At 55.3% G+C, this 45,528-nt stretch carries 38 protein-coding genes; 24 read left to right on the forward strand and 14 right to left on the reverse strand.

Annotated elements, in window-relative coordinates; all coding sequences use genetic code 11:
- Positions 1-178: 178 nt before the first annotated feature.
- Entirely contained in the window at positions 179-1,639 is a 1,461-nt protein-coding gene (locus B5F38_RS12865; protein ID WP_087409555.1) for an aminoacyl-histidine dipeptidase, read from the reverse strand.
- A gap of 317 nt (positions 1,640-1,956) precedes the next feature.
- On the opposite strand from B5F38_RS12865, the gene B5F38_RS12875 reads away from it, so the two are divergent.
- Together B5F38_RS12875 and B5F38_RS12880 are read left to right on the forward strand one after the other, a co-directional pair.
- A complete protein-coding gene (locus B5F38_RS12875) occupies positions 1,957-2,148 on the forward strand; it encodes a hypothetical protein (RefSeq protein ID WP_087409586.1) in 192 nt (63 codons plus the stop codon).
- Positions 2,149-2,176: 28 nt separating this feature from the next.
- Entirely contained in the window at positions 2,177-2,776 is a 600-nt protein-coding gene (locus B5F38_RS12880; protein ID WP_087409557.1) for an OmpH family outer membrane protein, read from the forward strand.
- Between the two features lie 105 nt (positions 2,777-2,881).
- Here B5F38_RS12880 and radC read toward each other — a convergent pair whose 3' ends face one another.
- The 3 genes from radC to efp all read right to left on the reverse strand — a co-directional run bounded on the left by radC (position 2,882) and on the right by efp (position 5,378).
- Positions 2,882-3,583: a DNA repair protein RadC gene (gene radC, locus B5F38_RS12885; protein ID WP_087409558.1), complete on the reverse strand. Its 702-nt coding sequence runs from the start codon at positions 3,581-3,583 to the stop codon at positions 2,882-2,884.
- Positions 3,584-3,585: 2 nt separating this feature from the next.
- The gene (locus B5F38_RS12890) at positions 3,586-4,581 is read right to left on the reverse strand and encodes a glycosyltransferase (protein ID WP_087409559.1); all 996 of its coding nucleotides are present in this window, start codon (positions 4,579-4,581) and stop codon (positions 3,586-3,588) included.
- 233 nt (positions 4,582-4,814) lie between these two features.
- Complete coding sequence (efp, locus tag B5F38_RS12895) at positions 4,815-5,378, reverse strand: elongation factor P (protein ID WP_008862476.1); 564 nt, start codon at positions 5,376-5,378, stop codon at positions 4,815-4,817.
- Between the two features lie 187 nt (positions 5,379-5,565).
- On the opposite strand from efp, the gene rpmH reads away from it, so the two are divergent.
- Positions 5,566-5,721, forward strand: a complete 156-nt coding sequence (gene rpmH, locus B5F38_RS12900; protein ID WP_008862477.1) for a 50S ribosomal protein L34 — start codon at positions 5,566-5,568, stop codon at positions 5,719-5,721.
- A gap of 85 nt (positions 5,722-5,806) precedes the next feature.
- On the opposite strand, the gene B5F38_RS12905 is transcribed toward rpmH, so the two are convergent.
- From B5F38_RS12905 to B5F38_RS12920, 4 genes are all read right to left on the reverse strand, one after another.
- Positions 5,807-7,108 (reverse strand): phosphatase PAP2 family protein, encoded by a 1,302-nt coding sequence (locus B5F38_RS12905; protein ID WP_241147867.1) that lies wholly within the window; start codon positions 7,106-7,108, stop codon positions 5,807-5,809.
- Between the two features lie 96 nt (positions 7,109-7,204).
- Entirely contained in the window at positions 7,205-10,462 is a 3,258-nt protein-coding gene (locus B5F38_RS12910) for a UvrD-helicase domain-containing protein (protein ID WP_087409560.1), read from the reverse strand.
- A gap of 13 nt (positions 10,463-10,475) precedes the next feature.
- The gene (locus B5F38_RS12915; RefSeq protein ID WP_087409561.1) at positions 10,476-10,820 is read right to left on the reverse strand and encodes a translation initiation factor; all 345 of its coding nucleotides are present in this window, start codon (positions 10,818-10,820) and stop codon (positions 10,476-10,478) included.
- A gap of 117 nt (positions 10,821-10,937) precedes the next feature.
- Positions 10,938-12,614: a T9SS type A sorting domain-containing protein gene (locus B5F38_RS12920; protein ID WP_143240983.1), complete on the reverse strand. Its 1,677-nt coding sequence runs from the start codon at positions 12,612-12,614 to the stop codon at positions 10,938-10,940.
- 289 nt (positions 12,615-12,903) lie between these two features.
- Between B5F38_RS12920 and porU (B5F38_RS12925) the strand changes: the two genes are divergently transcribed.
- From porU (B5F38_RS12925) to B5F38_RS12990, 14 genes are all read left to right on the forward strand, one after another.
- Positions 12,904-16,332, forward strand: a complete 3,429-nt coding sequence (gene porU, locus B5F38_RS12925; protein ID WP_087409563.1) for a type IX secretion system sortase PorU — start codon at positions 12,904-12,906, stop codon at positions 16,330-16,332.
- Between the two features lie 40 nt (positions 16,333-16,372).
- The gene (locus tag B5F38_RS12930; RefSeq protein ID WP_087409564.1) at positions 16,373-16,990 is read left to right on the forward strand and encodes an NYN domain-containing protein; all 618 of its coding nucleotides are present in this window, start codon (positions 16,373-16,375) and stop codon (positions 16,988-16,990) included.
- A gap of 234 nt (positions 16,991-17,224) precedes the next feature.
- Positions 17,225-17,872, forward strand: coding sequence for a redox-sensing transcriptional repressor Rex (locus B5F38_RS12935; RefSeq protein ID WP_087409565.1), 648 nt, complete (start codon positions 17,225-17,227; stop codon positions 17,870-17,872).
- Between the two features lie 6 nt (positions 17,873-17,878).
- Positions 17,879-18,496, forward strand: coding sequence for a fumarylacetoacetate hydrolase family protein (locus B5F38_RS12940; RefSeq protein ID WP_087409566.1), 618 nt, complete (start codon positions 17,879-17,881; stop codon positions 18,494-18,496).
- Between the two features lie 16 nt (positions 18,497-18,512).
- Positions 18,513-21,905, forward strand: a complete 3,393-nt coding sequence (porU, locus tag B5F38_RS12945) for a type IX secretion system sortase PorU (RefSeq protein ID WP_087409567.1) — start codon at positions 18,513-18,515, stop codon at positions 21,903-21,905.
- Between the two features lie 52 nt (positions 21,906-21,957).
- The gene (porV, locus tag B5F38_RS12950) at positions 21,958-23,166 is read left to right on the forward strand and encodes a type IX secretion system outer membrane channel protein PorV (protein WP_087409568.1); all 1,209 of its coding nucleotides are present in this window, start codon (positions 21,958-21,960) and stop codon (positions 23,164-23,166) included.
- On the forward strand, positions 23,163-23,639 hold the full coding sequence (ispF, locus tag B5F38_RS12955) for a 2-C-methyl-D-erythritol 2,4-cyclodiphosphate synthase (RefSeq protein WP_087409569.1): 477 nt from the start codon (positions 23,163-23,165) through the stop codon (positions 23,637-23,639). Before porV ends, ispF begins: the two co-directional genes overlap by 4 nt.
- A gap of 538 nt (positions 23,640-24,177) precedes the next feature.
- Entirely contained in the window at positions 24,178-25,287 is a 1,110-nt protein-coding gene (mnmA, locus tag B5F38_RS12960; RefSeq protein ID WP_087409570.1) for a tRNA 2-thiouridine(34) synthase MnmA, read from the forward strand.
- Positions 25,284-26,882, forward strand: coding sequence for a S8 family serine peptidase (locus tag B5F38_RS12965; protein ID WP_087409571.1), 1,599 nt, complete (start codon positions 25,284-25,286; stop codon positions 26,880-26,882). Before mnmA ends, B5F38_RS12965 begins: the two co-directional genes overlap by 4 nt.
- On the forward strand, positions 26,879-28,144 hold the full coding sequence (xseA, locus tag B5F38_RS12970) for an exodeoxyribonuclease VII large subunit (protein ID WP_087409572.1): 1,266 nt from the start codon (positions 26,879-26,881) through the stop codon (positions 28,142-28,144). The genes B5F38_RS12965 and xseA overlap by 4 nt, the downstream gene beginning before the upstream one ends.
- Positions 28,145-28,152: 8 nt before the next feature.
- Positions 28,153-28,356 (forward strand): exodeoxyribonuclease VII small subunit, encoded by a 204-nt coding sequence (gene xseB / locus B5F38_RS12975; RefSeq protein WP_087409573.1) that lies wholly within the window; start codon positions 28,153-28,155, stop codon positions 28,354-28,356.
- 107 nt (positions 28,357-28,463) lie between these two features.
- A complete protein-coding gene (gene gltX / locus B5F38_RS12980; protein WP_087409588.1) occupies positions 28,464-29,981 on the forward strand; it encodes a glutamate--tRNA ligase in 1,518 nt (505 codons plus the stop codon).
- Positions 29,981-31,060, forward strand: a complete 1,080-nt coding sequence (locus B5F38_RS12985; RefSeq protein ID WP_087409574.1) for a hypothetical protein — start codon at positions 29,981-29,983, stop codon at positions 31,058-31,060. Before gltX ends, B5F38_RS12985 begins: the two co-directional genes overlap by 1 nt.
- A 27-nt stretch (positions 31,061-31,087) precedes the next feature.
- A complete protein-coding gene (locus tag B5F38_RS12990) occupies positions 31,088-32,323 on the forward strand; it encodes a glycosyltransferase N-terminal domain-containing protein (RefSeq protein ID WP_087409589.1) in 1,236 nt (411 codons plus the stop codon).
- Between the two features lie 66 nt (positions 32,324-32,389).
- Here the strand turns inward: B5F38_RS12990 and B5F38_RS12995 are convergent, their stop codons facing one another.
- The gene (locus B5F38_RS12995; RefSeq protein ID WP_087409575.1) at positions 32,390-32,881 is read right to left on the reverse strand and encodes a low molecular weight protein-tyrosine-phosphatase; all 492 of its coding nucleotides are present in this window, start codon (positions 32,879-32,881) and stop codon (positions 32,390-32,392) included.
- A gap of 251 nt (positions 32,882-33,132) precedes the next feature.
- Between B5F38_RS12995 and B5F38_RS13000 the strand changes: the two genes are divergently transcribed.
- Positions 33,133-35,271 (forward strand): Ig-like domain-containing protein, encoded by a 2,139-nt coding sequence (locus B5F38_RS13000; RefSeq protein ID WP_158096882.1) that lies wholly within the window; start codon positions 33,133-33,135, stop codon positions 35,269-35,271.
- Between the two features lie 162 nt (positions 35,272-35,433).
- Positions 35,434-36,072: a recombinase family protein gene (locus B5F38_RS13005; RefSeq protein WP_087409577.1), complete on the forward strand. Its 639-nt coding sequence runs from the start codon at positions 35,434-35,436 to the stop codon at positions 36,070-36,072.
- Positions 36,073-36,153: 81 nt separating this feature from the next.
- Here the strand turns inward: B5F38_RS13005 and B5F38_RS13010 are convergent, their stop codons facing one another.
- The gene (locus B5F38_RS13010) at positions 36,154-36,924 is read right to left on the reverse strand and encodes a glycerophosphodiester phosphodiesterase family protein (protein ID WP_087409578.1); all 771 of its coding nucleotides are present in this window, start codon (positions 36,922-36,924) and stop codon (positions 36,154-36,156) included.
- Positions 36,925-36,959: 35 nt separating this feature from the next.
- Positions 36,960-37,916, reverse strand: coding sequence for a haloacid dehalogenase-like hydrolase (locus B5F38_RS13015; RefSeq protein WP_087409590.1), 957 nt, complete (start codon positions 37,914-37,916; stop codon positions 36,960-36,962).
- A gap of 448 nt (positions 37,917-38,364) precedes the next feature.
- On the opposite strand from B5F38_RS13015, the gene B5F38_RS13020 reads away from it, so the two are divergent.
- The 4 genes from B5F38_RS13020 (at position 38,365) to B5F38_RS13035 (ending at position 42,986) form a co-directional block, all read left to right on the forward strand.
- Positions 38,365-38,994, forward strand: coding sequence for a hypothetical protein (locus B5F38_RS13020; RefSeq protein ID WP_087409579.1), 630 nt, complete (start codon positions 38,365-38,367; stop codon positions 38,992-38,994).
- A gap of 27 nt (positions 38,995-39,021) precedes the next feature.
- Positions 39,022-39,588, forward strand: a complete 567-nt coding sequence (locus B5F38_RS13025; RefSeq protein ID WP_087409580.1) for an RNA polymerase sigma-70 factor — start codon at positions 39,022-39,024, stop codon at positions 39,586-39,588.
- Position 39,589: 1 nt separating this feature from the next.
- Positions 39,590-40,555: a FecR domain-containing protein gene (locus B5F38_RS13030; protein ID WP_087409581.1), complete on the forward strand. Its 966-nt coding sequence runs from the start codon at positions 39,590-39,592 to the stop codon at positions 40,553-40,555.
- Between the two features lie 121 nt (positions 40,556-40,676).
- Positions 40,677-42,986, forward strand: coding sequence for a TonB-dependent receptor (locus B5F38_RS13035; protein ID WP_241147868.1), 2,310 nt, complete (start codon positions 40,677-40,679; stop codon positions 42,984-42,986).
- A 114-nt stretch (positions 42,987-43,100) separates the two neighbouring features.
- Here B5F38_RS13035 and B5F38_RS13040 read toward each other — a convergent pair whose 3' ends face one another.
- The 3 genes from B5F38_RS13040 to B5F38_RS13050 all read right to left on the reverse strand — a co-directional run bounded on the left by B5F38_RS13040 (position 43,101) and on the right by B5F38_RS13050 (position 44,546).
- Positions 43,101-43,280 (reverse strand): DUF4250 domain-containing protein, encoded by a 180-nt coding sequence (locus tag B5F38_RS13040; RefSeq protein ID WP_025279088.1) that lies wholly within the window; start codon positions 43,278-43,280, stop codon positions 43,101-43,103.
- A 127-nt stretch (positions 43,281-43,407) separates the two neighbouring features.
- A complete protein-coding gene (locus tag B5F38_RS13045; protein ID WP_087409583.1) occupies positions 43,408-44,046 on the reverse strand; it encodes a hypothetical protein in 639 nt (212 codons plus the stop codon).
- Entirely contained in the window at positions 44,034-44,546 is a 513-nt protein-coding gene (locus B5F38_RS13050; RefSeq protein ID WP_087409584.1) for an NAD(P)H-dependent oxidoreductase, read from the reverse strand. Before B5F38_RS13050 ends, B5F38_RS13045 begins: the two co-directional genes overlap by 13 nt.
- Before the next feature lie 404 nt (positions 44,547-44,950).
- Here B5F38_RS13050 and B5F38_RS13055 point away from each other — a divergent pair, with 404 nt between their 5' ends.
- On the forward strand, positions 44,951-45,280 hold the full coding sequence (locus B5F38_RS13055; RefSeq protein WP_087409585.1) for a winged helix-turn-helix domain-containing protein: 330 nt from the start codon (positions 44,951-44,953) through the stop codon (positions 45,278-45,280).
- The last annotated feature ends 248 nt before the right edge of the window (positions 45,281-45,528 follow it).

A 45,528-nucleotide genomic window follows, 5' to 3' on the forward strand; every position in this document is an offset into this window, starting at 1 on the left:
TAAACCAGCCCTTCCCGGAGACTTCCTGCTCCGGTAAAAAGTAATGTGGTCATCTTTTTCTATAATAAAACAAAGAGACCGCCCAAAATCTCTTTTGGGTCGGCCTCTTTTTTTGTATCTATCCCCGCCAACGGCGAGACTATGCCGGGGAGGGAATCCCCTCCCCGAGCGGAATGTATCAATGCTCGGCAGCCACCTTCTCCAGGATGAGAACCAGGTGGTTCCAGAACTTCTCTACGGCCGGGATGTGCATCATCTCGTCGGGAGAGTGTACGCCCCGCAACGTGGGACCGAACGAAATCATGTCGAGTTGCGGATACTTCGTCAGGAACAGGCCGCACTCGAGACCGGCGTGGATAGCCTTGATGGCCGGGGTCTGCTGGTAAAGCTCCTCATAGGCAGCCACGGCAATATCCTTGATGTGCGAGTGCATGTTGGGTTTCCATCCGGGGTAACCGTCGCCATGCGTAGGCTCGGCACCGGCCATCCGGAAAAGACACTCTACCTGATAGGCGATGTCGTACTTCTCCGACTCGACCGAACTGCGCTGGCTCGTAGCCACCACAATCTTACCCGGCTCGGTCATCTTCACCGAGGCCAGGTTGGTCGAGGTCTCTACCAACCCCTCAATATCGTGGCTCATGGCTATCACCCCGTGAGGTGCCGCATAGAGGGCACTGACGAGCGAACGGGCCACTCCATCTTCAATCATGAACTCGGGTGCATCGGCCGTAGCAACATCTACCGTCACATTCGGGTCCACGCCACTCAACTCGGCAGCCACATCGGCAGCAAAGTGGTTGACCTCGGCCCGGATAGCCTCCTTATCCTCGGGATTCACGGCAATCACCGCCATGGCCTCGCGCGGTATGGCGTTGCGCAGGTTACCGCCGTCGATGGCACACAGGTGAATCTCGTGACGTTGCATGCACAGCCACAGGAAGCGGGCCAGCAGTTTGTTGGCATTGCCGCGGCCCAGGTGAATATCGCCACCCGAGTGGCCGCCCAGCAGGTTCTTCACCTCGACCCGCAAGTAGAACTTACCGGCCGGTAGAGGCTCCTGCTTGTAGGTAAAGGTCGACGTGGTGTCGATACCACCGGCGCAACCGATAAAGATTTCGGCCTCATCTTCCGAATCGAGGTTCAACAGATATTTGCCGTCGATCATACCGGCTTCGAGACCGAAAGCACCCGTCAATCCCGTCTCTTCATCGACGGTAAACAGCGCCTGTATGCGACCATGCTTCAACTCCTTGTCGGCCAGCACCGCCAGAGCGGCAGCAATACCGATACCATTGTCGGCACCCAACGTCGTGCCCCGAGCCTTCACCCACTCGCCATCGACATACGTCTCGATGGGGTCATTCTCGAAGTCGTGTTTCACATCGCCGTTCTTCTCGCACACCATATCCATGTGAGCCTGCAAGATAACGGTAGCAGCCCCTTCGCAACCCGGGGTAGCCTCTTTGGTAATCACTACGTTGCCCGTCTTGTCGACCTGGGCTGCCAGATTTTGTTCCCGGGCAAAAGCCAACAGGAACTCACGAATGCGCTCTTCCTTTTTCGAAGGACGGGGAACCTGAGTAATGGCATCGAAATAGTGCCAAATTGATGAGGGTTTCAGTTCTTTAATCTCCATTTTTTTCTATTTTAGTTACAATTTGTTCATTGCTAAACTTTCTGTACTCGAAGAAATTTATGTTAAATTTCCCGTTTTTACCGATTCTATCGTCAAAATATTTCCATTCTTCGACCAAATTCACATTTTCCTTTCCTATATTTGCACAGCAAAGACGGCCGTAAGGCATACACAACCAACACGTTTGTTTCTGCCCGCTCGGGGGTCTTTGTTTTACTATACAAATATAGTGAAAGGGAAGTGCAAAGACAAATGAAAAGACGAGTTTTCAAATGGACAGAGCCGAACCGATCTCTGTATTTTTAATGAAAGAAGGAATGTGGATTATTTTACTTTTTACCGCAGGGTTTCTTGCCCTGGCAGTGGTACTCCTGGGAGTAAAGGTTTTCTTCGTAAAAGGAGGACGTTTCCCCAGCCCGCACATCAGCGACAACAAGTACCTGCGTAAAAAAGGCATCACCTGCGCCGTCTCTACCGACGCCCGAGAGCGAGAAAAGAAAACAGTATAACGATATAAATTTTAGACTGATAACTAACATGAAAACTTTTACCCTTGCAATCCGGACTCTTACTGTGATTGCCATCTCTTTCTTGATGGTACAATGCGGCAATAAACAAAACGACTCGAACCAAACCTCCGGCAACTCCGCCACATCGGCCTCCTTCGAGGGGAAATTACCCATTGCTTACATCAATGTCGATTCTTTGCTCTCCAAATACAACTATGCAAAAAATCTCAACGAAAAGATGATCAACAAACAGGAGAACGCCCGCGCCTCAATCAACGAAAAGGCCCGGCAGTTGAAGAAAGAGCAGGACGACTTCCAACGCAAATACCAGAACAACGCTTTCCTCTCGCCCGAAAGAGCTCAACAGGAGTACCAACGCCTCGAAAAGAAAGCTGCCGACCTGCAAGAGTACGCTCAACGCCTCGACAACGAGAACATGCTCGAGCAACAAAAGATGCTCATGCAGATGAACGACTCGATCAACACCTTCATCAAAGAGTATAACCAAGACAAAAAATACGAGGCTATCTTCAACAACGCCAGCACACTCTACATCAATCCCGCCTACGACATCACCAACGAGGTTGTCGAGTTGCTGAACAAGCGCTACGCCGCCGCTAAAAAATAAGATTACAAAACATTTTCCATAAGACAAGGGGCTGTGTCGATACAAATTCAGGCACAGCCCCTCATATTTTAAACCTATGATACCATTGAAAGTGAGAAAAAGACACTACATCCGCCCCTCGTCGGCATAGCTGAAGTACCCCTCTTCACCCACGATGATGTGGTCGAGCACCGCCATGTCGAAAAGCGCGGCGGCTGCCTTTATCTTGGCCGTCACCTTGTCGTCGGCCGCACTGGGTGTGAGATTGTTCGAGGGGTGGTTGTGACACAGGATCAGGGCCGAGGCCAACTGCTGCAAGGCCGACCGCATGATCAGCTTCACGTCGACCACCGTCGCCGCAGTACCGCCCTGACTTACCCGCAAGGTATCAATCACCCGGTTGGCCCGGTTGAGCAGGAGCACCCAGAACTCCTCGTGCGGCAAGTCAATCATTTGCCCCCGCATGAGGCTGTACACATCGGCACTGTGGGTAATGGCTGGACGCTTGGGCAACTCCTCGTCGCGCCTGCGGCGCCCTATCTCGAGAGCCGCCATAATGGTAATGGCCTTGGCCTCGCCTATCCCCTTGAACGGTTTCACGAAATCGTCTATCCCATATTTGCCCAGCCGGTTCAGGCTGTTGCCCGCCGCATTGAGAATGCGTTGCGAGAGCTCCACTGCCGTCTCGTCCACATTGCCCGACCCGATGAGAATGGCTATCAACTCGGCATTGCTCAAGGAGCGGATACCGTGCAGCATCATCTTTTCGCGCGGACGGTCTTCGGCCGCCCACTCGGTTATCTTCAACTTGTCGCGCTTGCGGTCCATGGCTACTTTCCTTTACGCAGACGCACCTCTTCGGCTTCGTCCCGACCACGACCAAGAACCACCTTCAAGAAGTAGGCTTTCAAAAAACCCACACCATATCCGCACAATTGTATGAGACTGGCTACCACCGACAACGCGGCTATTTTGAGCCGCTTGTTCACGCACCACGACACGATAAAGACCGCCAACAGATAGGCAACCAACGGCAGAATGGCCGGCCACCAGAAGAGCGACCCTATAATCATGACCAACGCCCCTACGACAAAACAGGCCGGAAGCCAGTGAACGAGCTTCAGCGTATCGGGGTAAAGCAGGTAGAGCGAAATGCGCGACATCCCGAATATATACACCTGCCTGAAAAACAGCCGCAGGTTCACCCTGCGCTTGTGGTAGACAAAGGCATCGCGTATGAGGGTAATGGAGAATCCGGCCTGACGGATGCGGGTACTCATGTCGATGTCCTCGCTGAACATCTCGCGGAATCCGCCCACCCGCTCGTAGACCTCACGCGAAAAGCCCATGTTGAAGGTACGCGGGGTAAACTTCTCGAGCTGGATCTTCCCGCCCCGGATACCGCCCGTAGTGAGAAACGAGGTCATCGAATAGTTGATAGCCTTCTGCACGTCGCTGAACGAATCGTGAGCAGCATCGGGACCTCCGAAACAGTCGGTATAGTGTCGTTGCAAGGCCGCACTCAGCACCTCGAAGTAACGGGCCGGTATCACGCAATCGGAATCGAAAAAGATAAAATAGCGACCCGATGCCCGCTCCATACCGTAGTTGCGAGCAATGCTACGCCCCTCGTTCTCCTTATAATAGTAGTGTATGTCGACCGACGACTCGTAACGCGCCACGGCATCGGCACACCGCACGGTCGAACCATCTTCGACCAAGACGATTTCAAAATCCTTACAGGTTTGTTGCGACAGGCTCGCGAGCAGGTCGCTCACTTCGTCGGGCCGGTTGTATACCGGTACAATAATCGAGAAATAGGGCATAACGGTAATATTCTGTTTCGTACAAATATATAAAAAGGTAAGTGCAGAAACAAATGAGAAAACAAGTTTTCAAATTCGACTATGCCGAACCGGCTCCTATATCCGTGAAACAGATATACATCTTTCATCCCAAACACCCATCCAAGAGCTGGGCCGAAACATATCGGGCACAAAAAAAACGGGACCCGTTTGCACGAGACCCGTTTTTATGGCATGAATGCGGAATCGATTCTTTATTTGGCACGCTCGATATACGAACCGTCGCGAGTATCGACTACAATCATCTCGCCCGTTTCGATAAAGAGAGGTACACGTACCGTAGCACCCGTCTCGACCGTAGCCGGTTTGGTGGTATTGGTAGCGGTATCGCCTTTGAGACCCGGCTCGGTGTAGGTCACCTCGAGCTGTACCTTTACCGGCAATTCGGCAAAGAGCACCGTCTCGGTCGAAGCATCGGAAACCACCTCGACAACCATACCCTCTTTCAGGAAGTCTACACCCGTGATAAGGTCTTTGTTGATAATCAGGTCGTCCCAAGTCTCCTGATTGAGGAAGTGATAGTGTTCACCCTCGTTGTACGAGAACTGATACGGACGACGTTCTACCCGTACATCTTCCAGTTTTTCACCGATATTGAAGCGGCGTTCAAGCACACGACCCGATACCACATCTTTGAGTTTGGTACGCATAATCGTGTTTCCCTTACCCGGTTTTACATGTAAAAATTCTACACAGAAATAGAGCTTTCCGTCCAAACGGATACAGGTTCCGTTTTTAATGTCTTGCGAGTTAATCATACTTTGTATACTGTTTTGTATTTATATTATTCTTTGTTTCTGAACTTTCGAGGTACAAAAGTAAACTAAATCAATAAAATCTCAAAAAGAAAATCCCCAAAAATGGGTAATCTCTTGGTTTATTAAAAAAAAGTATCTATTTTTGCAGTCCGAAAAAAGGAATAATAACGATAAAAATATAACGGCAATGAAAAGAACATTTCAACCTTCGAACAGAAAAAGAATTAACAAACACGGATTCCGTTTGAGAATGTCTACTGCAAACGGTCGTCGCGTACTGGCCAGCCGTCGTGCAAAAGGTCGTGCTAAATTGACGGTTTCGGACGAAAGACATCCTTTCTAAAAAAATTTATCCGACATATGAAACGGGGCTGTATCCGACGATACAGCCCCGTTTCATATTATATCGGCTCCTCCGGCCCATACTATCAGAACAGGATATTGGCCGAAGCTCCCCACGTGAGGGCGTGAATGGCACTGTGCCCCGAGCGGGCTACCGCTATGCCCAACTCCTGCGAGGGCTGCAAGCTGTACGACGCCGAGGCCGAGGTGTAGTCACAAAAGAAACGGGCCCCGAAGTTGCGCTTCATCATGTAACCAATCGACACACCGGTACTCCATACGAAGCTGTTGCGACCAAATTCGATAGACTCACAGTTCAGGGCATTCGACGGGATATAGTTGTACCCGGCCAATACCTTTCCGCCCAACGACCAGCGACTCGAACAGGGATATTGCAAGTAAACACCGGCCATGGCCCGCCCCTCGTCGATAGGTTCCAGTGCTGCATCGGGCCGGGTATTGAGCGAAACCGGAATATTCGACACCGTAGCCAAACCACCGCACCCGATGTATTTGTTGAAGAAATAGGCTCCCTCCACACCTATCCGGCTGCCAATGCCGGTATTGAGTTTCATGCCGTTACCGAGACCTATACGTCCCAGCCCCGACGAGAAACCCATGTAGAGGCCCACAAACGAGGGCTTCTCGAGCAAAGGGTAGTAGGTAGGATCGAGATTCAAACCCTTGTCTTTGAATATCAGATCGGCCAGGTAATAGCCCAGTTCGGTCGACAGGATACCGATGCCGGCACCGGCCAGTACATCGGAAACCCAGTGACGATTGTTCAACTGCCGGCTTACGCCGGTTACCGCTGCTACCGTAAAAGCCGAGATGCTGTACCAGGGACTGCGGTCGCCATACTCCTTGTGCAGCATCATGGCCGTCATAAAGGCCGTAGCCGTATGGCCCGAGGGGAACGACTTGTAGTTGCTGCCATCGGGGCGCTGCACATGCGCCGTATATTTGACGGTGTTGACAACCGTAGCCATGATGGCGGCCGAAAAGGCATCGGATACCAGCATGCGCCCCCACGAACTGCGGCTCTCTACGCCGAAACCTTTCAGCCCCAGCATCACCACAGCCGGAGCATACTGCAGGTAATTGTCATACTCGTATTTGAACTTGGGTACATAGTCGTTACGCAACTGGCGGAAACGCTCGCGCCCCGGTATGGTAGCCACACCGGCAACCACCAGGGGCACCCCTACGTAAGTCATCTGGAAGCCCTTGGTCGAGGTAAACCGGTCGACCTTCTGGTTGAACCGCTGCCACGAGTTGAGCGGCCGTACATCGATTGTCGTATCGCGGGCTACGGACTGGAGCGTGATTTCGGCACGTGCCGGTAGCATGGACAGGACCACAACAACGGCAATCCACAATCTTGTCATGTGTTTCATCTTGTTTAAAAAGCTTTTAGCATAACGGTATTACCGCACAAAGGTAAGGGCAATTATGCGGTATATCCAAAAAACAGAGCCTTGTATTTACTCGACCGCCTCTATCTTTCCCAACGAAAGATACCAGATGAAGCCCGACACGCGGGCATACCCCATCTCGCCAATCAGCTGCATGTAGGTGCGCACCTGCTTCTTGTAGGACGAACGCTCTACCGCACCGAACTTATAGTCGATTACCACCACCTCGTCGGGGGTCTCGACCACGCGGTCGGGCCGATAGAACGAGCCGTCGGCCTGCAGGATTTCCCGCTCGCTCCACACCTTGGCCCCGGGCAGAAACCACGACCTTACCCGCTCGTCGCCCAGCCACGCCTCGAGTTTCTCGAGGGTTTCGGCTGCCTCGGCTGCCGAGAGTTCGCCGGTCTGTACAAAGGCCTCGACCGTCTCGTCCAGACGATCGAGGGTTTCGACCTCGCTCAAGATACGGTGCATCAGGGTACCATAGGCGCGGTCGTTACCCTCGCCAAAGACACCCTTGCCCTGCAACCGCAAGTGCAGCCGGTTGCCCGGCTCAATCGAGCGATAGGGCCCCGAGAGTAGCGTCAAGGCCGTCGATTCCGCCGTCGGCCGCACCTCGGCCCGCCAGTCGCACCCCTCCTCGTAGTGCAGGTCTCCCCCATCGCCTCCGTCGGGGAAAAGTATCTCGTTCAACAACGCCGATATGCTGCCCACACTCTCCCGTTTGCCCCGGTTCTTCTGGGCCGGAGCGAAGATATGCAGCTCTTCACCGGCGCGGGTAAAGGCCACATAGGCCACGTTGAGGTTGTCGATATAGGCGTGCATCTTCTCGTCGAAATATTCGGTAGCGTAGTAGGTCTGGGCCAGCCGGCTGCCATACCGCAGGGGCAACACGGGAATCTGCGAGAAGGGCTCGCCCTGTGTGCGGCACCAGATGAAATTGGTCTTGTCGGTACGGTGGTCGAGTTTCCAGTTGCAGAACGGGATAATCACCACTTTGAACTCCAGCCCCTTCGACTTGTGTATGGTCATCACCCGCATGGCATCCTGCTCTTGCGGGGTCGTGACCGAGAGCTTGTCTTCGTTGTCGTCCCACCAGGCCAGGAACGAAGCCAAATCGGCCGTATGCGTGCGGCAATACTCCAGCACATAATCCTGGAATGCCTGTATATAGACCCGCTCGCCCCGCTCGTCGTCGACCTGGGCAAAGCGGGCGATAATGCGCTCGCACATCTCGTAGAGCGGCTCCTTGCGCACACTCTCGACAAAGCGCATGAAGTCGTCGTCGAGGTGTTGCCCCACATCGCCGCGGCGCTCGAAGTAGGTGAGTATCGCGGCCGTCTCGTCGCTGCCGGCAGCCTGCTGCCGGTTGTACTCATAGACTGCCATCACCCGGTTCAACTCGTCCGAGGGGTTCTGGATATAGCGCAGAATACCCACCAGCAGCCCGATGACCGGCGAGTTCTTGATGAGCAGCGACTCGCTCGAGATGACCTCGAACCGGTAGCGCGGGTCGCTGTTCTCTTCGTTGAGGCGCAACAGCAGGTCGACCAGCAGCGTACCCTCGCGGGCCGTACGGGTGAGGAAGGTTATATCGCCGGGCGAATAGCCCCGGTCCTGCAACTCGCGCAACAGCTCGGGGATACGAGCCAGAGCCTCTTCACAAAAGTCGTCGCGGGTATCGGCCTCCCACATCGTCACCGACACCCGTCCACCCCGTGCAAGGTTCGAACCGCACACCCGTTGCGCTATATCGGCATAGGCCTTGCGCACCTTCACCTCGAAACCGCCATCGACCAGAGCCGACTCGGCCACCTCGCTCTCCAGCCCCTGTTGCAACCGCTCGGCCGCCTGACCGAATATCCGGTTGTTGAACTCGACTATGCGGGCACAACTGCGGTAGTTGGTATCCATCGTCCGCTCCTCGTACTGCGACGGGCGAAAACGCGATTGAACCCCCTCGTTCAGCAGCGACCAATCGGAGTTTCTCCACCGGTAGATGCTCTGCTTCACGTCGCCCACAATCAGGTCGGTATAGTCGTGGCTGAGACTCTCGCCGATAAGCGGCGCAAAATTGCCCCACTGCAGATTCGAGGTATCCTGAAACTCGTCAATCATAAAGTGGTTGACCCGGGTCCCTATCTTTTCGTAGATAAAGGGGGCATCGTTCTCGTTGATTACCTCGTTGAGAATACCGGCCGTATCGGAGAGCAGCAGCACGTTGTGCTCCCGTTCATACTCCTCGATGCGGCGGTCTATATCGACCAGAATGCCCAGGGCATAGATATATTTCGAGCTCTGTACCGCCGTATTGTAGCGCACATAGGGCTCGCCGAAGGCATCGACAATCGTCTGCATCACCGGGTTGAGCTCGGCATACAGGGCATCGAAGCACCCGGGCCGGCTGCTTTTGACGAACCAGTTGTCGCCGTTGTCGACATTTCCCCTGAAAGTTGCGGTAGGCGGGTCGAATTTTCCGCCGGCCAACTTGTCGAAATAGAAAGCCCACGAATTACTCTTACCCTTGAAACTCTCGGCTGCCACACCGTGCCGGTCGAGCACCTCGCGGCCCGTCTCGCCCAACTCACGCAAGAGCGACTCATACTCGCTCTTCACCCGGCGCATCTCGCGCAAATAGCGGTCGAGCACCGTTTTGTCCTTGATCTGGGCGAGAATCGACTCGCGGAAAAGTTTGTAATTCTCCTTCGACAACTCGCCGGCCAACTCGCGCAGGTCGTCTTTGCGGTCGGCCCGGTTGCCCAGGCTCCACCAGTTGCCCGACTCGATACGCTCCTCGGCATAGTGCACCAACCAGTTGAGCAGCCCCTTCTGGTCGTCGTCGGAGAGGTCGGAATACATGCGGTCGATAGCCGACGCTGTGACGAAGTCGTTGTCCATCTCCACCTCGAAACTCCCCTGCAACCCCACCTCGCGGGTGAAGTTGCGCAACACCTGCTGAAAGAAGCGGTCGATGGTACTGATGTTGAAGTAGGAAAAGTCGTGCAGCAGCACATACAACGTATCGGCTGCCGTCGCCTGCACCTGCTCGGGGCCGCAGCCAAACAGCCGCGTCAGTTCACCCAGGTAGGGCGACCGCTCGGTGTGGTGAGCCAGCAGGTCGAGCTGCGCCACGATGCGGTGCTTCATCTCCTCGGTCGCCTTGTTGGTGAAAGTCACCGCCAGGATGCGCCGATGCGCCGAATCGCTCTTGCGGTAGATGCGGTAGTGCCCCTCTTCGTCGCGATAGCCCAACAGCAGTTTTATGTATTCGAGCGTGAGGGTATAGGTCTTTCCCGACCCGGCCGATGCCTTGTAGATGTGCAGCATAGCGATACTCCTCTCAGATTATGCGGGCCCGATACCCATCGGCCAGCAACAGTTCCAGTACCTTCTGGCGGAAATCGCCCTGTATCAAAATCTCGCCGTCCTTGTCCGAGCCGCCCACACCGCACTTGGTCTTCAGCTTCTTGGCCAGCGTGTGCAGGTCGTCGGCCGTACCCACAAACCCAGTCACGAGGGTGACCGACTTACCGTTGCGGTTGCGCTTGTCGAGCGAGATGCGCAACTTCTGCTTGGCCGGTTCCAGCGTATCGGGTTCGACCTCTTCGTCGGTTTCGAACTTAAAATCGGGATTGGTCGAATAGACCACATTCAATCTATCTTTCCAGTCGTTATTCTTTTTCATTGCTGTTGTTTCTTGGATTCATACTCTTGAACAAAGATAGTGAAAGGCGAGTGAAAATACAAAAAGAGGGAGCCCCCGTCTGCAGGAGCTCCCTCGGTATGATGTGACTAAAATCGATTATTTCACGAATTTAACAACCTTTCCGTCTACTACGGCGATGTAAACACCACCAGCCAAAGACGATACCGAAACGGCATCGACATCGGCAGCGCTCATCACTACACGGCCGCTCAGGTCGTAAACCTTCACGCTGTGTGCGCCTTCGGCATAGAGCACGCCGGCAGCGTAGTAAACAGCCGTGGCTTCAACCTCGTCGATACCCGATACAACCTGGAAGGTAACGGCAATCGCTACGCTCTCCTCTTCGACCGTAAAGTAGTAATAGCTGTCGTCTTCGTTGGCCGTGAGAGCCTCACCGTTTTTCGTTACGGTGCTTACGGCATAACCTTCGGCAGCCGTAACAACGGCACGCAGTTGAGTACCGTATGCAACCTGAGTAAGATCGGCTACTTCGCTCCACGTGTTGTCGGCCTCGTTGAGAGCCTGGATTTCAACCGAGCCCTTGTCGGCCGGAACATCTACCGTCACAGCACCATATTGCGTGGCAGCACCCTCTTCGGCAATCTTGACTACATAGTCGCAGTAGTTCAACTCATAAGCCGATGTCGTGCAAGGATCGCCATCGAAAGTCTTTCCTTCGGTGGTTTTGCAGATGATAAAACGGATAACCACCATTTCACCTACCGAGAGATCGGACGGGATAGTGATGGGGAAGGTCATCGTCTTGTCGCTGACCGAAGCCGTAGCACCCGATTGAGTGTCGTTATTGATATTGGTATAGAGTTCGCCCGTACCCGGAACACCGCCATACCAGCTACCTTCGTAAGTACCGAAGATCTTGTCGCTAACACTCGGTGTTACATCGCTTCTCAACAGGAATACCGTCAAACTACCCCAGGCATCGGAATAAGTAACCTTCAGATCGAAGGTGGCACCGGGATTGGCCAGGATAGGATTGTCGCTGTTATCCCAAGCCTGATTAGCATTCGTTCCGGTGGGAGTGAAAGTCAGCGGCGATTCGGCCAACAGGCCTACACCGTTCAGCACTTCGCCTTTAGTTTGGGCCCGCTTGTTACCGGTAGTACCGGCTGTGGGCTTGCCAAAGTCGTCGTAGCTGGCCTCTACAACCGGTTCCGGTTCTACAACCGCATTGTTTTTCTCCAGCTTAAACGAAGTGAAAGCGTAGTTGCCCCAACCCGAAACGGGGACATTGGCGGCAAACCCCATGTTGTAGTTGGCACTCTCGTCGGCCGTAAACACATAGGTATAATCGGCATAACTGTTTGTTAATTCCACGTTCTCACCCACAAATACCTTCTCGGCACTGGCAGGATCGCCCTTGGAATAGAAGAAGCCCAGGTTTCCCACATTCTTCGAGCTGGGATATTTTGCCCGGAACGTAAACCGATACTCACCCGGCTCGAGTGTACTCTTTATGCAGAAAAAGTCGCCACGGCTTCCATTACTAATAAGATAGAGCGGATAAACGCCGTTTTCATAGCAATTGGTAGTGTATTTCAACTCACCATAAGAACCGCTTCCCGGGATATTGGCATAATAATTTTCGGGCAGCGACGACAGCAATTCGCTCGTCTCTTTTTCAACTTCAGAGGTCAAATCTTCTTCACTGACCAACGACCAATCCCCTTGACCATACGATAACGACGCGCAACCCATAAAGGCTACAACCGTCATTACCAACTTCTTAAAATTAAAAAAAGTAATTTTTTTCATAAGAATATTGTATTAGAAAACTGTATTTTTAATGACAAGCAAATGTAACATTTTTTATGCAATTCCTCAAATTTATAACAAAATTATCGGCCCGATAATCGCTCAAAAAACATTTTTTATCAATTGAACCAACAATCTACCCGGGCAACAAAGATCGAGCCCGCTGTCAAAAACCACCATATCAATCTATAAACCAAATATTTAAACTACATCTGAATATTCCAAATCAATCGACTATATTTTCACGCGACTGCAATAATCGCACGACTTCTCCGTTGTATAAGATACGATGAAAGCAATTATACGACACACACTATATATACCTCACCTGCTCACCCGGCTACAGCTATGGCTGTGCCTGAGCCTTATCGTACTGGCAACCGGCCCGTTGCAGGCACTGAATGCCAGCCGCTACGCCTCGCGGTCGCAGCTGGCCGACGGACGGTGGGTGAAGATTGCCGTTTCCGAATCGGGTATCCACCAAATCACCTACCGGGAGTTGAGCCGATGGGGATTCTCCAACCCGGCGGCCGTGACCATATACGGGTATGGCGGTGCCATGTTGCCCGAAACCTTCTCGGACGACGACCCCGACGACCTCGAACAGATACCCTCTCTGAATACAGGCTCCAAGATTCTTTTCTATGCACAAGGGCCCGTGACCTGGAGCTACAACGCCAAGACTCAGGAGTATGACCACGAGACCAACACCTACTCTACGGCCGGGTACTACTTCCTGACCGACAGCAAAAGCGCCACCGCCACCCTGGGCCAACGCGACGGCGGAGCCACGACGGGTATGACCGACATCACCTCGTTCGACGAGCATGCCGTCTACGAACAAGAGAGCTATTCGCCCGGCGCTACGGGCCGTGTATTCCTGGGCGAAGACTTCCGCTACACGACTTCGCGCAACTTCACCTTCGAACTTCCCGGCGTCGACAACTCGGAGGCGGTGAAACTGCGCACCTCGTTTGCCGCCAAAATCATAGGCGGCACCGGCAAACTGGTCTTCACCTATCAGGGGCAGACTCTGCCCGAAAGCTCGACCGACAACCTCGCCTCGGGCTCGGAGAGCTCTTACGAATTTTTCAAAGCCACCTCGACCCTCAAGGAGATTAACCTCGACAGCGAAGAGCTGGCCTTCTCGCTTCTGTTCCGCCAGAACGGGGGAAGCCTCTCCCTGGCCCGGCTCAACTACTTCCGCTTCAACTACAAACGCAAGCTGCAGCTCTATAACGGCAGCATCCAGTTCCGTCTGAAACAGGTGCCGCAAAACAGCTGCTACAACCTGCAGGGCTACACCTCGACCACGCAAATCTGGGACATCACCGACCCGCAGCGCCCGGTCGCCGTCACCCCCGCGGTGAGCGGCAGCAATGCCCGGTTCGTGCCCTTGCAGGCTCACGAAGAGTATGTGGCCTTCGATACCCAGGCCACCGTAGGCTCGGTGTCGTTTGTCGAGGCCGTTGCCAACCAGGACCTGCACGGCATGGCCACCCCCGACATGGTGATACTCACCCCCAAGGAGTACCTCTCCTACGCCCAAAGCATCGCCCAGCTGCATAGCCAGCTCGACGGCATGGAGGTGGCCGTCATCGACCACGAGAAGGTGTTCAACGAATTTTCGTCGGGTACCCCCGACGCCACGGCCTACCGCCGGCTGATGAAGATGTTTTTCGACCGTGAGGGAGGCGTCAACGGCAAACAGCTCTACCTGCTGCTGTTCGGCAAGGGACTCTACGACAACCGCAAGATAGGCGAGACCGGCAAGTACATCAAATACCCCACCCTGCTCACCTACCAGCACGGGAGCGGTAACGACGAGCGGGCCTCCTACACGACCGACGACTACTTCGGCTTTCTCGACGACGACTCGGGTACCCGCATCGCTGCCGACAAGCTGCGTGTGAGCGTGGGCCGTCTGCCCGTGAAGAGCGAGCAGGAGGCTCAAGATATGGTAAACAAGCTGACCGCCTACGTGGCCAACACCGACAAAGGGTCATGGAAAAACCAGGTGTGTGTTGTAGCCGACGACGAGAACTACGCCATCCACATGCAACAGGCCGAAGACATCTGCTCCATCTTCGAGAACAGCGACGCCCACTGCTTCATCAACAAAATCTACACCGATGCCTATACGGCCGAAATCACCTCGACCGGCCGCACCTATCCCTCGGCCAAGAAGAAACTCTTCCAGGTACTCGACGACGGAGTGCTCGTAGTCGACTACATCGGCCACGGCAGCACCGTGGCCTGGACCCACGAAGACCTGCTCAACATCACCGACATACAGTCGATGTATCTGAAACGGCTGCCTCTCTTCATCACCGCCACCTGCGACTTCGGCCGCTACGACCACGAGGATACCTCGGGCGGCGAGATTCTCTGCCTCAACCCCAGCGGCGGAGGCATCGCCCTCATCACCACCACCCGCGTGGTATACATCAGCGACAACCACTACCTCAACACGGGAGTGGCCAACCAGATATTCACGCGAAACGAAAACCACGAGTATCCCCGCCTAGGCGACATCCTGCGCGAGGCCAAGTGCAGCATACAACAGACCGACAGCAACAAACTGAACTATACCCTGTTGGGCGACCCGGCCCTGCGGCTGCTCTATCCCGACTATCAGATCAAGGTAACCGAAATCAACGGCTACGACATCACCCAGACGACGCCCACCATCCAGGCCCGCGACTCGGTATTCATCAAGGGCGAAATCTACACCCCGCAAGGGCAAAAGGCCACCGACTACAACGGCATCATCTGCCCCACGGTCTACGACTCGGAGGTATCGGTGGTGACCCACGGGTATGGAGAGGAGGGCAAAGCCTTCGAGTTCTCGGAGCGCAGCAACCGCCTCTATGTGGGCAAAGACTCGATTGTGGGGGGCGAGTTTGAAATCGCCTTCAAGGTGCCGCGCGAAATCAACTTCGCCGACGACAAGGGGCTGATAAACCTCTACAGCTACAACGACGCCGGCCAGGAGGGGAGCGGCAACGAATCGAACTTCGTCGTGGGCGGCTTCAACGACGACTCGAACGAAGACTTCGACGGGCCCGAGATTTACTACGCCTTCCTCAACTCGCAGGACTTCCAGAATGGCGATGTCGTGAACGAGTCGCCCCTGCTGGTAGCCGAGGTGTATGACCCCTCGGGTATCAACATCTCCGATGCAGGCATAGGCCACCAGATGACCGTCACGCTCGACAACCACACCATCTATACCGACGTGGCATCGTACTTCGACCCCGCCATCGGCGACTTCGGCCGCGGCTACATCAACTACCCGCTGAGCGACCTGAGCGAGGGCAACCACACCCTGCGGCTGAAGGTATGGGATACCGAGAACAACTCGTCGGAAATCGAAATCGCCTTTACCGTACAGGCCGGTCTGAAGCCCGTCATCTACGACCTCTATGCCGACCAGAACCCGGCCAGCACATCGACCAACTTCTACCTGCAGCACAACCGCCCCGACGCCCTCATCAACGTGACCATCTCGGTCTACAACCTCATGGGCGTGGAGGTATGGCGATACACCGGCAAGGGACTCTCCGACATGTACCGCTCATACCCCGTCAACTGGGACTTGACCGACAGCAGCGGCCGACGGGTACCCGGCGGTATCTACCTCTACAAGGCCGTCATCTCGACCGACAACGAGCACGAGACCACCCGCTCGAAGAAGCTCTGCGTCACCGGGCAATAGCACGGTCTGAAAAAAGATTCGAACTTAACCATTACGCACCATGAACAACACCTATCAATCGATTGGACTCTTTATCGACGGAGGTTACTACGCCAAGGTGAACGAAGCCTTGAGCGACCACTTCGACCTGAACATAAACCTGCGTGCCCTGATGACACTCATCCGGGAACAGATAGCCCGGATGAGCGGGGTGGCGCCCGCCTCGTGCCACATCACCGAGAGCCACTACTTCCGCGGCCGCTATCGGGTGAACAACGCCCACGACAAACGGCTGCTGTACAGCGAACGCAAGTTTGAGGACACGCTCATCGAAAACGACGTCATCTTCCACTACAAACACCTGCGCGAGATTCGCAAAGAGGGCGAGACAACCGTCATCGAGAAGGGCATCGACGTGTGGTTTGCCCTCGAAGCCTACGAGCTGGCCCTCTTCCGCAAGTTCGACTATGTGGTGCTGATTACGGGCGATGCCGACCACGAGATGCTCATCAAGAAACTCAAGGCGCTTAAGATAGAGACCATCCTGCTCACTTGGGATGTCGAGGAGAACTCGAGCACCTCGGGCCTGCTCAAGGACGAGGCCTGCATACACCTCGAGATAAGCAAGCTGCTGGCCGAAGACCGCAATCTGCTCAAACGTCTCTGCCAGAACGGATAGCCCCGGAGCCCGACCCTCCGGGCCACAAACAGCAGAACCGCCTCGCACGAGCCGGGCGGCACCCGCTCCGCGACAAAAAAGAATGGCTAAAAAATCTTATTTGTCCCAGAATTCGGTATTTTATTATACCTTTGTAAATCAAATGAAACAGACTCTCTCCGGCATAATCGGGCGTGCACCCGTTTCTGCCGGCGGTTCGTCGTTTCGTTGTAGGGATAAAACAGATGAAAGAAGATGTACAGTTCTGATTCGAAATCTACCGTTAAGTTACCGGAGCCCTCGCTTCGCCGGCTCCCCTGGTATTTGGCTTACATCAAATTGCTGCAAACCAAAGGCGAGGAGTATGTCTCCTCCACACAGATAGCAAAAGAGATTGGCGTAGATTCGTCGAAAATAGCCAAGGATCTCTCATTTATCAACATCTCGGGGAAAACCCGGGTGGGATACGAAATCAATTCGCTGGTCGCCGTGCTGGAAGAGTTTCTCGGATTCACCTCCATGCACAAGGCCTTCATCTTCGGGGTGGGCAGCCTGGGAGCCGCCCTCATGCAAGACTCGGGTCTGTCGCAATACGGGCTCGAGGTGGTGGCCGGCTTCGACATCAAGCCCGAGCTGGCCGGCACCTATGTCAACCACATACCCATCTACCACCTCTCCCAGTTTGCCCAGAAGCAAAAGGAGATGGGCGTGCAGATCGGGATTCTCACCGTCCCCATCGACAAAGCCCAAAGTGCTACCGAAGAGATGATTGCCGGAGGCATCAAGGCGATATGGAACTTCACCCCCTATCGTATACGCGTGCCCAAGCACATCGTCATCCAGAATACATCGATTTATGCCCATTTGGCCGTCATGTTCAACCGGCTGAACAACATCAAGTAGCTGCCTATGAAAATTATTGCCGTTGGCTGGAACTATCAATCGCACAATGCCGAAATGGCCCAACAGGAGCTGCCGCAGGCGCCCGTCGTATTTACCATGCCCGAGACCTCGCTGCTCAAAGAGGGGAAGCCCTTCTTCCTGCCCCAGTTTTCCAACCGCATCGAATACGAAACCGAACTGGTGTTTCACATCTCCCGCCTGGGAAAAAACATCGCCCCCAAGTTTGCCCACCGCTACTACGACTCCGTGACCGTAGGCATCGACTTCACGGCCCGCGACATACAGGCCGAGGCCCGGCGCACGGGCAACCCGTGGGACATCTCCAAGGGGTTCGACTACTCGGCTCCCATCGGCCGGTTCGTGCCGCTGCCCGAGATGCCGCCCAAGGCCGACAACATAGAGTTTTCCATGCGGTTGAACGGCGTCCCGGCGCAACAGGGCAACAGCCGCGACATGATTTTCTCGATCGACCGCATCATCGCCTACGTGAGCCAGTTCTATACCCTCAAAATCGGCGACATCATCTTTACGGGCACTCCCGCCGGAGTAGGCCCGGTGAAGATAGGCGACCACATCGAGGGGTTCATCGGCGATACCCGAGTGCTCGATTTCTTTGTCAAATAGCCCGTCCGTCACACCCATGCGTCCTTTTGCCCGAAACATCATCGTACCGATACTCACCGCACTCTGCCTGCTCATGGCCCCGGAGGCCTTCGGCCGGCCCGGCAGCGACTATGCGGCAACCTCGGTATTGGCCGAAGGGAGCTGGGTGAAAATATCGACCGACGAGGCCGGCATCTACCAGATTACCGACGAGCAGCTCGCAGCGTGGGGATTCTCCGACCCATCGAAGGTCAAGCTCTTCGGCTACGGGGGTCTCGTCATCGACGAGCTCTTTACCAACGACGACAACTACATCGACGACCTGCCTCAGATTCCCCTCTGGCGGCACAACGGCAAACTCTATTTCTACTCCACCGGGACTACCCGCTGGACGCTCGACAACGTCAACCTCGAGTTTGCCCACCGGCTGCACCCCTATTCGACCCACGCCTACTACTTCCTCACCGACCGGGAGGTACCGGCTGCCGAGATGCCCCTCCGCAACGGCATACCCACCGGCAACGAGAGCGCCGTCTCGACTTACGACGCCTACACGGTACACGAGCAGGAGCTCGTTTCGGTAGGGAAAACCGGGCAGAACTTCTTCGGCGAGAGCTTCACGCAGACCGCCGAGCAGGATTTCACCTTTCACCTGACGGGAGCCCAATCGGCCACCCTGAAGATACGGGTGAACTTCGGGGCCAAAATCAGCAGCGGCGAGGGCTATATACACATATCATACAACGGCACCGAACTGCCGGCAGGCACCGCCAACCGCATCTCGAAATACTACGACTCACACGAATTTCTGCGGCAGGCCACTCCGCTGCACACCGTAGGCCAGGCTACCGAAGAGTCGACCATCGGGCTGCGTTACGAACACAGCGGTCCATCGGAGTATGCCTACCTCGACTACATTCGCCTCAACTACCGGAGGGCTCTGCAACTCTACGACGGACAGGTTGCCTTCCGCTTCATCAACCGCCGGGACAACGATTGCTATCAGATAGGCAACACCACCGACTCGACGCAGGTGTGGGACATCACCACGCCTCATGCACCGCAACAAGTCGCGACCGCCTTTGACGGGCAAACTACCCGCTTCGTCCCGGGCGACATCCAACTGCGCGAGTTCATCGCCTTCGACCCCGGCTACACGTTCCCTTCACCGACCTTCGTCAAGCAGGTCGAGAACCAGAATCTGCACGCATCACCCATACCCGACCTCACCATCATCACCCCCACCGTCTTGCGAAGCGAAGCCGAGCGAGTAGCCCGCCTGCATCAAGCCGAAGGACTGACGACTCTGGTCGTGGACCAGGAGCAGATTTTCAACGAATTTTCGTCGGGAACCCCCGACGCCACAGCCTATCGCCGATTGATGAAGATGTTTTACGACCGGGCTGCCAACGAGAGCGAACGCCCCCGTTACCTGCTGCTCTTCGGCGACGGCTCCTACAACAACCGCCAGGCCATGGCCTCGCTGCATACCCCGCAATGCAACAGCCTGCTCACCTACCAGTCGAAGACCAGCATCGACGAGCGGGAATCGTTCGTGGTAGAAGACTATTTCGGATTTCTCGAGGACGGTTCGGGCACGGAAATCAAGACCGACCGCGTGTGTCTGGGCATAGGCCGCTACCCCGTAACCTCGCTCCAGACCGCCAGACTGGCCGTAGACAAACTCTACCAGTATGCACAGAACACCGACCTCGGCCCGTGGAAGAATACCTTCTGCATAGCAGCCGACGACGGTGACGAAGCCGTACATACCAAACAGGCCGACCAGGGATGCGACACCCTGCTACTCGAAAACACCGATACCCCCCGGCTGGAGTTCCGCGTCAACAAGGTGTATGTCGACTCTTACTACCTGGACCCCGTTTCGAAAAAATGCCCCGATGCCAACCGGGAGTTGATGAAGAATCTCGACGAAGGGGTACTCGTGTTCAACTACATCGGCCACAACGATGCCGAAGTAGGGTTCACGGGCGAAGGCCTCTTCTCGCGATACGAGATGGACAACCTCACCAACAGCCGCTGGCCCCTCTTCATCACCATCACCTGCAGCTATACCCGGTTCGACGAAGAGGACCTGACAGCGGGAGAAAACGTGCTGCTCAACCCCACGGCCGGAGCCATCGCCCTCATCACCACCACCCGCGTGGTCTATACCGACGGCAACGACAAGATAAACCGGCGACTGATGAACCGGCTGCTGTCGCGCGACGAGAACGGCAACTCCCTGCGCATAGGCGACGTTTTGAAACTGGCCAAACGCGACTTCAATACCGAAATCGATAAAAACAAACTCAATTTCGTGCTTCTGGGCGACCCGGCCTTGCGACTATTCTACCCGCAGAACAAGCTGAAAATCACCCGAGCCGGCAGCACGGGCAAACGGTTGGCCGTCTACATGAAACCCGGCAAAAGCTACACGGTCGAAGGCGAGGTATACGACTACGGAGGCCAACTCCTCGACGACTTCAACGGCGAGGTATACTACTCGCTCTACGACGAGAAGAAAAGCTTCACCACCCTGGCGCATCAGGATAAAAAGACCTATACCTACAACTATCGGCCCGACCTCCTTTCCACGGGAAAAGGCTCGGTAGAGAACGGCCGGTTCCACGTCGATGTCACCCTGCCGGTCGAGAACTCCCATTCGGGCAAATCGACCCTGCTCATCCTCTATGCCTGCGACCCCACGTCGGGACAAGAGGCCAACGGATATACCGAGGAGCTGTTTGTCGACAGCATTGCCGGCAATTCAACCCTCGACAGTCAAGGCCCTGCCATCCAGTATGCCGGAGTCAATACCCGCTCCTATGCCGATGGCGCCTCGGTAGCCAACCCGGCCACCTTCTATTGCCAGATGTCCGACCCCTCGGGTATCTACACCGGCAACACGCTGGGCCGGCAAATGATGCTGTTGCTCAACGGTTCGACCCTCGACGACAACCCTGTGCGTTACTTCCGCCCCTCGACCGACGGCTCGACCGGCGAACTCGCATTCCCCTTGCCCACCCTGCAGAGCGGTAACTACACGATTACCCTCCGGGTATTCGACAACGCAGGCAACTCGTCGGAGGTCAACACCACCTTCGAGATTACCCCCGAAACCTCTTCCTATATCCTCTCGCTCGACGAGAACCCGGTCACCGAACTGGCTACCCTGTCGTGCCTCGACACAGAGGGCCGTGAAATCGGAGAGGTGAAACAGGCTCGCATCGCCATCGTCAACAGCCTGGGCGAAGAGGTGTGGTATCGCGAGACAACCGGCAGCAACCCCTTCCCGATTACCTGGAACCTGCTCGACCTCAACGGTCAACGGGTACCGGCCGGCCGATACGAATGCCGGGCCTACCTCGAAACCGAATCCGGAACCCTCGCCACGCCGTCCAAAAAAATCGTGGTCATCACGCAATAATCGGGGGGAATCTCTGTTTATTATATACATGTAATTTGTAATACCCTGTACAATGAAAAGAGGCTTTTTGCATATCATACTCCTTACGCTCGTGTCGCTCGTCTTCCCTACGGGTGCCCTTGCCGCCGGCGGTAATACGACCAAAAACGAATTCAACCCCATCAACACCGGTGTCACCTCGTTGAGCATCACGCCCGACTCGCGCGGTGCCTCGTTGGGCGACCTGGGTGCGGCTACCGACCCCGATGTCAACTCGCAATTCTGGAACCCCTCGAAATATGCCTTTGCCTACAGCCAGGCCGGTGTGTCGCTCTCGTACACCCCGTGGTTGCGCAAGTTGGTCAACGACATCTACCTGGCCTATCTGGCCGGCTACTGGAAGCTGGGCAGTAACGACATGCAGGCTATCAGCGCCTCGCTGCGCTACTTCTCGCTGGGCGAAATCACACTCACCGACAACCAGGGTAATGCCCAGAACAGCATCACCCCCTACGAAATGGCCTTCGATGTAGGTTACTCGCGCAAGCTCTCCGAGAAGTTCTCGATGGGTGTCGTATTCCGCTACATCTACTCCGACCTGGGTTTCCACTACGACGAGTCGAGCGTATCCGACGCCTCGGGTGCTTCGGCCTTTGCCGCCGACATATCGGGTTACTACACCACCTACCCCATCATCGGCCGCAACGAGTGCCAGTGGTCACTGGGTTTCAACATCTCGAACATCGGTACCAAAGTATCGTATGACGGGGGTAACGAAAGTGCCTTCCTGCCCACCAACCTGAAGATAGGAACCTCGTTCCTCTTCCCGCTGGCCGACTACAACACGCTCTCGCTCAACCTCGACTTCAACAAACTGCTGGTACCCTCGACACCTCAGGTAGCCAACTACGAGACCGATGCCGAGTATGAAGAGGCCAAAGAGAAGTGGCAAAACACCTCGCCCATCTCGGGTATCTTCCAGTCGTTCAGCGATGCCCCCGGCGGATTCAAGGAGGAGTTGCGCGAAATCAACTTTTCGATTGGTGCCGAATACTCCTACAACCAGCAGTTCTTCCTGCGGGCCGGATACTTCAACGAAAACAAATACAAGGGTAACCGCAAATACTTCTCCTTCGGTGCCGGCTTCTCGCTCAACGTGCTGAAAATCGATGCCGCCTACATGGTGGCTACCGCACAGACGAGCCCGCTGGACCAGACGCTTCGTTTCACCCTCTCGTTCGACATGGACGGACTTAAAGAACTGGTAGGACATCGCCGATGAAGACACGTGTAGGTTTTGGTTTCGATGTGCACCGGCTGGTCGAAGGCCGGGAGCTGTGGTTGGGCGGTATCCGCATAGACCACTCGTTGGGATTGCTGGGCCACTCCGATGCCGACGTGCTCATCCACGCGCTGTGCGATGCCCTGCTGGGGGCCGCCAACATGCGCGACATTGGTTATCACTTCCCCGATACGGCTGGCGAATATGCCGGTATCGACAGCAAGATTCTCTTGAAAAAAACCGTGGAACTCATCCACGGCAAAGGCTATTCCATCGGCAATGCCGACATCACCGTCTGCGCCGAACGCCCCAAACTCAACCCTCACATCCCGGCCATGCAACAGACACTGGCCGCCTGCATGGGCGTCGACCCCGACGACATCTCGATCAAGGCCACTACCACCGAACGTCTGGGCTTCACGGGCCGTGAAGAGGGAATCTCGGCCTATGCCGTCGTACTCCTCGAAAAATAAACGAAGAGAAAGCTGTCACCCAACAGCTCTCTCTTCGACATTCTGCGTAAAGCCTAACCAAACAATTTTACCGGCATACGAGCTATGACCCAATAAGTAGTTCATATACCGTATTCGTTTATGCCTTTTGCAGAAAAAAGTAAACCGAAAATTCCCCTTCTTTGTTATAGCCCCATCTCGTCGCGGCTCATGAAATACAGAGCCTGATAAAAAATAAAAAGCGTGAGCCCGATGGTTTATCCTATTCGAGGTCCAGCAAAAACCGTAGGTGGATAAAACAACCGGCCCACGCTTGCTTTATGTAACAAGCGCAGGCATTTAGTTGTCAATTACCCCACCTAAGAGAATTTTGCTGATTCCGAATAGAGGTAATTTTCTAAACGCTTATATTTTCAATATTTTCGTCAAAGATATTCTTTTTCTGTTAAATAGTCCAAGAGCTCCCCACACTTTAACATTTCAGGTTTATATGTTTTTTTAGAATATAATTGCTCCCCGCCTCATAAAAGTTAATTATTTTTGTACCCTTATGAAACGTATGGAACCGAACAAACGAGTATTGATAGGCATGAGCGGAGGCATAGACAGCTCTGCGGCCTGCATGATTTTACAGGAACAGGGCTACGAGGTCGTAGGGCTCACGATGCGCATGTGGGACCTGCCCCGCCACTTTCCCCGCGAAGGACAGACCATCCCGCAGTTTGCCCTCGAGGCCCGGGAGCTGGCCGAGAAAATCGGCATCGAGCACCACATCCTCGATGTGCGCGACGAGTTCAAGAGCTCCATCATCAAAGGCTTTATCGACGAATACCTCAAGGGCAACACCCCCAACCCGTGCGTCATGTGCAACCACCTGTTCAAGTGGCACTACCTGTTGCAGGAGGCCGACCGGCTGGGCTGCTCGTGGGTGGCGACCGGCCACTACGCCCGCATACTCGACCGCGACGGCTACCGGGTGCTGGCCCGGGGCGTAGACCCGAAGAAAGACCAGTCGTACTTCTTGTGGCGGCTGGGGCAGGAGGAGCTCTCGCGCACCATCTTCCCGCTGGGTGGAGTCACCAAAGAGGAGATCAAGCGCTATGTCGAGGGCAAAGGATTCCACGAAAAAGTCGAAAAAAAGGAGAGCATGGAGGTCTGCTTCATCCCGGGCGACTACCGCGACTTCCTGCGGGAGCAGTTGCCCGATCTGGCCCAACAGGTGGGAGGCGGATACTTTGTCGACTCGACCGGCCGCAAGCTGGGACAGCACAAGGGCTTCCCCTTCTATACCATCGGGCAGCGCAAAGGGCTCGAGATTGCTCTGGGCAAACCCATGTTCGTCACCCGCATCAACCCGATCAAGAATACCATCCGGCTGGGCGACCGCGACGAGCTGCTCACCCGCCGCATGGTCATCACCGATGTACTCGAGGCAACACCCGGCATACTCGAATCGGCCGGCCCCGTCGACGTGCAGATACGCTACCGCAGCAGTGCCATACCGGCCACCCTGCAAAAGGGCGACACTCCGGGCGAATGGCTCGTCTGCTTCGAGAGCGACGCCTCGGCCGTCACGCCGGGACAGTCGGCCGTCATTTACAGCGACAACACCGTCATCGGCGGCGGCATCATTGCCGACCAACGATTGTTGAAAAAATATAAGGAATGAAACTACGTCTACTCACCCTGCTCGTCGTGCTGGCCACGCTCCTCGGCAGCGAGGCTCAGGAGTGGCATTACCGTCTGTGGTTCAGCAACAAGGGAGAGTCGGGCTACTCTCTCGACAGACCCGATGAGTTTCTGTCGGCCCGGACTGTAGCCCAACGCGAGAGGTGGGGCATCGCCATCGACTCGACCGATCTGCCCATACCGGCCACCCGGCTGCAACAGCTGTCGCAACTGGGCGGTCGCATCCTGGCCGTGTCGAAATGGCTCAACACCGCCACCATAGCCCTGACCGATACCGCCCTGTTCGGCAACATCGAGCGGCTGCCGTTCGTCGCCCGGTACGACTACCTGGGTTCGCCCGTGCAGAGCAGCAATACCGTGAGGCCCCGACAAAAGCAGGTAGAAGAGACGGACGACACCACCTACGGCGATGCCGCCTGGCAAATCGCCCTGCACAACGGCGACCGGCTGCACCGGGACGGATTCCGGGGCGAGGGGATGACCATCGCCGTCATCGACGGCGGTTTCCTCAATGCCGACCGAAACCCGCGCTTCGACCCCGACCGCATCGTCGGCTACCACGACTTCATCGACGACGAAATGGACTTCCGCAACGGCAACGCCCACGGCTCGTCGGTACTCTCGACCCTGCTCACCAACGACAGCAACTACTTCGTCGGCACCGCTCCGCAAGCCTCGTACTGGCTGCTGCGGTCGGAAGACACCGACACCGAATACCCCACCGAAGAGGACTACTGGGCCACGGCACTCGAATATGCCGACAGCCTGGGCGTCGATGTCGTCACCTCGTCGCTGGGCTACACCGGTTTCGACGACCCGCGCTTCAGCCACACTTGGGAGCAACTCGACGGCCGCACCGCCTACATCTCACAGGCTGCCGCCCGGGGGGTACGGAAAGGACTGCTCATCGTCGTGAGTGCCGGAAACGAAGGGGGTGGCGACTGGAAGAGACTGACCGTGCCCGGCGATGTCGACGGGCTCCTCACCGTGGGGGCCGTCACCCGGGAGCGGCAACGCGCCTACTTCTCGAGTGTGGGCCCCACCGCCGACGGACGCATCAAGCCCGACGTCGCGGCATTGGGTGCCGGAGCCGCTACCATCGACCCCGACGGGAACCTGCTGCAGAAAGACGGCACCTCGTTCTCGACCCCCATCATCGCAGGGCTCACCGCCTGCCTGCGGCAAGCGTTGCCCCACCTCTCGGCCCGGGAGATTATCGATCTCATCCGGCAAAACAGTTCGCAATACCTCACCCCCGACAGCCTGCTGGGATACGGTATCCCCGACTTCTATGCCGCCTACCGCCAAGGCTCGGGCACCGAGACCATCCGCACCGGCCAGACTCCGCTGCAACTCACCTACCGGGAAGGCAGCCCCGTCGTCACCATTGGCCCGCTGCCGCCCGACGAGAGCGAAATCGCCCTCGGCATCTACGATCTGGAGGGGGCGTTGCTGCAGGAATACCGCCTGCCCGAAGGGGCCGAACTGGACCTGCACGATTTGAAGAAGGGAATATACCTGCTGTCGGCCCGCGGTCGGCAACACAGTTGGACACAAAAGATACAACGGTTATGACCGAAGCACGAAAAGAGTTATCGCTGTTCGAGCTGAATGCCCGTGTGCGCGACGCCCTGCAAGAGGCGTTGCCCGAACGCTACTGGGTGCGGGCCGAGGTGAGCGAAGCCCGCGTACACCCCTCGGGCCACTGTTACCTCGAGCTTATCGAGAAAGAGGAGGCCACGGGACGAACCATCGCCAAGGCCCGGGCCACGATATGGGCCTCGACCTTCCGCCTGCTGCGCCCCTGGTTCGAGCAATCGACCGGGCAAATCTTCACGGCGGGCATCAAGATACTCATCTCGGTGAGCCCCGTCTTTCACGAGCTCTACGGCTACAGCCTCACCATCCACGACATAGACCCGGCCTACACGCTGGGCGATGCAGCCCGCCGGCGGGCCGCCATCCTGCAGCAACTGCGCGACGAGGGGGTGGCCGACATGAACAAGGAGCTCGTCTGGCCGGCACTGCCGCAGCGCTTTGCCATCATCTCCTCGCCATCGGCCGCCGGGTATGGCGACTTTATGAACCAGATTCAGAACAACCCCTACGGGTATAAAGTATACACGGCGCTCTTCCCCGCTTCGATGCAGGGCGAGCAGACCGAGAGCTCCATCATCGAAGCCCTCGACCGCATTGCCTGCCACGAAGAGCTCTTCGACGGGGTGGTCATCATCCGGGGCGGCGGTGCCACCTCCGACCTCAACAGCTTCGACAGCTACCCGCTGGCCGCCAACATCGCCCAGTTCCCCCTGCCCGTCATCACCGGCATCGGCCACGAGCGCGACGATACCGTCATCGACCTGGTAGCCAATACACGGGTCAAGACCCCAACCGCCGCGGCCGAGTGGATTATAGCCCGCCTGCACGAAGCCGACCTGCACGTGGCCGGCCTCTCCCTGGCCGTGAGCGACGAAGTGCGCAACCGCATCCTGCGCGAGAAGCAGACCCTGCAACGCACCACCTCGTCGCTGCCCCTGCTCATCGAGCGACGCATCGCGGGCGAACGGCACAAGACGGCAATGTGGCTCGAGCAGATACGCCACGCCCTGCGCAACCGCCTCGACGCCGAGCGCAACCGCCTCGACACGATGGAGACCACCGTCACGCTGGTATCGCCCCAATCGCTGCTGCAACGGGGCTACAGCCTCACCCTGCACCACGGCCGGGTAGTCAAGAGCATTGCCGACGTCGCCCCGGGCGCAACCCTCGAAACCTTGCTGGCCGACGGCTCCGTCACCAGCCGGGTCGAAAACATCCAACCTTCGAAAACAAAATAGATACCGATATGGCCCAGAATACCGAACTCTCCTATGCCCAGGCGATAGCCGAGCTGGAGAAAATCGTCACCAAACTGCAAAACAACGAATACGAAATCGACGAGCTGCAAAAGTGCACCGCCCGGTCGCTCGAACTGCTCAAGTTCTGCAAGTCGAAACTCTTCGAGACCGACGAGGCCCTGCAGAAAATCCTGAACGAGCTGAACGAGTAGCCGACCCGTCGGCCGCCCGGCCCAGCGCCCCACATAGAATATATGCGGGGATATAGGCTAAATCAAAAAAAATGTTTAATTTTGTCGCGTTTTTCAACGATATGAATATGACCGAAAGAAAAGTACGGGTGCGTTTCGCACCAAGTCCCACGGGCCCCCTGCACATTGGCGGAGTCCGTACCGCTCTCTATAACTATCTGTTTGCCAAGCAACACCACGGCGACATGATTTTTCGCATCGAAGATACCGACTCCCAACGGTTCGTACCGGGAGCCGAGGCCTACATCATCGAAGCCCTCGAATGGCTGGGCATCCACTTCGACGAAGGGGTGAGCTACGGCGGCAACTACGGCCCTTATCGCCAATCGGAACGCAAAGAGATCTATCGCAAATACGTAGACCAGCTGCTCGAAGCCGGCAAAGCCTACATCGCTTTCGACACTCCGGCCGAGCTCGATGCCAAACGTCACGAAATACCCAACTTCCAATACGACGCCTCGACCCGCATGCAGATGCGCAACTCGCTCACGATGAGCAAAGAGGAGGTCGACCGGCTCATTGCCGACGGCACCCAGTACGTGGTGCGGTTCAAGATTGAACCAGGCGAAGACGTGGTAGTCGATGACCTCATCCGCGGCAAGGTGACCATCAACTCGTCGATTCTCGACGACAAGGTGCTCTACAAGTCGGCCGACAACCTGCCCACCTACCACCTGGCCAACATCGTCGACGACCACCTGATGCTCGTCTCGCACGTCATCCGCGGCGAAGAGTGGTTGCCCTCGGCCCCGCTGCATGTACTGCTCTACCGCGCCTTCGGCTGGGAAGATACCATGCCCCGCTTTGCCCACCTGCCGCTGTTGCTGAAACCCGACGGTAAGGGCAAACTGAGCAAACGCGACGGCGACCGCCTGGGATTCCCCGTATTCCCGCTCGAGTGGCACGATCCCAAGACGGGCGAGGTTTCGTCGGGCTACCGCGAGGCCGGATACCTGCCCGAGGCTGTCGTAAACTTCCTCGCCCTGCTGGGCTGGAACCCCGGCAACGACCAGGAAATCCTGTCGATGGACGAGCTCATCCAACTCTTCTCGCTCGAGAAGTGCAGCAAGAGCGGCGCCAAATTCGACTACGAAAAAGGCAAATGGTTCAACCACAAATACATCCAGGAGAAGAGCAACGAAGAGCTCACGACCCTCTTCATGCCCATCCTCAAAGAGAAAGGCATCGAAGCCGACCCCGCTACCGTGGCCCGCATCATCGGACTGGTCAAGGGCCGTGTAAGTTTCGTCAAGGAGCTGTGGGACCAGGCCGCCTTCTTCTTTGTCGCTCCCACCAGCTACGAAGAGAAATCGGTGAAGAAACGCTGGAAAGAGGATACTCCCGCCATCATGCGCGAGCTCATCGAGATACTGCGCAACCTCGACGACCTCTCGTCGGCTCATGCCGAGAAAGTGGTCCTCGACTGGATCGAGCGCAACGGCTACCACCTGGGCAACGTAATGAACGCCTTCCGGTTGGCCGTAGTAGGTGAATGCAAAGGCCCCCACATGTTCGACATCACCGAAATCATGGGCAAGGAAGAGACCATCAAACGCATCGAGAGAGCCATCGAATACCTGGGTTGATGAATCGTCGCTGCACACATACGCTACTGCTCGTCGCCCTCGTGGCCGCCCTGCTCCCCGCCCGGGCGCAGGAGGTGGCGTGGAGTGTCGACATGACCGCCTTCTTCGACAACCGGGAGTACAGCTACTCCAAGGTCGAGTCGCAAACCTTCTTCGGCACGCGGCTCTCGCCCGAGATAGGCTTGCGTATGGGCAACAGCTCCATCATGGCCGGCGCCTCGTGGGTACAGCCCATCGACGGCTCTACCGACCATGCCCGCATACACCCCACGGCCTACTACCGGTACCAGTCGTCGAGGTTCCGCATGTCGATGGGTATGTTTCCCCGCACCCAACTGCTCGAGAACGTACCGGCCATCCTGCAATACGATTCACTCACCTACTTCCGCCCCAACATCGCGGGTGCCCTGTTCCAGTATGTGCACCCCAAGGGCTTTGCCGAGCTCTATGCCGACTGGCGGCAGGTACAGACCGAGGTGAAACGCGAGGCCTTCATGGTGGTCTTCAACGGACGGTGGCAACCCCTGCCCTACCTCTTCGCAGGCGGGCATCTGGTGATGAACCACCTGGCACGCCCCCGAAACTCGGACGACCGCTACACCGTGACCGACGACCTCATCGCCAGCCCCTACGTGGGTCTGGACCTCACCCCCTGCACCCCGCTCGACACGCTCACCCTCAAGGTGGGCTACCACGTCAGCCTCGAGCGGCTGCGCAACGTGGGCACCTGGCACCACCCGCAAGGCATCCTCATCGACCTGTTGGCCGAGTGGCGGTTCCTGGGGCTGCGCAACACCTTCTACAAGGGGGGCGCGCAAATGCCGTTCTATCCCCAGTTGGGCGCACAGCTCAACCAGGGCGACCCCTTCTACCAGTCACCGACCTACAACCGCACCGACGTATATGCCTATATCTTCCGCAAGAGCTACCTCAACTGCATGGCCTCGATCAACGTGCACTACACACCGGGGCACTGCGACCTGCAACAACAGCTCATCGTGCGGTTCTATCTCGACGACCAGGCCTGGAAAGACCGGGGGCAGACAAAGAAACGAGAATATCTGAAAAACATCTTGTAAACCCGACAAGAGAATTTTTGGTTGGCTATGAAATGTATCTATAATTTTGGAATATATTGCTACAAACAACTGGTCGCTCTGGCCGGCATGCGCAACGCCAAGGCCCGCAAACTGACGCAGGGGCAGAAGGGTATCTTCGACTACCTCTCCCGCAAGGCCGACCCGCAGGGCGGATACCTGTGGATACACGCCTCGTCGCTGGGCGAGTTTGAGCAAGGCCGCCCGCTCATCGAGGCCATCCGCAAGGCGCGCCCCGAGACCCGCATCCTGCTCACCTTCTTCTCCCCCTCGGGATACGAGGTGCGCAAGAACTACGAGGGGGCCGACCTGGTGTGCTACCTCCCCTTCGACCTGCCGAGCAACGTGAAGCGTTTTCTCGACCTCACCCGCCCCACCGAAGCCATATTCATCAAATACGAATTTTGGGCCAACTACCTCAACGAACTGAAACGGCGGAACATCCCCACCTACATCATCTCGGCCATCTTCCGCCCCAACCAGATATTCTTCCGTTTCTACGGAGGCTATTTCCGCCGTATCCTGCGCAACTTTACCCACCTCTATATCCAGAATGAACAGTCGCGCCAACTGCTGGCCGGCATCGGCATCACCAACGTATCGGTGGTGGGCGACACCCGTTTCGACCGCGTGAGCGACATACGGCGCTCGGCCAAGGAGCTGCCCCTCATCGAGCGCTTCGCCCAGGGCAAAAAGGTACTCATCGCCGGCAGTTCGTGGCCCAAGGACGAGGAGTTCCTCATCGACTACTTCAACCGTCGCGACGACATCAAGCTCATACTGGCTCCGCACGAGATTCACGAGTCGCACCTGCTCTTTATCGAGAGCCTGCTGAAACGCCCCGCCCTGCGCTACACTCGGGCAACCGAGGCCGAGGTGACCGCGTGCGACTGCCTCATTGTCGACTGCTTCGGGCTGCTCTCGTCGATCTACCGCTACGGCACGCTGGCCTACGTGGGCGGCGGGTTCGGTGCCGGCATCCACAACATTGCCGAGGCGGCCGTCTACGACCTGCCCGTCATCTTCGGGCCCAATCACCAGCGGTTCAAGGAGGCTCACGAACTGATAGCCTGCGGCGGCGGATTTGCCATCGCCTCGAGCGAGGAGTTCGACACCACGGCCGACCGTCTGCTCGACAACCCCGAAGCCCTGGCCACAGCCAGCCACAACGCCGGCCACTACATCTCGTCGCACACGGGCGCTACCCGCCTCATCCTGAAAGACCTTTTCGGTATCGAAGCCTGACGCTACCGGCAAAAGCCATCGCCCCGCCTGCCAAGAGGAGAGGACGCACAGACCATGCCCGACTCGTTACGCCTCGGTGAGCGAGTCGATAAGCCCCTCGCAGGCATCCTCGAGGATATTCAGCACATTTTCAAAGCCATCGGCCCCACCGTAATAGGGGTCGGGAATGCAATCGACCGGATAGTGCCGGCAATAGTCGGTCACGCGTTGCACCTTGGCCGTCTGCTCGGGCGTGTCGGCCATCGAGCGGAGGGTGTCGATGTTGTAGTCGTCCATGCCCAGAATCAGGTCGAAGCGGTCAAAATCGTCGGGCTGCACCGGACGGCTGCGATGCTCCAGCAGATACCCGCGACGGGCGGCATGTGCCCGCATGCGAGGGTCGGGCAAATCGCCCGCATGACCACCGTAAGTCCCGGCCGAATCGACCTCGAAACAATCGGTCACCCCACGCTCGCGCGCCAGGTGCAGAAACACCCCCTCGGCCGCCGGCGACCGGCAGATATTACCCAGGCATACAAACAAAATCTTCACCGGTTTCTTTATCGTCTCTTTTTTCATTATGCTATGTATTGGAGTCAATAGATGCTGCAAAATAAATAAAAAGTGGGCGAACCCGAAGGGCAATATGACATTTTCATTAAAAAAGGAAAGATTCTCACAAAAAACCTTTTACTTTCGGATGCGATTTTATATTTTTGTTTAGCCCTTAATAAAAAGCTCTAAAACAAAACATATAGAATACAAGAACTCTAAATATTATATCTATGAAGAAAAACTACTTTTTACGCACAGCTATCTTGTTAATAGCTATGTTGTGTGGAGTTAATGCAGGTTGGGCCGACACCTATACCAAAATCTCCACCCTCGACGAACTGACCGACGGCAAATATGTGATTGCCTATGGAACGACTTGTGCAATGAACAACACGAATGCAGGTAAATATTTCAATCCGACCGATATAACGCCTGTTGACGGTTCTATTCTCAACCCCGACGCCTCGATTGTTTGGGAAATAAAAACGACCGAGACCGGCAGCACCATAAGTAACGGTGATATTTTTGTTTACTGCTCGGGCGAAAAAAATGTTCCTGCCAAAGCTTGGGCCGACGGAGACAATAAGTTTTACTGGACCTTCACAGAATCGGATGGCGAATTTATAGCAAAAAGCGTAGGGTCATCAACTGCATTGTATTTGAAGTACAACCCTTCAAGTCCTCGCTTTACGACTTACAAATCGGGACAACAAGACCTGACTCTCTACAAGCTGGAAGAATCGGGTAAATCGAATCCCAACCTGGCCTTTTCCGGCATCACGGGCGATGTAACCAAACAGCTCTCCGAGGGCAGTTACAGCAGTGCAGCCACCTCGGCTTCCGACGCTACCATCGTGTATAGCAGCAGCAACCAGGAAGTGGCCACGATTGCTCAAAACGGTCTCGTTACACTGGTGGCCGGCGGTACGACTACCATCAAGGCCGAAGTAGCCGAAACGGCTACCTACGAAGCCTCTTTCGTAGAATATACCTTGACCGTTGTTGACCCGGCTATGATCAAGACCTTTGCCAAAGTGACCAGCGGTGCCGTAACCGATGGCAAGTACATCATCGTATACCAGGATAGTGACGATGCTACCTCGGTAAAAGCCATGAACACCACCAACGAGAAGAGCTACTTCATGTATACCGACGTTGACCTTACCGACGGTAAAATCGTAACCGACGACCAATCGATTATCTGGGACATCACCACACAAGCCAACGGTAGCATGTCGATCAGCAATGGCGACAATATTTTCGTAGGTTACAGAGGTAGCGGCAACAACGCATACATCTACGAAGCATACACCGAAGAGAACTGCGATTGGACATTCACGTTTGCCGATGGCCTCTTCACTTGCGCAAACGGTTCCGTAACGAACCGTCTGCTCCAATACAATACCAATTCTCCCCGTTTTGCCTGCTACACCGGCAGCCAGAAAAACCTCACCCTCTACAAACTCGATGAAGGCAAACAGTCTGTAACTGTAGCTTTCAACGAAGTTAGCGGCGACAAAGAGGTATTCTTCACCGAGAGCTTTACCTACAACAGTGCCGCCACGGCTACTCCCGAGCGCCCCATCACCTACAGCAGCAGCAACCAGGAGGTGGCCACCATCAGCACCGAAGGTATCGTAACGGTAGTTGGCCCGGGTACCACGATTATCAAAGCTACCACCGAGGGCAATGACACCTACGAAGAGGGTGCCGCTCAATACACCTTGACGGTACGGGCTGCATCGGTTTCGCTGCCCTACTCGACAGACTTCAAATCGGGTCTGGGCGAATGGCTCACCTATGTTACCTACGGTACGACCGAATGGGGTTCGACCTCTTACGGTGCACAAGCCAACGGCTTTAACAAGGGCGATGGCGAGACTTACCTCGTTTCTCCGGCCGTAAGTGCCTCCAGCATCGTGCTCTCCTTCGGTAGCGAAGTGGCTTTCAATGGTCCTGACGCTCAACTCTTCTATTCGAGCAATTTCGACCCCAGCACCATGACGCAACCCGCCGAGGCTACCTGGACCGAAATCACCGACATGGCCACTTGGGCTTCGTCGCAAGAGACTACCCCCTCGGGCGACATCGAGTTGAAGAACCTCACCGCTCCTATCCGCTTCGCCTTCAAATACACCTGCTCCGAGGCCGAAGGTGCTGCCCGCTGGACCATCACCGACCTCAGCATCAAAGAGGGTGTAGCTTCGGGTATTGAGGATGTAGAAGCCAACGGCATGAAGATTATCAATGGTAAGGGTCAGGTAACCATCGAAACGGCCGAGGCTGCCCACGTTGCCATCTATGCCCTCACCGGTGCACAAGTACGTCAACTCAACCTCACCGAAGGTACCAACATCGTAGAGCTGCCTGCCGGCATCTACGTAATCGGTCGCCAGAAAGTGGTTGTATTCTAATCGCACTCAACCATTCATCATACAGAGGAGACGGGCGCGCGCCCGTCTCCTTTTTTATGCCCGCCCGCCGACCTCATCGAGCCGACCATCCCCGGGACTGCCTCATTTTCTCACCCTCGCGGAAATACCATACCTTTACCCTCCGACAAAAAACAATACAGTATGGTAATTGCATATTTAAGAATCAGCACCAGCAGACAGCACCTCGACAACCAGGCCGACGAAATCAGACGTTTTGCCCGCTCTCGCGACATGAACATCGACCGGTGGGTAACCGAGATTGTAAGTGGAAAGAAAGACCAACGAGAGCGAAAACTCGGAAGGGTAATCAGACAGTTGAAACCGGGCGACACCCTTATCGTAACCGAAATCTCGCGATTGAGCCGTACCCTCACCGAAATCATGGCCATCATGGGCCGATGCCTCGAGAAGCAAATCACCATCTACTCGACCAAAGACGGCTATGCCTTCGACAACACCATCAACAGCAAGGTGCTCTGCTTTGCCTTTGGCCTTGTGGCCGAAATCGAACGTAACCTCATCTCGATGCGAACCAAAGAGGCGCTGGCCCTGCGCAAGGCCGAAGGGGTAATCTTGGGCCGCCGCAAGGGGAGCATCACCAAATTGCGTCTCCTCATCGACCACGAGCCCGATATTATCGAGCGGCTGGCCCGAGGCGAGTCGATTCGCTCGATATGCCGGGGATACGGTGTATCGACCGACACCTTTCTCAAGTTGCGCAAGCTGTCGCCCCGGGTAGAGTGCGCCTTCCGCTACAAACAGCTACCGGCCCCCGAATAAAAAGGGGGCTGTACCCGGATGTCACGGATACAGCCCCTTGTGAGAAATAGTCTAATCGCCTATTTAAAGTTCAGTCGTATCTTATTTCTTCAGCATCTCCAACAGCAGCACCGGCTCGTTGGTGGTGATATAGTCGGCCTTGTGGTCGATGAAGTATTGCAGGTCTTCGGCCTTGTTGACCGTCCACACATTCACGGTGAGGCCCAGGAGGTGTGCCTCGTCGATCCATTGCGGATTGGCTTTCAAAACCTTATAGGCATAGTCGAGGCCGGTATAGCCCAACTCCTTGAGTTCGGCCGGGGTCTTGTCGCCGTTGAGATAGGCCACCTTGGCCTCGGGCGCCAGCTTTATCAGTTCGGTCCCCACCAGGTTGCTGAAGGCAATATACTCCACCTGCGCCTCCATCTTCTTGGCCTTCACCATATCGACCACCTTCCGGGCCAGTTCGATATTGCGCTCGGGAGTCGACTGGGTTTTCAGCTCCAGCACCAGAATCATGGGAGCCAGTTTCTTGCCGGCATCGAGGTAAGCCTCGAGCGAAGGCAGATTCTCGCCGTTTTTCAGTTTCGACCGGGTGAGCCGGTCGAAATTGCTCTTCTCGATCTCCAGCCCGTCGAGTGTATGGGCATCGTGATTGACCACCAGCCGACCATCGGCCGTGAGCCAAATGTCCAGTTCCGAACCCCAGCAACCGGCCTCATGAGCTTTTTGCAATGAAGCAATCGAGTTTTCGGCCGAACCTTCACACTTCCAATAACCGCGATGTGCCACAGCATGAGTGGTGTACTGAGCATAAGCACTCTGCGACAGGGCCAGCAATAGAGCAGCCGCCATAAAGAGTTTCGATTTCATAGTTATCTCACGTTTTTATTGGGTTTATAACTTGTTCAAGGTTTCATATTCTCGGCATTGGTCCTTATCTCGAAGAGAGCCGTCTTGAAATCGACCTGCGTATCGCGCACATCGTTGCAACGGACGATAAGGGCCCCCTCCTTCTCCCAATACGACTTCACGGTGTGGCCGTTCATGGGACCGTCGGCTTCGCCCCGCACGGTTACATCGTCGGGGTTGACGACAATCTTCAATCCCCGCGATTCGTTGAGCATGTCCATATCGCCCCGACTGTTCCCCCCCACAATGAGGGGCACCGCCTTGATGTAGGTAGGTATCACCTGTGCCTTACCGTCGTCCTGAGGTATGGGCATGATAATCTCGTCGCTCATCACACCGTTCTTCACCACCCCCTTCACGCCCAGTACATGCGTCACGGGGATACCCAACTCGTCGGCCACAAAGCGCTGATAGAGGAACTCGGGCGAGGCGGTAAGAATCCATACTTCAAAGCCAAACTCCTTCAGATTGGCAATCAAGGCCTTCATCTCGGGATACATTTTCCCCTTATAAGAGCGCATGTAGCAGTCGTAACCGATTGTCGCAATCTCCTCGGGAGTCATGCCGGCGAAGAAATGGACCCGATCCTCGACATAGGGTTTGCCCACGTTGTTGCCATCCTTCACCATGCGGTCGATAATCGCCATCTTCTGCCGGGCCAACCGGTCGGTGCGCTCCCGGTAATGCGTCTGGGCATAGGCATAGAGAGCCTCGTCGGCCAGATAGTAGGGGGCTTGCCCGAATACGGTACCATCGCAATCGAAGACGGCAACCTTGCGGTCGGTAATCGAGAGAGTCGTTTGCAGAAACTCCTCTATGCGTTCATTCGTCTCGGCGGGCCAGGTCGAAATGGGCCGATAGGTTTGAGCCGACAACACTGAGACTACACTCACGGCGAGTATTACCCAGGTTTCACGCAGCCGACTCAATCGGGGAAAATCTATCCTCTTCATATAATTATCATCGGTATGGTTTACAACATCGACAAATATACAAATTTTATTCTTCTCCACGGTTTTCAAAGGGAAAAATTTCGAAACAAAAAGCAAATTAAAAAATCAGAAATCGAAAGGAAACGAAAATTTAATATCTCTGTAATCTCCCTGTCAACAGACAAAGCAACCCAATGCCCCGGACAATCGCCTCGAATATTACGAAAGGCGATAAAACCGGAACGATAATTCCGAAAATTTTATTTTGCTGATAATAAGATAGATACGAAAAATTATGAAAATTTTTTTCAGCACAGGTAGGGGGATTTTCAAACTCCGGCGTTATAAGGTCAAAATCACATAGCTAAGTGACCCACAAGGGAAAGCAAAGCTGCCGGCTTCCCACCACGCATGAACGCGGAGAGAAAAAACGGCTCACTATTTACACAACGAAAAAAATTAACAAATTATGAAAATCAAATTTATTGCATTACTTTTGTGCGCAGCCGTAAGCAGCCATGTTGTAAAAGGACAAGAAACCACCGCTAATAACACCCAGTCTATGCCCCGCCACGAAATACGCCTCTCGGCCAGCGACGGACTCATACTCGGACTTGCAAACGTCTTTGGCATGGGCTTGAGCGACGCCGTAACAGGCAGCAAGCGCAGCGACGAAAAATCGAGCCTGGTATACAGTCTGGGTTACAGATACTCGATTGCCCGCTTCAGAGTAGGTGCCGACCTGGGATTCGTTCAATCGACCGGCAAGCTGACCCTGATTGGCGAAACGGCTCCCTCACTGAAAGAGAAAGACCTGAACTTCATGCTGTTGCCCACGGTCGAATTTGTATACTTCAAACGCGGTGTCGTTGAACTCTACGGTGGTGCTTCGGCCGGTGTAAATCTGGTGAACCACACCGAAAAGAGCCTGAACCAGACGGCTACCAGCAACGCCAAGAAGAGCGACCTCTCTACCAACTTTGCCTACCAGGTAAACCCCATCGCCCTGCGAGTTGGCAACCAACGCATCGGTGGATTCCTCGAAGCCGGACTCGGATACAAAGGCTTTGTTACCGCCGGTGTAAGCTTGAGATTCTAATCACCCCATAACCTGCGAGTGCTACTTATGCGAGAGACCAGAAAAGAAACCTTCAAGTCCCTGTTCCAGAAACACTATCCCCGGCTATGCCATATAGCCTACGGATATGTGCTGGACCGAGACGACTCGGAAGACATTGTGCAAGAACTCTTCATCAATGTCTGGGACAAAGGGAAAGATACCTTGCCCGAGAAAGAGTTTGCCGCCTACATGACCACTGCTATTCGAAACAGCTGCATCTCTTTCCTGCGCAAGAAACAGGGCGCCTTCGTTTCGATCGACGACTATCCCACTGCCGCCATCGACACGCCTGATGAAATCTATGATGAAGCCGACGAAGCGAAATCGCCCGACAATCTCCTGCAAGTAGCACTCGCATCGTTACCTCCTAAATGCAAAGAGGTCTTTTTACTGGCCAAACTCAAAGGTATGAAATACCGCGAGATTGCCGAGAAACTGAACCTTTCGGAGAAAACCATAGAGAATCAGATGACCCGGGCTATCCGACTCTTGCGCACCTATGTGGCCGAAAACAACGCCTTGCGCATGGCCCTTATCTCAATCATTTTATCAATCTTCTTAAACTGCATGTAAAATGGGAAATCACGACGACATAGACGAACTGTTGGCCAAACACTTCGCTCACGAACGGCTCACCGCCGCCCAGCAGGCCAAACTGGATCAATGGAAAGCTGCATATCCCGAAGAGAGCCAACGATTGCAACGGCTTATCGAGATGCCTATCTTCAGCGACACCTCGTTCAAGGTCGACACCGAAAAAGCCTGGGCCAAAGTCGAACCCCAACTCAAGGAGCACTCCCTGAAAATCGGAAGCTTCTCGCACAAATCCTGGTTCTACTCTGCCGCTGCCGCCATCGCCTTGATACTGGTAACCACCTGGATGATACTCTCTCACGAGACCGACACTCAATTTGTACGCTACGCCGATATAACCCAAACCGAAAACGTTCTTTTGCCCGATGGGTCGGAGGTTATCCTCTATCCCCATGCAACCCTGGCATTCCGATATGCCGACGACGGGACCGCCCGTCAGGTAGAACTCAAGGGAAAAGCGTTCTTTCATGTAAAAAACCGTGACAACGCCCCCTTCAAAATCTCTACCGGACAGATGACGGTCGAAGTCCTGGGGACTTCGTTTCTCGTCGATGCCGCTCACGACAACAAGTCGGGCGTGTTTGTCGAGAGCGGACGGGTGAAGGTCTCTACCTCATACAACAACGTCATCCTGGAAGCCAACGAAAAGGTCGAAATCGCCGACGACCAGATGACACTGGGCCTGATCGAAGACCCCGCTTCCTTCTTCGGGAAGGGCGACTCGGTACTGGTTTTCAAAAACAGTCCCATCGCCACGGTGGTCCAGGAGGTGGAAAAGCAGACCGGTGTAAAAATCGAGCTGGGTAAAGGGCTCGACCGAAACACGGTCACCACCAAAATCAATGTGAGCGAGCGTGAGAGCATCGCGGCCGAACTGGCTTTCGTGTGCGGCTGCCAATGCGACACCCTGGAAAAGGGGCGACACTACAAACTTTATTATGAGTAAGTTACAATTCTTATTCTCTATAATAGCACTACTTTGGGTTCATTCATCGTTAGGTGAAATTACAAAAAGACCCGTTGCGATAGCAGAAGAGCGGATATCAGTCTCCGCCTCTTCTGCTTCTGTGTTACAATGGTTCGAGCAAATCGAGCAGCAGTGCGACATCACCCTCTCGTACAACCCCTCGTCGATCGACCTCGACCGGGTGTGCACCTTCAAAACGGCAGGTGTCACCACCGTGGGGAAACTGCTGAAAGAGCTCCTGCGGGACTACCGCTTCAAGACCATCGAGATTTCACCCCGCAAACTGGTCATACAAATAGGCGAAGAGAAGTTCTTCACCCTCTCGGGTACCATCAGCGAAGAGGGAAGCAGCGAAAAGCTCTACGGAGCCATCGTCTCGCTTTACGACGAAAACGAACGGAAACAGTACACCCTCTCCGACGAAAACGGCCGATTCAGACTGCCGTTGCCCGAAGGGAGTTACCGACTCTGCATCACCTGCATGGGATACGAGCCTTATGAACAGACGATTGTCGTCGACCGCGACCTGACCTTGCAACCCCAACTCAATGCCCAGCTCTTCGAAATCGAAGAGGTCACCGTGAATTCGCGCAAACTGAGCAACTCGCTCGACGAACTGGCTCCTTCGAGCATGCTCTCGTTCAACAGCAACGACCTCTTTTCGCAAATCTGGATTCTGCCGGGCGTGACCGGCATACCCACCGGCAACAACTTTCTGGTCGACGGAGGCGGATACGACGAGAACCAGCTTCTGCTCGACGGCGTGCCCGTATACCACCCGGGGCACCTCAACCTGATGCTGCCCGTATTCAACGGCGACGCCGTGAAGAATATCGTCTTTCACAAAGGGTTCTTCCCCACCAAACTCGAGGGGAAGCTCTCGTCGATTACCGAAATAAACCTCAAGGACGGCAACAAACAGGAGCACATGCGCACCCTCTCGCTCGACATGCCGGCCGCCTCGATCATGCTCGAAGGCCCCATACTCAAAAACAAACTCTCCTACCTGGTGAGTGCCCGGCGCAGTTGGCTCGACCTGCTCGACGAGTTTTTCTCCGAAGAGGACCGCCTCAACCACTCGACGCTCGACTTCAACGCCAAGTTGTCGTACGACATCTCGCCGTCGAGCTCGCTCAAGGCTCTGGCTTACCATGCGCAAGACATCTACCGCATGCCCGTCGGCCCCAAAGAGAAGATTACGGCCATGCGCTGGAACAACCAAATCTACCAGCTCGCCTACAACTTTTCGAAAGGGAAATTGAGCAACACCACCTCGCTCTTCTACACCTCACACGAAAATGTGGCGCATGCCGGAATACTGGGTTTCGAAACCGCGACACGCAGCTACATTCACAGCGGCATCAAGTCGATGAACGTATCAACCGAGTTCACATACAGCTACGACAACATCTACACCACCCGCTGGGGAGCCAAATATGCCCACGAGGTCTACGACCTGGCCATCCTGGGCGACACGGTACGTGTGCGCCACGAGCCCATCGACCAATTCTCGATTTTCTACGACAACCTCATCCGCATCACTTCGCAACTATTCACCCAGGTGGGAGTCCATTTCATTGGCTATCTGCCCGAGAAGCACCGCGACTATTACAGCATCCAGCCCCGCTTCTCGCTCAAATACTCGCCGTGGACCAACGACCTGTTCTATCTCAACTTCTCGCGCATGGAGCAGTTTTACCACTACCTGCGGTTCAACACCTTCTACATGCCCACCGACTTCCGGATGCCCAGCATCGAGTCGTACAAACCACGCTCGTCGGAACACTACGAGGCGGGGTGGAAACACAACCTGCGCAACGGCGCCCTTGAGCTGTCGGCCTACTACAAGACCCGCCGCAACATCGTGGCCCTGCGCCCCGAGACCTTTGTCGAAGATACCGAGTGGGGCAACTACATCATGACCGGCAACGGCGACAGCTACGGCATCAAATGTTATTTCTACAACTACTGGCGGCACTGGTTGCTGCAACTCTCCTACACCTATGCCCGCAGCCGCGAGTGGTTCGACGAACTGAAGGCCAACGGGAAAATACCCTCGCTCTACGACATCCCCCACCAATTGAGCGGAGCCGTCACCTACAACCTCAACAGCAGCTCCTCCTTCTCGTTGGGCGGACTGTTGAGGTCGGGCAAGATACTCGAAATCGACGAGACGACATTCGACCCCTTCCCCATCGAGCAGTTCCACACCCGACGGGCTCCGCTCAACTACCGGGTAGACGCCGGCTATTCGTTCAAGAAAAATTTCGGGGACGACAAATTGCTGCTGCTTCGCGTAGGACTCTACAACATCGTAGGCAACCCGCCCGAAGAGGAGTTGCTCGACTTCTACTCCGTGCACTGGCCCTACAACTGCATGCCTTACGGGAGCATCAGCTTCAAGTTCTGAACAGGCAAAAAAAAAAATTCAGCTCCGGGTCTCGGGCTGAAATCAAAAGAGAGTCACAAACCGGTCACGGCACAAAACTCTCCCTGCGGGGAGGGCAAGAGCCGGTGCGACCGGTTACCAAAACTTGTTCTGGCTGGGGTTGTATTCAAAACCCGCACTGCCCAACTTGGCCACCAGGTCGGCCTTGCTGATGTGCATGTCGTCGCACAGCGCATCGAGCGAGGCATAGTTGTCGCGCAACTTGGTGTTGATAAACGAAAACAAGATCATCGGATCTTCGGGTAAGGTATTCATAATCTATTCCTTTCTGTTTCGGGGTGCAAAGATAGCAATTTCCCCCACAGGTGATACAAGAGAGCGGGAATAAAAATCACCACCCCGCCCCTTGCATATCGGCCGGGCCGGCAGCCGGGCCAGCGCCTCACTCTCCCGTCGGAGGCGTGTGGGGCAACCGCCCGTCCTCGATTTGCATCGTCTGCATCTGGCTCTTCGACACGCCGAACTTGCGGCCGAACGCGGTCCAATAGTACGTCGAGGCCCATATAAACAACCGCTTGCTCAGCGGCATGGTGGCCTGTATCGTGCGGTATTCCCCCCGGGCTACCGACCGTGCCAGCCGCTTGATGGCCCGCACGGCTACATACTTGAAGGGTGTACCCAGAATGGCCTCGCCGCTGCCCAACTCCAGAATAGAACCCAGCCGATAGCCGTTCTTCCGGCAGTAGAGGCGCATCATCTCTATGGCAATCTCGTTCTGGGTATACTCCAGAAAACCACAGTTAATCAGGATGGAGACCACCGGCTTGCGTGCGGGCGGACAGCTCTCCAACACCTTCAGAAACTCGAGGAACCCCACCGGCAGGGCATCGGCATAGAGGGGGAAGACAAAGAGCACATCGGTATACCCCGCCATCTGCTCGCACAACTCGCGATGATTGCGTCTGGTCAGGTTGAAATAGACCGTCTCGGCCGAGCAGTATTTCATAAAAAGTTCGGCATATCGCTTCGAATTCGACTTCGGAGCCCGGGGGCTGCCGTTGATAATCATTACTCGTCCCATAGTTCCACAATCTTTTTTACACAGTTTTCCAACTCGGCTTCGGAGGTGAATATCACCTCGTGACTCTCGAAGCTCATATTACTCGCATTGCGGGCTACCAGCCGACGGAAGAGAGCCTGCTCCTCGGCATCGATGTCGCCATAGGCCACAATCGTAGCCCGCTTGGGCACCACGGCCCGCTGCACATGGTGCGTCTCGCCCTTGACGATGCGGATAAAGGCCTGCTGCACCGGGATAGCCCGCTCGAGCATGCGCTTCATCACCGTATCGTATCCGCCGTAAATCACCCGGCTCACATAGAGCACCCGGTCGCTGGCGGCAATATAGGGATAGACCCGGGTCGCATCGTCGCGCATCACACACTTGCCCGGCGTACGGGTCCAGCATCCGAAGCAGCCTGTACAGTTGGCTATCTTCAGCGACGAGAGGTCGATATACTTTATTTCCGAATGGTCTCGAATGTTCAATCGAATAGGTCGGTCACTCATAATCAGTTTCATAATCAATCGTTTTAAGGGTCAATACGCCACAGCAATCTACCGGCCAATTTATATTGGTTCTAAATAATCCCCGAATTGGGTGGCAAAAATAGGCCATTTCACCACTCTCTCCAAAACGGCAGTTGCCGGTCTATCTATTTTTAGAACTTTTTATTGTTTCTTTTCAAGTTTGCCGAAGGGGTGTGTTTCCTTCGTCAAAACATTTCATAATCTTTTTGTTCTCAATGCAATACAGTTTTATACCATCTCCGGACATTCACTCTACAATACAACAACCGACCGCAGGCTCGTGTTCAGGCTGCACGCCTCGGCCCTTGTCTTGTAATACAATCGGGAAAAAAATGAGCGCGACCTGTTGTCCGGCAAACATATTGTTCGTATATTTGCGAACAACAATTCTGACTATGGACGAAAAACGAGACTATACCCTCACTCAGGAACAGTTGGCCCGGTATGCCAAAGCCCTGGGACATCCGGCCCGGGTGGCCATCCTGCACTTTCTGGCCCAGCAGGAGACCTGCTACTTCGGCGACATCCACGAAGAGCTGCCCATCGCCAAAGCCACCGTATCGCAACACCTGAAGGAACTCAAGGAGGCCGGCCTCATCCAGGGCGAGGTCGAGACACCCAAGGTGCGGTATTGCATCAACCGGCAAAACTGGGAGAAGGCCCGCCGACTGTTCGGCGAGTTTTTCGAGCAGTGCGTCTGCCCGTCGGGGAAGTGCTGCCCGTAACAGCCCCCCCCGTTTTTTTTTCGAACCTATTGTTCGTTATTCTACGAATTACGTTTAACTAATATAATTACAACAACGCAGGTATTTACAACCGATTATTACTCAATATTTTATAGGTAATAAGTCAGAAATATGGTCATTGTCTTTAATTGTACATTCTAAAGGGTGAAGATTTAACGCTTTTATTGATTATTAACTCAATTAGGATAACAATATAGGCGGTATCTTCTATTTTTCTATGCAATTCG

This window comes from Barnesiella sp. An22, assembly GCF_002159975.1.
Classification (GTDB): Bacteria; Bacteroidota; Bacteroidia; order Bacteroidales; family Barnesiellaceae; genus Barnesiella; species Barnesiella merdigallinarum.

What these genes read in the sequence shown, in the direction of transcription:
- porU (WP_087409567.1), top strand. Translation starts at nt 18,513, where the DNA reads ATGCGTCCTTTTGCCCGAAACATCATCGTACCGATACTCACCGCACTC.
- B5F38_RS12920 (WP_143240983.1), bottom strand. Translation starts at nt 12,614, where the DNA reads ATGAAAAAAATTACTTTTTTTAATTTTAAGAAGTTGGTAATGACGGTT.
- porV (WP_087409568.1), top strand. Translation starts at nt 21,958, where the DNA reads ATGAAAAGAGGCTTTTTGCATATCATACTCCTTACGCTCGTGTCGCTC.
- B5F38_RS13010 (WP_087409578.1), bottom strand. Translation starts at nt 36,924, where the DNA reads ATGAAATCGAAACTCTTTATGGCGGCTGCTCTATTGCTGGCCCTGTCG.
- rpmH (WP_008862477.1), top strand. Translation starts at nt 5,566, where the DNA reads ATGAAAAGAACATTTCAACCTTCGAACAGAAAAAGAATTAACAAACAC.
- efp (WP_008862476.1), bottom strand. Translation starts at nt 5,378, where the DNA reads ATGATTAACTCGCAAGACATTAAAAACGGAACCTGTATCCGTTTGGAC.
- B5F38_RS13055 (WP_087409585.1), top strand. Translation starts at nt 44,951, where the DNA reads ATGGACGAAAAACGAGACTATACCCTCACTCAGGAACAGTTGGCCCGG.
- B5F38_RS13050 (WP_087409584.1), bottom strand. Translation starts at nt 44,546, where the DNA reads ATGAAACTGATTATGAGTGACCGACCTATTCGATTGAACATTCGAGAC.
- B5F38_RS13005 (WP_087409577.1), top strand. Translation starts at nt 35,434, where the DNA reads ATGGTAATTGCATATTTAAGAATCAGCACCAGCAGACAGCACCTCGAC.
- B5F38_RS12995 (WP_087409575.1), bottom strand. Translation starts at nt 32,881, where the DNA reads ATGAAAAAAGAGACGATAAAGAAACCGGTGAAGATTTTGTTTGTATGC.
- B5F38_RS12905 (WP_241147867.1), bottom strand. Translation starts at nt 7,108, where the DNA reads ATGACAAGATTGTGGATTGCCGTTGTTGTGGTCCTGTCCATGCTACCG.
- B5F38_RS13025 (WP_087409580.1), top strand. Translation starts at nt 39,022, where the DNA reads ATGCGAGAGACCAGAAAAGAAACCTTCAAGTCCCTGTTCCAGAAACAC.
- B5F38_RS13015 (WP_087409590.1), bottom strand. Translation starts at nt 37,916, where the DNA reads ATGAAGAGGATAGATTTTCCCCGATTGAGTCGGCTGCGTGAAACCTGG.
- B5F38_RS12890 (WP_087409559.1), bottom strand. Translation starts at nt 4,581, where the DNA reads ATGCCCTATTTCTCGATTATTGTACCGGTATACAACCGGCCCGACGAA.
- B5F38_RS12915 (WP_087409561.1), bottom strand. Translation starts at nt 10,820, where the DNA reads ATGAAAAAGAATAACGACTGGAAAGATAGATTGAATGTGGTCTATTCG.
- B5F38_RS12910 (WP_087409560.1), bottom strand. Translation starts at nt 10,462, where the DNA reads ATGCTGCACATCTACAAGGCATCGGCCGGGTCGGGAAAGACCTATACC.
- radC (WP_087409558.1), bottom strand. Translation starts at nt 3,583, where the DNA reads ATGGACCGCAAGCGCGACAAGTTGAAGATAACCGAGTGGGCGGCCGAA.
- B5F38_RS12940 (WP_087409566.1), top strand. Translation starts at nt 17,879, where the DNA reads ATGAAAATTATTGCCGTTGGCTGGAACTATCAATCGCACAATGCCGAA.
- xseA (WP_087409572.1), top strand. Translation starts at nt 26,879, where the DNA reads ATGACCGAAGCACGAAAAGAGTTATCGCTGTTCGAGCTGAATGCCCGT.
- xseB (WP_087409573.1), top strand. Translation starts at nt 28,153, where the DNA reads ATGGCCCAGAATACCGAACTCTCCTATGCCCAGGCGATAGCCGAGCTG.
- porU (WP_087409563.1), top strand. Translation starts at nt 12,904, where the DNA reads ATGAAAGCAATTATACGACACACACTATATATACCTCACCTGCTCACC.
- B5F38_RS12990 (WP_087409589.1), top strand. Translation starts at nt 31,088, where the DNA reads ATGAAATGTATCTATAATTTTGGAATATATTGCTACAAACAACTGGTC.
- B5F38_RS13000 (WP_158096882.1), top strand. Translation starts at nt 33,133, where the DNA reads ATGTTGTGTGGAGTTAATGCAGGTTGGGCCGACACCTATACCAAAATC.
- B5F38_RS12930 (WP_087409564.1), top strand. Translation starts at nt 16,373, where the DNA reads ATGAACAACACCTATCAATCGATTGGACTCTTTATCGACGGAGGTTAC.
- B5F38_RS12880 (WP_087409557.1), top strand. Translation starts at nt 2,177, where the DNA reads ATGAAAACTTTTACCCTTGCAATCCGGACTCTTACTGTGATTGCCATC.
- ispF (WP_087409569.1), top strand. Translation starts at nt 23,163, where the DNA reads ATGAAGACACGTGTAGGTTTTGGTTTCGATGTGCACCGGCTGGTCGAA.
- B5F38_RS13030 (WP_087409581.1), top strand. Translation starts at nt 39,590, where the DNA reads ATGGGAAATCACGACGACATAGACGAACTGTTGGCCAAACACTTCGCT.
- B5F38_RS12935 (WP_087409565.1), top strand. Translation starts at nt 17,225, where the DNA reads ATGTACAGTTCTGATTCGAAATCTACCGTTAAGTTACCGGAGCCCTCG.
- gltX (WP_087409588.1), top strand. Translation starts at nt 28,464, where the DNA reads ATGACCGAAAGAAAAGTACGGGTGCGTTTCGCACCAAGTCCCACGGGC.
- mnmA (WP_087409570.1), top strand. Translation starts at nt 24,178, where the DNA reads ATGGAACCGAACAAACGAGTATTGATAGGCATGAGCGGAGGCATAGAC.
- B5F38_RS13020 (WP_087409579.1), top strand. Translation starts at nt 38,365, where the DNA reads ATGAAAATCAAATTTATTGCATTACTTTTGTGCGCAGCCGTAAGCAGC.
- B5F38_RS12965 (WP_087409571.1), top strand. Translation starts at nt 25,284, where the DNA reads ATGAAACTACGTCTACTCACCCTGCTCGTCGTGCTGGCCACGCTCCTC.
- B5F38_RS13040 (WP_025279088.1), bottom strand. Translation starts at nt 43,280, where the DNA reads ATGAATACCTTACCCGAAGATCCGATGATCTTGTTTTCGTTTATCAAC.
- B5F38_RS12985 (WP_087409574.1), top strand. Translation starts at nt 29,981, where the DNA reads ATGAATCGTCGCTGCACACATACGCTACTGCTCGTCGCCCTCGTGGCC.
- B5F38_RS13045 (WP_087409583.1), bottom strand. Translation starts at nt 44,046, where the DNA reads ATGGGACGAGTAATGATTATCAACGGCAGCCCCCGGGCTCCGAAGTCG.
- B5F38_RS12875 (WP_087409586.1), top strand. Translation starts at nt 1,957, where the DNA reads ATGTGGATTATTTTACTTTTTACCGCAGGGTTTCTTGCCCTGGCAGTG.
- B5F38_RS12865 (WP_087409555.1), bottom strand. Translation starts at nt 1,639, where the DNA reads ATGGAGATTAAAGAACTGAAACCCTCATCAATTTGGCACTATTTCGAT.